The 57,671-nt window shown below is 41.6% G+C and carries 55 protein-coding genes and 1 riboswitch (1 of these 56 running past the window's edge); of the genes, 18 read left to right on the top strand and 37 right to left on the bottom strand.

Going from position 1 to position 57,671, the window contains the following annotated elements; all coding sequences use genetic code 11:
* Positions 1 to 255: the start of a hypothetical protein gene (locus FNH22_RS17100; protein WP_143399647.1), read on the bottom strand. 1,311 nt of this gene lie to the left of the window's left edge; the window shows 255 of its 1,566 coding nt (coding positions 1–255); its start codon is at positions 253 to 255; its stop codon lies off the left edge, out of view.
* A gap of 7 nt (positions 256 to 262) precedes the next feature.
* Positions 263 to 670, bottom strand: a complete 408-nt coding sequence (locus FNH22_RS17095; RefSeq protein WP_143399646.1) for an EVE domain-containing protein — start codon at positions 668 to 670, stop codon at positions 263 to 265.
* A 129-nt stretch (positions 671 to 799) separates the two neighbouring features.
* On the opposite strand from FNH22_RS17095, the gene FNH22_RS17090 reads away from it, so the two are divergent.
* Positions 800 to 1,816, top strand: a complete 1,017-nt coding sequence (locus FNH22_RS17090) for a glycosyltransferase family 9 protein (protein WP_143399645.1) — start codon at positions 800 to 802, stop codon at positions 1,814 to 1,816.
* Positions 1,817 to 1,837: 21 nt separating this feature from the next.
* Here the strand turns inward: FNH22_RS17090 and FNH22_RS17085 are convergent, their stop codons facing one another.
* The 10 genes from FNH22_RS17085 to murI all read right to left on the bottom strand — a co-directional run bounded on the left by FNH22_RS17085 (position 1,838) and on the right by murI (position 14,873).
* The gene (locus FNH22_RS17085) at positions 1,838 to 3,724 is read right to left on the bottom strand and encodes an amidophosphoribosyltransferase (RefSeq protein ID WP_143399644.1); all 1,887 of its coding nucleotides are present in this window, start codon (positions 3,722 to 3,724) and stop codon (positions 1,838 to 1,840) included.
* A 9-nt stretch (positions 3,725 to 3,733) separates the two neighbouring features.
* A complete protein-coding gene (locus tag FNH22_RS17080; RefSeq protein ID WP_143399643.1) occupies positions 3,734 to 5,221 on the bottom strand; it encodes an NADH-quinone oxidoreductase subunit N in 1,488 nt (495 codons plus the stop codon).
* A gap of 3 nt (positions 5,222 to 5,224) precedes the next feature.
* Positions 5,225 to 6,949, bottom strand: a complete 1,725-nt coding sequence (locus tag FNH22_RS17075) for a NuoM family protein (protein ID WP_143399642.1) — start codon at positions 6,947 to 6,949, stop codon at positions 5,225 to 5,227.
* 7 nt (positions 6,950 to 6,956) lie between these two features.
* The gene (gene nuoL / locus FNH22_RS17070) at positions 6,957 to 9,068 is read right to left on the bottom strand and encodes an NADH-quinone oxidoreductase subunit L (protein ID WP_143399641.1); all 2,112 of its coding nucleotides are present in this window, start codon (positions 9,066 to 9,068) and stop codon (positions 6,957 to 6,959) included.
* Positions 9,068 to 9,367 carry an NADH-quinone oxidoreductase subunit NuoK gene (gene nuoK / locus FNH22_RS17065; protein WP_143399640.1) on the bottom strand — a complete coding sequence of 100 codons (300 nt, stop codon included), beginning with the start codon at positions 9,365 to 9,367 and terminating at the stop codon, positions 9,068 to 9,070. The genes nuoL and nuoK overlap by 1 nt, the downstream gene beginning before the upstream one ends.
* Positions 9,364 to 9,867, bottom strand: a complete 504-nt coding sequence (locus FNH22_RS17060) for an NADH-quinone oxidoreductase subunit J (RefSeq protein ID WP_143399639.1) — start codon at positions 9,865 to 9,867, stop codon at positions 9,364 to 9,366. Before FNH22_RS17060 ends, nuoK begins: the two co-directional genes overlap by 4 nt.
* Entirely contained in the window at positions 9,860 to 10,792 is a 933-nt protein-coding gene (locus FNH22_RS17055) for a 4Fe-4S binding protein (RefSeq protein WP_143399638.1), read from the bottom strand. The genes FNH22_RS17060 and FNH22_RS17055 overlap by 8 nt, the downstream gene beginning before the upstream one ends.
* Positions 10,789 to 12,867: a tetratricopeptide repeat protein gene (locus FNH22_RS17050; RefSeq protein ID WP_143399637.1), complete on the bottom strand. Its 2,079-nt coding sequence runs from the start codon at positions 12,865 to 12,867 to the stop codon at positions 10,789 to 10,791. Before FNH22_RS17050 ends, FNH22_RS17055 begins: the two co-directional genes overlap by 4 nt.
* An 18-nt stretch (positions 12,868 to 12,885) precedes the next feature.
* Complete coding sequence (locus FNH22_RS17045) at positions 12,886 to 13,983, bottom strand: complex I subunit 1 family protein (protein WP_143399636.1); 1,098 nt, start codon at positions 13,981 to 13,983, stop codon at positions 12,886 to 12,888.
* Positions 13,984 to 14,069: 86 nt separating this feature from the next.
* Positions 14,070 to 14,873: a glutamate racemase gene (gene murI, locus FNH22_RS17040; RefSeq protein ID WP_143399635.1), complete on the bottom strand. Its 804-nt coding sequence runs from the start codon at positions 14,871 to 14,873 to the stop codon at positions 14,070 to 14,072.
* A 789-nt stretch (positions 14,874 to 15,662) separates the two neighbouring features.
* On the opposite strand from murI, the gene FNH22_RS17035 reads away from it, so the two are divergent.
* The 6 genes from FNH22_RS17035 to FNH22_RS17010 all read left to right on the top strand — a co-directional run bounded on the left by FNH22_RS17035 (position 15,663) and on the right by FNH22_RS17010 (position 20,406).
* Positions 15,663 to 16,481, top strand: coding sequence for an enoyl-ACP reductase (locus FNH22_RS17035; RefSeq protein ID WP_143399634.1), 819 nt, complete (start codon positions 15,663 to 15,665; stop codon positions 16,479 to 16,481).
* Positions 16,482 to 16,568: 87 nt separating this feature from the next.
* Positions 16,569 to 16,922: a carboxypeptidase-like regulatory domain-containing protein gene (locus tag FNH22_RS17030; RefSeq protein ID WP_255518079.1), complete on the top strand. Its 354-nt coding sequence runs from the start codon at positions 16,569 to 16,571 to the stop codon at positions 16,920 to 16,922.
* The gene (locus FNH22_RS17025; protein ID WP_143399632.1) at positions 16,922 to 17,455 is read left to right on the top strand and encodes an NUDIX hydrolase; all 534 of its coding nucleotides are present in this window, start codon (positions 16,922 to 16,924) and stop codon (positions 17,453 to 17,455) included. The genes FNH22_RS17030 and FNH22_RS17025 overlap by 1 nt, the downstream gene beginning before the upstream one ends.
* A gap of 205 nt (positions 17,456 to 17,660) precedes the next feature.
* A complete protein-coding gene (locus FNH22_RS17020) occupies positions 17,661 to 18,620 on the top strand; it encodes an L-threonylcarbamoyladenylate synthase (protein ID WP_143399631.1) in 960 nt (319 codons plus the stop codon).
* 179 nt (positions 18,621 to 18,799) lie between these two features.
* The gene (gene pgk / locus FNH22_RS17015) at positions 18,800 to 19,987 is read left to right on the top strand and encodes a phosphoglycerate kinase (protein ID WP_143399630.1); all 1,188 of its coding nucleotides are present in this window, start codon (positions 18,800 to 18,802) and stop codon (positions 19,985 to 19,987) included.
* Positions 19,987 to 20,406: a hypothetical protein gene (locus FNH22_RS17010; RefSeq protein ID WP_143399629.1), complete on the top strand. Its 420-nt coding sequence runs from the start codon at positions 19,987 to 19,989 to the stop codon at positions 20,404 to 20,406. Before pgk ends, FNH22_RS17010 begins: the two co-directional genes overlap by 1 nt.
* Before the next feature lie 28 nt (positions 20,407 to 20,434).
* Here FNH22_RS17010 and FNH22_RS17005 read toward each other — a convergent pair whose 3' ends face one another.
* Entirely contained in the window at positions 20,435 to 22,342 is a 1,908-nt protein-coding gene (locus tag FNH22_RS17005) for an ATP-dependent DNA helicase RecQ (RefSeq protein ID WP_143399628.1), read from the bottom strand.
* Positions 22,343 to 22,650: 308 nt separating this feature from the next.
* Between FNH22_RS17005 and FNH22_RS17000 the strand changes: the two genes are divergently transcribed.
* Positions 22,651 to 23,523 carry a diacylglycerol kinase family protein gene (locus FNH22_RS17000; RefSeq protein ID WP_143399627.1) on the top strand — a complete coding sequence of 291 codons (873 nt, stop codon included), beginning with the start codon at positions 22,651 to 22,653 and terminating at the stop codon, positions 23,521 to 23,523.
* A gap of 186 nt (positions 23,524 to 23,709) precedes the next feature.
* Here FNH22_RS17000 and FNH22_RS16995 read toward each other — a convergent pair whose 3' ends face one another.
* From FNH22_RS16995 to FNH22_RS16985, 3 genes are all read right to left on the bottom strand, one after another.
* Positions 23,710 to 23,919, bottom strand: coding sequence for a DUF2892 domain-containing protein (locus FNH22_RS16995; RefSeq protein WP_143399626.1), 210 nt, complete (start codon positions 23,917 to 23,919; stop codon positions 23,710 to 23,712).
* 99 nt (positions 23,920 to 24,018) lie between these two features.
* On the bottom strand, positions 24,019 to 24,648 hold the full coding sequence (locus FNH22_RS16990) for a Crp/Fnr family transcriptional regulator (RefSeq protein ID WP_143399625.1): 630 nt from the start codon (positions 24,646 to 24,648) through the stop codon (positions 24,019 to 24,021).
* 10 nt (positions 24,649 to 24,658) lie between these two features.
* Entirely contained in the window at positions 24,659 to 27,481 is a 2,823-nt protein-coding gene (locus tag FNH22_RS16985; protein WP_143399624.1) for a CHAT domain-containing protein, read from the bottom strand.
* A 230-nt stretch (positions 27,482 to 27,711) separates the two neighbouring features.
* On the opposite strand from FNH22_RS16985, the gene FNH22_RS16980 reads away from it, so the two are divergent.
* Positions 27,712 to 28,443 (top strand): 1-acyl-sn-glycerol-3-phosphate acyltransferase, encoded by a 732-nt coding sequence (locus FNH22_RS16980; protein WP_143399623.1) that lies wholly within the window; start codon positions 27,712 to 27,714, stop codon positions 28,441 to 28,443.
* A gap of 32 nt (positions 28,444 to 28,475) precedes the next feature.
* On the opposite strand, the gene FNH22_RS16975 is transcribed toward FNH22_RS16980, so the two are convergent.
* Together FNH22_RS16975 and FNH22_RS16970 are read right to left on the bottom strand one after the other, a co-directional pair.
* Positions 28,476 to 29,180, bottom strand: a complete 705-nt coding sequence (locus tag FNH22_RS16975; protein WP_143399622.1) for a hypothetical protein — start codon at positions 29,178 to 29,180, stop codon at positions 28,476 to 28,478.
* Positions 29,181 to 29,433: 253 nt separating this feature from the next.
* Positions 29,434 to 30,573 (bottom strand): T9SS type A sorting domain-containing protein, encoded by a 1,140-nt coding sequence (locus FNH22_RS16970; RefSeq protein WP_143399621.1) that lies wholly within the window; start codon positions 30,571 to 30,573, stop codon positions 29,434 to 29,436.
* A gap of 226 nt (positions 30,574 to 30,799) precedes the next feature.
* Between FNH22_RS16970 and FNH22_RS16965 the strand changes: the two genes are divergently transcribed.
* On the top strand, positions 30,800 to 31,255 hold the full coding sequence (locus FNH22_RS16965; RefSeq protein WP_143399620.1) for a heme-binding domain-containing protein: 456 nt from the start codon (positions 30,800 to 30,802) through the stop codon (positions 31,253 to 31,255).
* Between the two features lie 3 nt (positions 31,256 to 31,258).
* Here FNH22_RS16965 and FNH22_RS16960 read toward each other — a convergent pair whose 3' ends face one another.
* From FNH22_RS16960 to FNH22_RS16950, 3 genes are read right to left on the bottom strand one after another with little or no spacing between them, the layout of a single operon-like run.
* The gene (locus FNH22_RS16960; protein WP_143399619.1) at positions 31,259 to 32,722 is read right to left on the bottom strand and encodes a TolC family protein; all 1,464 of its coding nucleotides are present in this window, start codon (positions 32,720 to 32,722) and stop codon (positions 31,259 to 31,261) included.
* Entirely contained in the window at positions 32,715 to 34,055 is a 1,341-nt protein-coding gene (locus tag FNH22_RS16955) for an ABC transporter permease (protein ID WP_143399618.1), read from the bottom strand. Before FNH22_RS16955 ends, FNH22_RS16960 begins: the two co-directional genes overlap by 8 nt.
* A 37-nt stretch (positions 34,056 to 34,092) precedes the next feature.
* Positions 34,093 to 35,367 carry an efflux RND transporter periplasmic adaptor subunit gene (locus tag FNH22_RS16950; protein ID WP_143399617.1) on the bottom strand — a complete coding sequence of 425 codons (1,275 nt, stop codon included), beginning with the start codon at positions 35,365 to 35,367 and terminating at the stop codon, positions 34,093 to 34,095.
* A 338-nt stretch (positions 35,368 to 35,705) separates the two neighbouring features.
* Between FNH22_RS16950 and FNH22_RS16945 the strand changes: the two genes are divergently transcribed.
* Positions 35,706 to 36,476: a class I SAM-dependent methyltransferase gene (locus FNH22_RS16945; RefSeq protein ID WP_143399616.1), complete on the top strand. Its 771-nt coding sequence runs from the start codon at positions 35,706 to 35,708 to the stop codon at positions 36,474 to 36,476.
* Between the two features lie 70 nt (positions 36,477 to 36,546).
* On the opposite strand, the gene FNH22_RS16940 is transcribed toward FNH22_RS16945, so the two are convergent.
* From FNH22_RS16940 to FNH22_RS16915, 6 genes are all read right to left on the bottom strand, one after another.
* Positions 36,547 to 37,512 (bottom strand): glycosyltransferase family 2 protein, encoded by a 966-nt coding sequence (locus FNH22_RS16940; RefSeq protein WP_143399615.1) that lies wholly within the window; start codon positions 37,510 to 37,512, stop codon positions 36,547 to 36,549.
* Positions 37,513 to 38,481, bottom strand: coding sequence for a glycosyltransferase family 2 protein (locus tag FNH22_RS16935; protein ID WP_143399614.1), 969 nt, complete (start codon positions 38,479 to 38,481; stop codon positions 37,513 to 37,515).
* 2 nt (positions 38,482 to 38,483) lie between these two features.
* Complete coding sequence (locus FNH22_RS16930) at positions 38,484 to 39,011, bottom strand: DUF4199 domain-containing protein (RefSeq protein WP_143399613.1); 528 nt, start codon at positions 39,009 to 39,011, stop codon at positions 38,484 to 38,486.
* Between the two features lie 149 nt (positions 39,012 to 39,160).
* Complete coding sequence (locus FNH22_RS16925) at positions 39,161 to 39,706, bottom strand: DUF4199 domain-containing protein (protein ID WP_185154265.1); 546 nt, start codon at positions 39,704 to 39,706, stop codon at positions 39,161 to 39,163.
* Between the two features lie 4 nt (positions 39,707 to 39,710).
* Positions 39,711 to 40,973 carry a dihydroorotase family protein gene (locus tag FNH22_RS16920; protein ID WP_143399611.1) on the bottom strand — a complete coding sequence of 421 codons (1,263 nt, stop codon included), beginning with the start codon at positions 40,971 to 40,973 and terminating at the stop codon, positions 39,711 to 39,713.
* Positions 40,974 to 40,987: 14 nt separating this feature from the next.
* Complete coding sequence (locus FNH22_RS16915) at positions 40,988 to 42,982, bottom strand: BatA domain-containing protein (RefSeq protein ID WP_143399610.1); 1,995 nt, start codon at positions 42,980 to 42,982, stop codon at positions 40,988 to 40,990.
* 85 nt (positions 42,983 to 43,067) lie between these two features.
* On the opposite strand from FNH22_RS16915, the gene FNH22_RS16910 reads away from it, so the two are divergent.
* Complete coding sequence (locus tag FNH22_RS16910; protein WP_143399609.1) at positions 43,068 to 43,610, top strand: biopolymer transporter ExbD; 543 nt, start codon at positions 43,068 to 43,070, stop codon at positions 43,608 to 43,610.
* Between the two features lie 52 nt (positions 43,611 to 43,662).
* On the opposite strand, the gene FNH22_RS16905 is transcribed toward FNH22_RS16910, so the two are convergent.
* Positions 43,663 to 44,001, bottom strand: coding sequence for a single-stranded DNA-binding protein (locus FNH22_RS16905; RefSeq protein WP_143399608.1), 339 nt, complete (start codon positions 43,999 to 44,001; stop codon positions 43,663 to 43,665).
* A gap of 191 nt (positions 44,002 to 44,192) precedes the next feature.
* Here FNH22_RS16905 and FNH22_RS16900 point away from each other — a divergent pair, with 191 nt between their 5' ends.
* The 3 genes from FNH22_RS16900 to FNH22_RS16890 all read left to right on the top strand — a co-directional run bounded on the left by FNH22_RS16900 (position 44,193) and on the right by FNH22_RS16890 (position 46,411).
* Positions 44,193 to 44,558, top strand: coding sequence for a hypothetical protein (locus FNH22_RS16900; protein WP_143399607.1), 366 nt, complete (start codon positions 44,193 to 44,195; stop codon positions 44,556 to 44,558).
* Positions 44,559 to 44,609: 51 nt separating this feature from the next.
* On the top strand, positions 44,610 to 45,077 hold the full coding sequence (locus tag FNH22_RS16895; protein WP_143399606.1) for a hypothetical protein: 468 nt from the start codon (positions 44,610 to 44,612) through the stop codon (positions 45,075 to 45,077).
* Positions 45,078 to 45,310: 233 nt separating this feature from the next.
* Complete coding sequence (locus FNH22_RS16890; RefSeq protein ID WP_143399605.1) at positions 45,311 to 46,411, top strand: alkene reductase; 1,101 nt, start codon at positions 45,311 to 45,313, stop codon at positions 46,409 to 46,411.
* A 94-nt stretch (positions 46,412 to 46,505) separates the two neighbouring features.
* Here FNH22_RS16890 and thiH read toward each other — a convergent pair whose 3' ends face one another.
* The 9 genes from thiH to FNH22_RS16845 all read right to left on the bottom strand — a co-directional run bounded on the left by thiH (position 46,506) and on the right by FNH22_RS16845 (position 55,147).
* Positions 46,506 to 47,615, bottom strand: coding sequence for a 2-iminoacetate synthase ThiH (gene thiH / locus FNH22_RS16885; protein WP_143399604.1), 1,110 nt, complete (start codon positions 47,613 to 47,615; stop codon positions 46,506 to 46,508).
* Positions 47,608 to 48,384, bottom strand: a complete 777-nt coding sequence (locus tag FNH22_RS16880) for a thiazole synthase (RefSeq protein WP_143399603.1) — start codon at positions 48,382 to 48,384, stop codon at positions 47,608 to 47,610. The genes thiH and FNH22_RS16880 overlap by 8 nt, the downstream gene beginning before the upstream one ends.
* A complete protein-coding gene (locus FNH22_RS16875) occupies positions 48,381 to 49,004 on the bottom strand; it encodes a thiamine phosphate synthase (RefSeq protein WP_143399602.1) in 624 nt (207 codons plus the stop codon). Before FNH22_RS16875 ends, FNH22_RS16880 begins: the two co-directional genes overlap by 4 nt.
* Positions 49,005 to 49,096: 92 nt before the next feature.
* On the bottom strand, positions 49,097 to 49,714 hold the full coding sequence (locus tag FNH22_RS16870; RefSeq protein ID WP_143399601.1) for a thiamine phosphate synthase: 618 nt from the start codon (positions 49,712 to 49,714) through the stop codon (positions 49,097 to 49,099).
* Positions 49,715 to 49,750: 36 nt separating this feature from the next.
* On the bottom strand, positions 49,751 to 49,930 hold the full coding sequence (locus FNH22_RS16865; protein WP_143399600.1) for a hypothetical protein: 180 nt from the start codon (positions 49,928 to 49,930) through the stop codon (positions 49,751 to 49,753).
* Positions 49,931 to 49,967: 37 nt separating this feature from the next.
* Positions 49,968 to 50,171, bottom strand: coding sequence for a sulfur carrier protein ThiS (gene thiS / locus FNH22_RS16860; RefSeq protein WP_221420297.1), 204 nt, complete (start codon positions 50,169 to 50,171; stop codon positions 49,968 to 49,970).
* Positions 50,172 to 50,281: 110 nt separating this feature from the next.
* Positions 50,282 to 50,375, bottom strand: a riboswitch (TPP riboswitch).
* Between the two features lie 473 nt (positions 50,376 to 50,848).
* Complete coding sequence (gene argE, locus FNH22_RS16855; protein ID WP_143399599.1) at positions 50,849 to 52,006, bottom strand: acetylornithine deacetylase; 1,158 nt, start codon at positions 52,004 to 52,006, stop codon at positions 50,849 to 50,851.
* A 75-nt stretch (positions 52,007 to 52,081) separates the two neighbouring features.
* Positions 52,082 to 53,497: a YfcC family protein gene (locus FNH22_RS16850; protein WP_143399598.1), complete on the bottom strand. Its 1,416-nt coding sequence runs from the start codon at positions 53,495 to 53,497 to the stop codon at positions 52,082 to 52,084.
* 177 nt (positions 53,498 to 53,674) lie between these two features.
* Positions 53,675 to 55,147 (bottom strand): M20 family peptidase, encoded by a 1,473-nt coding sequence (locus tag FNH22_RS16845; protein WP_143399597.1) that lies wholly within the window; start codon positions 55,145 to 55,147, stop codon positions 53,675 to 53,677.
* Positions 55,148 to 55,288: 141 nt separating this feature from the next.
* Here FNH22_RS16845 and FNH22_RS16840 point away from each other — a divergent pair, with 141 nt between their 5' ends.
* The 3 genes from FNH22_RS16840 to FNH22_RS16830 all read left to right on the top strand — a co-directional run.
* Positions 55,289 to 55,612, top strand: coding sequence for a hypothetical protein (locus tag FNH22_RS16840; RefSeq protein ID WP_143399596.1), 324 nt, complete (start codon positions 55,289 to 55,291; stop codon positions 55,610 to 55,612).
* A 67-nt stretch (positions 55,613 to 55,679) separates the two neighbouring features.
* Positions 55,680 to 56,555, top strand: coding sequence for a HEPN domain-containing protein (locus FNH22_RS16835; RefSeq protein WP_143399595.1), 876 nt, complete (start codon positions 55,680 to 55,682; stop codon positions 56,553 to 56,555).
* A gap of 283 nt (positions 56,556 to 56,838) precedes the next feature.
* Positions 56,839 to 57,671 (top strand): HEPN domain-containing protein (locus tag FNH22_RS16830; protein ID WP_143399594.1); only part of this gene is annotated, 833 nt, incomplete at its 3' end.

Raw genomic sequence — 57,671 nt, 5'->3', positions numbered from 1 at the left:
CACATCAATACCTATTTCCTTGTCCCAACGCTCATTCAGATCCGTATCCAGCGACACGATTTTCCAAATGTTACCTTCTCCCTTTCTGAAATCATCAATATCTCTAAAAATTATGGCCCCCTCTTTTCCCGCGGACAAAACTGTAAAATAGTTGTCTGTATTTTTCTTTTCCATCTCATACCTGCCACTTTGGCTCACCTGAGCCAGGCTCAATGCAAAACAGAAAGGCAACACTATAGAGATAAAATACTTCATTCAATATTTAAGACTGTCCCATTCCTACAACAAGATCAAACTCTTCCTTTCTTACGGGTTGTACAGAAAGCCTGGAATTATTCACCAGCACCATTTGACTTAAGCGTTCATCCGACTTAATCTCTGCCAATGTAATGGATCGTTTTAACTTTTCCACGGGTTCAATATCAACCACCACCCATCGTTCGTCATCCGTAGTAGGGTCCTGGTAATATTCTTTTACTATTTTGGCTATGCCCATTACACATTTTTCATTAACGCTATGATAATATAGTGCAAGGTCTCCCACCTTCATTTCTTTCATATTGTTTCGCGCCTGGTAGTTTCTTACACCGTCCCAGTGTGTACGCTTATCATTGACCAGGTCATCCCATGAATAGGTGCCCGGTTCCGTTTTCATTAGCCAATAGTTCATTTTTAATTGATTGGTCTTAAATGGTTTCGTTTTTATAAATTTACGTAAATAATGATTTTATCGGGTAAAAAGAACCATCACTTCCATAATCCACTCCAAATGGAGGGTAAAAGCTATTTTTAACTATTAATGTCTCCAAAAAAAATACTGATCATTCGTTTTTCTTCCATTGGGGACATCGTACTTTCGACTCCCGTAATACGCACTATTAAAACACAACTACATGACGCCGAAGTACACTACTGTACTAAAGCTGCCTATTCTTCCCTGGTTGAAAACAATCCTTATATAGATCACGTCCATCTTTTAAAAGACAGTGTGAACGAGCTTATTCAATCCTTAAAAAAGGAGCAGTATGATTGTATCATAGATCTTCATAAAAACCTGCGTACAAGTATTATCAAACTTCGATTAGGTGTCAAAAGTTACACATTTAATAAGTTGAATTTAGAAAAGTGGTTAATGGTCAATTTTAAGATCAACAAACTGCCAAATCAGCACATAGTAGATCGTTACCTTGAATCGGCAGCGCCACTAGGAATAAAAAACGACGCGCTGGGGCTGGACTATTTCATACCGGAAAAAGACAGTGTACCAAAGGAATGGCTTCCTGAAACTCATCAAAACGGCTACGTAGTATATGCTGTGGGGGCTCAGCATGCCACTAAACGCTTGCCTGTTAAGCGCATGATTGAATTGTGTGATAAGATCAATAAACCTATCATCTTATTAGGAGGAAAGGAAGACGAAGCTGTAGGAGAGCAGATCACTACTTTTTTTGGCCGAACGAAAAAATCAGAGCGGATGGAAGAAGGGCTAAAAAAGCTGAATAAAAAGGCACTCCTATTCAATGCCTGCGGTAAATACAATTTAAACCAATCCGCTTCAGTCATCAAAAACGCTGATTATGTATTTACGCACGATACAGGACTTATGCACATAGCCGCAGCCTTTAAAAAGCAGGTATTTTCCATCTGGGGAAATACCATACCTGCATTCGGTATGTACCCTTATCGTACTAAGTTCACAATTTTTGAAAATAATAAATTAAACTGCCGGCCTTGCTCAAAAATAGGACATCAAAAGTGCCCTAAAGGACACTTTAAGTGCATGAATGAATCCGTTTTTGATTTTTATTTACCTTAATGATCGTATAAAATCAGGCGATCAATATGCCCTTACCAGCTTACCTTCCATGTAATTCACAAATGAGCGATTCGTGACCCGTATTCCTCCCTTCGTAGGAAAATCACCTGTAAAATACCAGTCTCCCAGATGGTCAGGACATGCTTTATGCAGGTTTTCTACAGTTTGGTAGATTATATCCAGTTCAGCCTTCATCTCTTTAGGCTTAACAATATCAGCTATCTTCGCCGATATTTCTTCATAAGAAAATTCCTTGTAAAGAAGGTTTACATAATTTGTGTTGTCTTTTTCTTCCAATGCGGCTTTACATCGCTCATAGACCTCATCCAAAATATGTTCTTTGTTTTGTTCCTTAATAAGCTCTATCATGGCCCGAAAAGCGATGAACTCATTCATTTTAGACATATCAATACCGTAACAATCCGGGAATCGGATCTGCGGCGCGGAAGACACGATCACTACTTTTTTAGGTTCCAAACGGCTGAGCATAGTGAGTATACTCTTTTCAAGCGTAGTGCCACGCACAATACTATCATCCACCACAACAAGCGTATCTACACCTTTTCGGATCACTTCATAGGTAGTGTCATATACATGAGCTACCAATTCATCCCTTTGGTTATCATCCGCTATGAATGTCCTTAGTTTGGCATCTTTCAACACAATTTTTTCCACTCTTGGACGGAAAGACAGAAAATCTTCCAAACTCCCCATATGGGGTTTATTTTCCAGGAGGACTTCCTTACGCTTCGCGCCCAAGTAATCTTCCAGGCCCTGTAGCATACCTAAAAAAGAGGTTTCTGCAGTATTTGGGATATAAGAGAATACAGTGTTTTTCAGATCAAAATTGATAGATTTCAGTATTTGAGGTATCAGTAGCTCTCCTAATTTTTTTCGCTCCTGGTAAATGTTAGGGTCAGTACCTCTGGAAAAATAAATACGCTCAAAACTACATGACTTTTTCTCTTTTGGCTCACTAAACTGCTGCTGGCTAAATTCCCCGTTTTTCTTAATGATCAGCGCATGTCCCGGTTTTACCTCCTCAATTTCATCATACTCCACGTTGAAAGCGGTTTTAATAGCTGGTTTTTCGGAAGCCACCACAATAACTTCGTCATCATGATAATAATAGGCCGGCCGAATACCGATAGGGTCGCGTGCTACAAAAGCGTCGCCATGCCCTACCATTCCCACCATAGAGTAACCACCATCAAAGTCCTTGCACGCTCTGCTGAGTACACGTTGCAGATCTATTTCGCTTTCTATTACCTCTGTGATCTCCTGATTAGTGTACTGGTCTTTATATTTACGGAATATCTCGTTGTTTTCTTCATCCAGAAAGTGCCCAATCTTCTCCATCACGGTCACTGTATCAACTTTTTCTTTAGGATGCTGTCCCAACCTGACAAGTATATCAAACAGTTCGTCTACGTTGGTCATATTAAAATTACCGGCCATTACCAGGTTACGACTTCTCCAGTTATTTTGCCGTAAGAATGGGTGACAGTTTTCAATGCTGTTTTTCCCATGGGTGCCATACCTTAGATGACCTAACCAAACTTCACCTGTAAAAGCACAGTTCTCCCGCATCCAGCGTTCATCGAAGTAGCGATTCTTTCCCTCTTTTTGTGCTTTCCTGAATTTCCTGCCGATCTTTTCAAAGATAGTTTTGATGGGCTCTAAATCTACAGATCTATACCTGCTTATGTATCTCAATCCAGGGCGTTGATCGATCTTGATATTCGCGATACCTACTCCATCCTGCCCACGGTTACGCTGTTTTTCCATAAGAATATACATCTTATTAACAGCGTAAGTTGGAGATCCGTATTTATCAATATAGTACGAGAGGGGTTTTCTTAGTCTAACGAGTGCTATACCGCACTCATGTTTAATTGCATCACTCATATATAGACCCTAAAATGCAAAGCTAATATTATTAATAACATCCATCAACGAATCCGGTTTAAAGAATAAAAACAATATGACCAAAACTAATATCATCACAAAATAATTCTCCCACACAACGTTTTTTTGTTCTCCATCCTTCTGAGGATCAGACCTCTCTCTAAAAATCATAAAAAAAGGAACCTTCAGATAAAAGAATAATGATATCACCGTATTTAACAAACCAAACAGGAACAGGTAAAGTAAAACAGGGTTTTGTGTATAGTCATAAGCTTCCCAAAGTGACGTAAAAACCAAAAGCTTAGCTGTAAATCCGCCTGTAGGTGGGAGTCCTGCCAATGAGATCATTAACACTACGATCAAAACACCCGTAAAAGGATACTTTCTTATCATCCCTTTGTACTCCTCCGCTTTCGTAATATTTTCCTTATGTTCCAGGAGTTGCACAAGGGTAAATACTGCAATATTCATCAAGGTGTATACCGTAGCATAAAAAAAGAGATTTCTGGAGGCTTGCTCAGAAACGGAAACAATAGCTACCATCATAAAGCCGGTGTGCGCTATGGAAGAATAGGCAAGCATACGTTTTACACTACTTTGGCGCAATGCAGAAAAATTGCCTATTAATAATGTGATCATAGCTATGACGGACAGGATACTTACCCAATCTATGGAGCTCAGGCCAAATAAGTTGATCACCAAAAACCATTTTGCCAAAATAGAAAACCCGGCAAGCTTAGGAACTGTAGAGAACAGCGCTACTACAGCAGTAGGCGAAGAGGTATAGGCATCCGGCGCCCAAATATGAAAAGGTACCGCCGCAATTTTAAACAACAAACCTGACAACATCAGGACTGTCGCAATGGTCAAAGGAATTATATCCGCATTGAGCAATGCATCAATGAATTCAGGACGAATGAAGTTCAGATTACCGGTGAAAGTATATATCCATGACATTCCGTACAGCATTAATGCAGAAGCTACTGCCCCGAAAAGGAGATATTTTACCGCAGACTCTACTCCCCTTTTGTTGAAATGGAAAGCTGCCAGCACATAAGAGGGTATGGATATGAGTTCTATACTCAGATAAACTATGAGTAAATTAGATGCCATTACCAGCAAATGCCCGCCTAGTAGTAAGGTGAAAATAAGCGGGTAGCTTTCTCCTCTACTCTTTAAAGGCACACTTCTCCCTGCCATGATCATCACCAATAAAACGCCAATATCAAGTACTACTTTCCAGGCAGCTGCCGGGGAATCCAGCATAAGAAATTCGCTGAACAGCGCCACCGGATTTTCAAGTAATTTCCACTGCATGGCATCAGTAACTAATACCAGAGTAGCTAATAAAATACTCACAACGGAAAGCCATCGGCTGGACTTTACCATTAAATCCACCACAATCAAAAGCAGTATACCTGATACTAATAAAAGCTCGGGACCGAAATTAACCGCCGAGTTTAGTATGTCCGATAGTTTATCTGCCAGACTAGCCAAGGGTCAGGGTATTTGTAAGTTTTGTTCTCCTTGCTCCAAAATGGTCACAACAAAAAGGTTCACTGACTCATTGATCATATCCAGTATGGAAGCGGGAATTATACCTAAAAGTAAAGCCAAAAGTATTAATGGGACAAACATCAATATCTCACGTGAAGTGAGGTCATTCAGTACGCCCTGATATTTCTTAATATGGAATTGGCCAAAGAACATACGTTGGATGGTCCAAAGGTAATAGGCTGCACTTAAGATCAAGCCCAGTGTTGCCAACATAGCCATCCATTTAGGTAGCATCCCCGGATATCCGGAAGCGCTGAAAGCACCTAGCAACACTAATATCTCAGCAATAAAACCTGAAAAACCAGGTAGTCCCATAGAAGCAAAAAAGAATATGACCACTACTACTCCGTATTGGGGCATTTTTGATATTAATCCGGAATGATTTTCTATCATCCTGTCATGGGTACGATCATACAATACGCCTACAATCAGGAATAATGCTGCGGAAATTACGCCGTGACTTACCATTTGATATACAGCGCCACTAACACCTTCGGCGGTAAGCGATGCCATTCCCAGCAACACGAATCCCATGTGTGAAATAGACGAGTAGGCGATAAGCCTTTTCAGGTCTTTGCTGGATAGTGCATTGAGTGCTCCGTACAGAATGGACAGCACACCAAAAAATCCAAGCCACCAGGAGTAATGAAATGCACCGTCGGGAAAAATCAAAAAAGCGATTCTTAGCAAACCATATGCGCCAATTTTAAGTAAGATCCCTGCTAAAATGACAGATATCGGGGTGGGAGCTTCCACGTGGGCATCCGGAAGCCAGGTATGTACGGGTACTACAGGCACTTTGATGGCAAAACCTACAAAAAGAAAAAGGAATGCCACAAGTCGTGCAGGACTGCCCATTAGGAGACGTGTCACGTCTGTATCCATAACTGATGCAGGTATCAGATTTGCCGTATCTGTCATGTATATCAGGTTGAATGTTTTTACCAGTTGTGCTTCAGGAATAGCGCCGGCTTTTAACATCTCTTGTACCTTTGCAATCACTTCCATAGAAACCGGGGTACCAGCATTTGACAATCCGATCTGGACAGCTGTCGCTGCAGGGTCAATAACAGACAGGTATAAACCGATCATCACCACCAGGATCAGCATAGAGCCTAAAAGGGTGTATAGAAAAAACTTAATGGAAGCATACTCTCTTCTGGCACCGCCCCATAGACCTATCAGGAAATACATGGGCAGCAACATAAACTCAAAGAACAGGTAAAAAAGCAAAAAATCAAGGGCTACAAAGCAACCTATGATAGATGCATTCAGCAGTAGATATAAACTGAAGTAGCCTTTTACCCTATCCTGGATATTCCATGAGGCTATAACACCAATGAGTAAAATGAGCACCGAGAGGAGTACAAGTGTAACGTTAAGTCCGTCAATGCCTACAAAGTATTCCGCTGACAGTTTGCCTAACCCCTGTAAATCCAGCGTAATCCAATTAACACGTTCGGTAAATTGGAAAGAAGTAGTCAAATAGTCTTTTTGTCCAGCATCAAAATTCAGGTAAAGAAATGCGATCAGTATCAATTGTAAGATGCTTACAGCTAGCGCAATTTGCCTTGAATAGCTATGAAGTTTTTTGGGCAATACTGCCACACCCAACGCTGCAAAAAGTGGTAAAAATATTAAATAGGATAAAAGGTGGTCTTGGAGCATCGAAATTTTACAGGATTAGGAGTATGATCAGTAAAATACATAACACGGATAGTATGATATAACCATGAATTTTTCCGCGTTGAAAGGATTTTGCTATTACTCCAACCTTATCCACAAAGAAAACAGAAAAATTAATAATTCCATCAATTATATTTCTATCCAGCCAGCCAATGATATAAGCAATAAGCACGTTGACGATACCAACTACATTGACCGCGCGATCAATAACATTTGTTTCTACTCTGGAAGCTGACCGGGATATAAGATTAACAGGGAGCACGATAACACGTTGATACGCTTCATCGAGATACCAGTTATTCAAAGATAATCTACTCATCGGGGAAGAGGCCTTATCAGATAGGTATTCTGCTAAGTAGGAAGTATTTGGTTTAAACCGATACCAGGCCAATGCTCCGCCCAAAATAACAAGTAAAACCGAAGCAACACTTACCAATATATGATATTGTCCTGAAGCTTTTACTATTTCAAATTTTATGGCCAGGTCTACCCCCGGAGTCACCATGTCAGGTACAGATATCACATCTAAAAACCAACTCGTATTATAATCAAAAGGATTTAAAGACCAGACAAATCCGATACTCATAACCGCCAGAATTATCAGTGGGACCTTTATTAACATCGGTGACTCCATAATGCCTTCCATTTTCTCAGCTGCCCTGAATCGTCCAAAGAATACCAGCAATACCTGACGAATCATGTAAAAAGCGGTCAATGCTACAGTCAAAAAAGCTAAAATAGGTACAATATACGACCATACCATCCCTGATTCCGAAAGGGTCATTGCCCAACCTACTGAAGCTGAAAGTAATGCATCCTTGGAAAGAAACCCTGAAAACATTGGTACTCCCATCAAAGCCAGCGTACTGATGCTATATATTGCAAAAGTCAATGGCATTTTAGATCGAAGTCCACCCATATTTCGCATGTCCTGTGTATCGAAAGAAAGTTTTTTTTGATGTGCAAGTTCATGTAATCCGAAAATCACCGAACCTGCCGCAAGAAACAATGCAGCCTTGAAAAAAGCATGAGTAAACAGGTGAAACAGCGCCAGATCCATTGCCCCGGTACCCACACCTATGAACATGTAGCCTAATTGAGAGATGGTGGAGTAAGCCAATACCTTTTTAATATCATGTTGTGCCAAAGCAGCTACAGCACCCATAAAAGCTGTAATACTGCCTATAATAGCAATAACACTAAGCACTTCAACATTAAGTAATACAAATACTCGCCCCATAAAAAAAACACCCGCTGCCACCATGGTAGCCGCATGGATCAATGCTGATACCGGTGTAGGACCTTCCATAGCATCCGGAAGCCATACTTGCAACGGAAATTGTGCTGATTTGCCAACTGCTCCCAAAAAGAGGCCCAGGCCCATCAATGTCAACCATTTTAATTCAAGTGTATGCCCCAGGCCCGTTATCCACAGACCATCATTGACGTAAGATTGACCCATAGCCACTTTGAGCATTTCAATGTCCAGCGTTTGAAACTGCATCCATAATACGGACATACCGATAATAAATCCGGCATCCCCTATCCTGTTGACTATAAACGCTTTCCTGGCCGCTCTTGCCGCCGCTTCTTTCGTATACCAGTGACCTATGAGTAAATACGAAGAAAGCCCTACCAGTTCCCAAAACATAAAAATGATCAGCAGGTTATCAGCTAAGACAATCCCCAGCATTGAAAATGTAAAAAGCCCTAAAAATGAATAGTAGCGTTTATACCCCTCATCATCTCTCATGTAGACAAGCGAATAGAGATGCACCAAAAGTGAAACAACATTAACGGTAACAGTCAATAACATGGCTGCTGTACCTGCTAAAAGGCCCGCTGTAAAATCTATAGTACCTGCGCTAAACCATATGAATCTGCTGTGATGAGGTACTCCCTTCATTACGTCGAGTAAAATAACGACGCTGATAAAGGAGGACAAGACCATAAAAAAACATGAAGCAATAGAAGCTTGCCGCGCATACCTGTTTGTGACCAGCGTATTCAATAGAAATGAGGTAAAAGGTAATACCAGAATGACAACCGAAAGTAGCGTTACGCTGGTCCATGGGAGATATAACGGGGAATATGCCAGCATTAATCGGTTATTTCATTTACTTTATCCAGGTTGATCGTCTTAAAACGGCGGTAAACTGCAAGAATGATCGCCAGCCCTACTGCCGCTTCGGCTGCCGCAACCACAATTACAAACAATGCAAAAAGCTGACCCTCCAATTTACCCCCATGACTGATCGCTACAAAATTAATGTTAGCCGCATTTAACATAAGCTCTACCCCCATTAAAACAAAAATTGCGTTCCTGCGCGTAACCACTATAGCTAAACCCAGCGCAAAAAGTATGGCACTGATAAAGTAAAAGTGTTCTAGAGGGATCATTCCTGGTCTTTTTTCAGTTTATCAGAAGCAATCACTGCAGCACCAATAAGAGCCATAAGTAGTAAAATAGCAGCAACTTCAAATGGTAATACAAAATCTGTCAATAAACTTTCTCCTAGTCTTTGGACCTGATCCGGATCACTGGCTTCTTTCAGTAAACCCAGGTTCATGCGCATGATGCCGTAACATAATAGCGAAGCCAACCCCAAAGCTAAAGCGCCTCCGGTGAATCTATTTACAGCGCTACTTTCATTGTTTTTTCCTGACATTTCATTGGTGAGCATAACGCCAAATATTACCAGCACAATGATCCCTCCTATATAAATCATGATTTGAGTGACTGCCACAAATTCGGCATTAGCCAATATGTACAAAGCTGTTACACATAGAAAAGTTAATACCAGTGCAAAGGCCGCGTGTAAAATATGACGGGTAAAAAGAATGAATCCGGCCGATAGCAACGCCATCCCACCAAAGAAATAAAAAAAGTATTCAGTCATCCTCTTCCTTTTTTCTCCTGACGACCGGTTTTATTTTTTTTGGCACTTGCTTTTCTTCTGAAGCAGCTTTTGGTTTGATCACAGGCTTCATTTTAGGTTTGGTCTCCTCAGAAGAAGGAGTCCCGGATTTCGGCTTGATCACCGGTTTTGCCATACCTTTTATCTTAGGCTTTACCTGCTTTGGTTTATTTTTCTTCGCGTTACTTTGAGCCGGATCACCAGGTATGGCCGGTTTGACTATCGGTTTAGAAGGTAACTTTATTTTGGGTTTGAAGACTGGTTTCGATCTATTTTCTTCTTTCTGAGATTCAGCAGAAGTTCCTTGTGGCTTGGTCACTTTTTTAATTTCGCTACCAGAAACTGCAGACGCTTTGTTTTTTTCAGCCTCTTCCAACATTTTCCTTTTCTCCAATATTTCCAGTGGCGTCATGGTAGCAAACGAATAAGTATGATCTTTAAAATCAAACTCGCTAAAATCATATGCCTTGGTCATCGTGAGGCATTCCGTGGGGCAAACTGTGGTGCACAAACCGCAAAAGCAACATTTTGCCATGTCAATATCAAACTTAGCGGCATGAATCCTTTTCGATGTGCCGTCTGATGTTTTTCCTATTACTTCGGTTGCCTTGATACCTTCTATATCAATACAATCTACAGGACATACCTTGGCACATTTATCACAGACGATGCAATCATCAATCTCGTTATGGAGTCTGTAACGTCCATTGTCCGGTACAGGTATGGTATCATGGGGGTATTGCAGCGTGGCTATTCCCTTGTCAAATTCTTCGAAGTATTGTTCATCGCTCACTGAAACGGTCTTTGACACATGTCGTGCGTCAATCATATGCCTCAAGGTAAGCTTCAAACCTTTGGAGAGTGTAACAGCCGCTTCCTTTATATTTTTGAAATAGTTGTGCTTCATATCCCTGGTAAGATGTCGTCCATTTCTCCTCCCTCATCAGGAAGATCAGACCTCTTTACCGTGAATTTAAACGTACTTCCCATTCCTTCCTTACTTTCTACCCAAATTTTTCCTCCCATTTTTTCAACAAATTCCTTACACAGCTTCAGTCCCAGCCCCGTACCTCGTTCATTGGCAGTGCCACGGGTAGTGTATAATATTTTGGAATCGAACAACCTGTCTAACTGGTCTTTGTTCATCCCTACACCATTATCCTGAATAGAAATGGTGACCATCTTTTCATCTGCGTTATCTGCATCAATACGTATTTCTCCGCCCTCTACACTAAATTTAATGGCATTTGAAATGAGATTGCGTATGATAAGGTCTAACATATTCTTATCACCACTTAGCATAATGTCATCCGGCAGATTATGCAGAAATTGGATGTTCTTTTGATTTGATTCATGAAAGAAAGCAAAGTTTTCCTGCACTACTTCAATAAGTGAAATTGCCTGCTCATGAATTTTTATTTCGTCCATTTCCATCATGGCCCAGTCAAGCAGGTTATCTAACATTTTACTTGTACTGCTTAATCTTTTCTTAAGGGGTTTAGTCACATTCACCAACTCCTCATGTGTCAGATTGTCCTTATCCAGCATATCCAGCAGACCGGTCAGTGCATTAATCGGTGATCGCAAGTCATGAGAAACAATGGAAAAGAACTTGTCTTTCATTGATAAAAGTTTTTCCAATTGATGGCTCTTATCTTCAATTTCCTTTTGGTGCTTCACCAGTATTTGATTGGCATGCCTTCTTTTTACATTATTGGTATAGAGCGTAATCAACAATAATCCGACAAACGCTAATATGATGACCAGAACATTGCGCAGGAATTCTTCATTTTTGAGTTGTAATTGGCGCTCTTGCTCCTGTTGATTAAGCGCCTGAATGGCCCTGTCCTTTTTAGCCATCTGGTATTCCATTTGGGTATTGGCAAATGCTTCATTTCTATTTGTCAAACGCATACTATCCTCAATAAATTGACTTTTACGAAACAGATCAAGGGATTGCCTAAAATCACCCTGCCGCTCGTAAAAAGTAGCTAATCCATCATAAGCATTCATCAATAATTTCACATCGGTATAGGTTTTAGCTACCTCTAGTGCTCCTTCATAATAGTTTCTGGCTTTTTGATTTTGCCCGGATCGCATCGCAATTTTCGCACGTCCGAGATTTACTGAAGCCATGGCTGTGATATTGGATTGGTTTTTATAAATGTTGAAGGCCATATTGTAATGGTCCAGGGCTCTTAAAAGCTCATTTTTAATACAATAAAACTCCGCTGTTTTAGTCAGTATTTGTGGTTTAATAATGTTATCGTCAGCTTCTTCGGCAACGCTGAGCGCCGTCTGCAAAGACTCAAGCATCTTGCTGGTATCTCCTTGTTCAAGGTAAATCTCCGATAAATCGTGTAGCGAATAAGCCTCTCCAAGTTTATCGTCAATCTGTTCACTGAGCGCCATAGATCGCCGAATGTATCGAAGGGCTTCTGTCCACTGATCTGTCGCTTTAAATAGCCTGCCAAGATTATAAGTGGCGATGGCGATCATTAAGCTGTCATGAATCTCCTCAGATTTTTCTATAGCTGCCTGGTAATTAATGTAGGCATCATTGAATAACCCAAGCCCAAGATATGCCTCGCCCATTCTATTCAATGCTTCAGCTGCATTCTTTGTATCATTTATGGCCGCAGCATAGGTATAGACCTGTTGATCTGATTTGAGTGCCTCTCTGTAGCCTCCCTGTACCAGGTTAAGACGTGCAATCTGTGAGGCGATCTTTATTAATGACACTGTATCAGATTGCCTCTGCGCCAATTCCTCTAGCTTTTCTGATATCAACAATGAAGTATCTACATTATCGTAATTCAAGCTTTCAAGCACATTAAATAATACCGCTATTCGGCCGGAATCAGTGGTGGCATTATGGAAGGCATTGTTAAGGCTGTCCAACACAGGCCATGAATTTGCCCAAAGAGTATGGCCAGCCCATGCCAGATAGATAAATAAAGATATTTTAAGAACCTTCGTCAAAATATAAGCATAAAATAGCTAAATCATCAGTAATCTCCATGCAGAACAAATAAATAATAGGATTAGCGCAATAGGTGTGAGGTATTTCCAACCAAGAGTCATTAGTTGATCCAGTCGCACTCGGGGGTAGGTCCATCGTACCCACATTTGAAGGGTTACGATCATCAAGGATTTTGAGATAAGCCAGAAAGCAGTCCAGAAATTACCAAGTGATGTACCCGGAAGGCCTGTAGTCCATTCTGCTAAGACCAATGATCCGACATTAGGCAAAGGCGTATTCCAACTTCCAAAAAAGAGCACTACCCCCAGTACACTTGTTAATAACATCATCCCATACTCCGACAACATAATGATTGCCCAACGGAATCCGGAATACTCTGTATGAAAGCCTGATACCAGCTCTGACTCTGCCTCAGGCAGGTCAAACGGAGCCCGGTTACCTTCTGCAAGGGTAGCAATAAAAAAAATGATCCAGACCGGTATCAAAAAAGGTACTTGCACTATATTCCAGCTCAAAATGCCACCAACATCTGTAACGTCCCATCCCAGAGCTTTTACTCCAAAAAGGTAGACTTTATGATCGGGATCTGCCAAAGAGACCAAAATGCCCTGCTGATATGATATGTTTTGAAGATCCAATGTTTGTGTGACGACTAAAACACAGACTACACTCAAGGTAAGTGGGATTTCATACGAAATTATTTGAGCCGCTGACCGGACTGCGCCCAAAATTGCATACTTATTATTTGATGCCCATCCGGCCATGATAATGCCAATTACATCAACTGAAATTATGGCCAATAGAAAAAATACTCCCGTGCTGATGGATGCTCCTGACCAATCTGACGTTACCGGTAGCACGGAAAAACCCAGAAACACTGCAGAAAATATAATGAAAGGCGCCACTAAAAACATCTTACGTGAGGCTGCCGCAGGTACAATGTCTTCTTTTTGTATAAGCTTAAGTAAATCGGCTATGGTTTGTAGCATGCCAAAATACCCCACTTCCATTGGCCCATAACGGTCCTGAATAAAAGCTGATAATTTTCGTTCAGCATAAACCGCCACCACTGTGAACACAACTAATAAGGGTAAAAAGAAAAAAAGTGTAGACATGTATAGTTCAGTTCATTTATGAAGTACTATCGGCATTTCAACATTGAAATTACTGCCTGCCGGCTGTTCTACCAAATTAAAATTCGTTACTCCCACAATGGATAATGCTCCAAATGAACCTGATGTTCAAAAAACAATTTGGTCGACGCCTCAAAAGAGTCGGTATAATCCGAAACTAAAAACTCGTCGGTAGGCTCATTTGCCGAACTCAACCAGTTATGGCTTACTAAGTATTCGTAAACATAGTTGGCGGTAACCTCAGAGGAATCAAGTACTTCCACGTCTTCCTTGTAAAAGGCACTTATTTCTTCCTTGATCAAGGGATAGTGTGTACAGCCCAATATGAGGGCTTTAATACTTTGAAGGTCCTTTTGTGTAAGATAATTTTCAATAATATCATGGCTGATCTTTTGATTGAAAAAACCTTCTTCGATCATAGGCACCAGCAATGGTGTCGCCAGGCTTTTAAGGTCTATGTTGTTATTCAGATCCTTGATCTTCTTTAAATATACCCCGGAACTTACCGTCCTTTTAGTACCTATAAGACCTATTTTATTTTTTCTATACCGTCCGGATACCACTTCTACCATAGGATCAATAACATTAATAATCTTGGCACGCTTGCCGGCATACGCTTTAAGAAGCTCATAAGCCGCTGAGCTGGCCGAATTACAAGCAATGACAATTACTTTGCACCCTTTGTTCAACAAAACATCCGTGATCTTAATCGAATACGCCTGAACAGCGGCTTCAGACTTATCACCGTAGGGCAAATGTGCCGTATCTCCAAAATAGATCATTGATTCGGAGGGTAATCGTCTTCTTATCGCTTGAGCCACGGTTAATCCCCCGATGCCACTATCAAAAATTCCTATAGGCCTTTCGTTCATTGAATTCCAAAATTATAGAAATATTTAGCATATCATTTATAATTAGTATAGTCAGCCACCATTTTAACAGTAAAACGACTTTATAAAACCAGAATTCAGCCGCACTTACAGTTAATATTATCCACTATGCCTTAATATCGCCTTTCGCTGCTTGTTTTAAAATAGTTCAAATAACTGATAATCAAAGATTTAACAAACTATCACAAATTGAAACCAAATGAAACATTGAAGAAGCACGAATACTACCGACTTTTAATGGTTACAGTGAAATCAACCTTACCACGGCACGTGCAGATGAACTGATCCCACCCTTTTCTTCTTGTTAGCAAGAATTTATAAGTAACCGCTTGTCGAATATCCACCGGTAACAATACGTATAATGATGAGTGAATAGCTTTAGGAGTTGGTTCCGGTAAGTATCCGAACGGCTCTTAGTGAAAAATATGCAGCTCAAATAGACTAAAACATTTCAATATTGAACATTGTGCGTTAAACGTTAATATAGGTTTTTATTTTCCGAGCCTTGACACCACTTTATAAATGTCGAATGGGCAATGGTGAGGCAAAAAAACAGACAATCCATATCTGTAAGTTGGCAAAATGCAGTAAAGGAAAAGTAAGTGATCTTTTTAGCATTGATCCGCTTTGAAACTTCATTGGCATATTTGCTTTACCGTTTTTCAGAATTTATTCGGAACCTTGCCGGAAAGGGACTAAAAGCTGGCGGTTAAAATCCTCTCGAGGTTAAATTATTTGTATTATTGCAGCCTGAAAAACAAAATACTATCCATGGGTCATTCTATTTTAAAAGGAAAGAAAGGAATTATTTTCGGTGCATTGGATGAAAATTCCATTGCATGGAAAACAGCATTAAAAGCTCACGAAGAAGGCGCTGAATTTATACTCACCAACGCTCCTATTGCACTCAGAATGGGGGCCATTAGTGAATTGGCAGAAAAGTGTAATACTGAAGTAATACCGGCCGATGCAACTTCTTTGGAAGACCTGACTCATCTTTTTGAAAAATCTCAGGAAAAACTGGGAGGCAAGCTCGATTTTGTATTGCATTCTATCGGTATGAGTCCAAATGTCCGCAAAGGCAAAGATTATGGTGACTTGAATTATGACTGGTTTTTAAAGACGCTGGACATATCCGGATTGTCCTTTCATAAAGTACTTCAAGTCGCTGAAAAAACTGACGCTATGAATGAGTGGGGGTCTATTCTGGCCTTAAGCTATATAGCAGCACAACTAACATTCCCTGACTATTCAGATATGGCGCAAGCTAAAGCAGTGCTGGAATCCATTGCAAGAAGTTATGGGTCCAGGTTTGCCCAACTCAAGAAAGTGCGCGTCAATACTATATCCCAATCACCCACCATGACCACAGCAGGTAGTGGGGTTACGGGCTTTGATGTGTTCATTGACTACGCTGACAAGCTTTCGCCTTTAGGTAATGCAAGTGCGGAAGATTGTGCTAATTATATTGTCATGATGTTCTCGGATTATACACGAATGGTAACGATGCAAAACCTAATGCATGACGGAGGGTTTTCTACTTCAGGGATCACAGACAAACTGGTAGAACATCTCGAGAATCCCAGGTAAAACAAAATTTTTCATTGCCAATAACAACATCGTTTTCGAATTCGTTTGGGATGATGTATATTCATACAAGGCTATTATCCAAAAAATATGAAAAAGAAATTATTGATCTATTTATCTGTGGTAATGGTGTTCATTGCCATGAGTAGCTTCCAGTTATTAAAAACATCATTAAAAATCACTGTTATTGATGAATTAGGAAATATTGTAGAAGGCGCTTCGGTGCAGCTCTACCCCAGCGAAGAGGATTATCGAAATGAAGTCAATGCTGTTTCAGAGGTGAGTTATACCGATAAGAAGGGTCAGGTAAAGTTCAAAGAATTAGATGCTAAGGTATACTACGTTAACGCAAGTAAAGGCGACAAAAATAATATCGGCGCCGGAGTACAGACCGATAAGCTGGAAGAAGGTAAGCTTAACAAGGTGAATATTGTTATTGAGTAGTGCACAGAAACGACCTACTCCAGAAACTGGAGGCATACCTTCCTGAAAACCCTAAAGAAGTCCAATTCAAAGAAGATTTCTTTCTTTTTATAAAAACATATGGTGATTGTTTCGAACGGTCACTGGCTATAGGTCATATTACTGGTTCTGCGTGGGTTGTGAATAAAGACCGTTCAAGAGCGCTTCTTACTCATCATAAAAAACTGGACAGGTGGCTGCAATTAGGAGGGCATGCGGATGGCGATCCTAATGTATTGAACGTCGCTTCACGTGAAGCACAGGAAGAATCCGGTCTTAAAAGCCTGAAATTAATATCATCAGCTATTTTTGATATAGATATTCATACTATTCCTGCCAGGAAGGATGAACCTGAGCATCTGCACTATGATGTCCGCTTTCTTTTCAAAGCTGATGATAATGAGCAACTCCATGTAAGTTCTGAATCAAAAAACCTGCATTGGATATCTTTAGATCATTTAGATTCCTACATTGACCATAACGAATCTATTCAAAGAATGGCTGGTAAGGCTTAAAAAAAGATAGGGTTTCGCTGTGACGAAACCCTGATCAACCTTAAAATTAACTGTGATAACACTAAAAAACCATGAAGATTGTTTCATGCTTTGTTACACTAAGGTATTACTGATTTGGCTCAATTAAAACTCGCAATTAGGGCATAAGACAGCCATGTAATTTATTACCAGATTTGGAAGAAAACGATAGATTTATAAAAGCAATATGACAAACTCCGGCCAGGACATTGACCACGCCAAACATTTACTGGAAAATGGGAGCCTTGTGGCATTGCCCACGGAAACCGTCTATGGATTAGCAGGCAATGCTTTTAATATTGAAGCTATTACCCAGGTATTCAAGGTCAAGCGGCGCCCTTCATTCGATCCTTTGATTGTCCATACACACTCACTTGAAGCTGCAGAACATCTTGTAGAAGCTATTCCTGAAAATGCAAGAATATTGGCTGAAAGGTTCTGGCCTGGCCCAATTACGCTTTTGCTCAAAAAGAAAAACAACATCGCTGATTTAGTCACTTCCGGTATGGATACGGTAGCTGTGAGGGTACCTAACCAACCGTTGACATTAGAACTATTGGCTGCATTAGATTTCCCCTTAGTGGCGCCAAGTGCTAATCCATTCGGGTACGTGAGCCCTACCACTGCGAAACATGTGAAGGACCAACTTAACGGTAAAATAGCTTACATAATGGATGGCGGACCTTGTCAAATAGGGATTGAATCTACTATCATAGGTTTTGAAGAGGAAGTGGCTACTGTTTACAGACTTGGTGGTTGTAGTGTGGAAAAAATAGAAAGTTGTATCGGTCGGGTACAAATTGCAGCACATTCCACTTCTGACCCGAAGGCACCGGGAATGCTAAAAAGTCATTATGCGCCTGTAAAACCTTTAAAGCTTGGAATAATAGTAGCTGAACTAAAAAAAAGAGAAGATAAACAGCGCATTGGGATTATCTCATTTAATACTTTCTTTGATGACATCCCGGCTGATCATCAACTGCAACTGGCACCGGATGGAAAACTGGAAACGGCTGCAAAAAACTTATTTTCCATACTACGCAGAATGGATTCATTCGATGTAGATATCATCCTCACCGAATCTGTACCCGATCATGGGTTGGGACGTGCTATAAACGACAGACTCAGAAGAGCGGCAGCAAAATAAATAAGATAACCATTTATCAGGAGTCGGATTATTTACAATGTAAAGTTATTTTTTAGCCACTGGTAAAGGATTTCTTAAACAACTTAAAAATTTCAAACGTTTGCTTAGAAAAATTACGCTTTTATCCCTAGTCGATACCATTAATTTTGGGATATTAGTTACTTCAAAATAACATATAAATGAGAACCATTGACGATATAAATTTTGCTGGCAAAAGAGCGTTGATCCGAGTGGATTTTAACGTTCCATTGAATGCCAACTTTGAGATTACTGATGACACGCGTATCAAAGCTGCCGTGCCTACTATTAAGAAGATCCTTGCCGATAACGGCTCTGTTGTTTTGATGTCCCACTTAGGGCGGCCGAAAAGCGGGGCCGAGGAAAAGTTTTCTTTAAAACACCTGGTAAATGACCTTACAGGTAGGTTTGGCACAGAAGTCCAATTTGCTACAGACTGTATAGGAGTTGAGGCTGACAGTCTTTCGGCCAATTTACAGCCTGGCCAGGTGCTTCTATTAGAAAACCTCAGATTCCATCCCGAAGAAACCAAAGGGGATGAAGGTTTTGCAAAAGCGCTGTCTAAACACGGAGACATCTACGTTAATGATGCTTTTGGCACAGCACACCGGGCTCATGCATCCACCAGTATTGTGGCTCAATATTTTGATGAAAAGGCGTGCGGATATGTCATGGCCGCAGAACTAAATAATGCCGAAAAAGTACTGGATGAAGCAGAACGACCGTTCACAGCCATTATGGGTGGGGCCAAAATATCCGATAAGATCCTCATCATAGAACAACTCCTTGACAAAGTGGATAACTTGATCATTGGTGGCGGAATGTCGTATACCTTTTTCAAAGCTATGGGGGGTGAAATCGGTTCGTCTCTTTTGGAAGAAGACAAACTTGATCTCGCGAAATCGCTCATTCAAAAAGCCAAAGATAAGAATGTTGACCTGTTATTGCCTTTTGACTCTGTAGTAGCTGACGCATTTGACAATGAAGCTAATAAAGACATAAAACCCAACACAAGCATTCCTAATGGATGGATGGGCCTGGACATAGGGCCTCAGGCAAGAGAGGTATTTTCTAAAACAATTAAAGCTTCAAGAACCATTTTATGGAACGGTCCAATGGGTGTATTTGAGATGAGCTCTTTTGCCCAGGGTACAGAGGCGATCGCCGAAGCTGTGGTAAATGCTACAAATGAAGGTGGTTTTTCATTAATTGGCGGTGGTGACTCGGCCGCGGCGGTGAATAACTTAGGTTATGGAGACAAAGTATCTTACGTATCCACCGGAGGCGGCGCATTGTTGGAATATATGGAAGGAAAAGAATTGCCCGGAGTCAAAGCGATCGAAGGATAATGGATTTATCCAGAAAAGCCAAATTTTCACATTTGCGTGATCTTATTGAGTTATCATTAGTCGATAATCAAAACAGGCCTATAGAACAGATTTATATTGAAAAAGTGGCTGAAAGCATTGGCATAGATGACGATGAACTGGCAGCGCTTTATAAGGACATACAAGAAGGGGGCGTTGAAAAAAGAGCGCTCCCTGACCTGGAGAGCCAAATTATACCCCTTTTCCATCGGCTCGTTATTGTAATGACCATTGACAAAGAGGTACACCCGGAGGAAATTCGATTTTGTAAGGAATTAGGACTTAAAATGGGGTTGAACTTGTTTGCAGTAGATGAGTTAATGGAGATCGCACAAAATGAAGATACCAGTCAGTTGACCCCTGCACGCATTAACGAAGTCTTTCGAAAATATTACAACTAAAGGGAGTAGGCAAAACCTTGTTTATCCTTTATTGTGTTCGGCTTAACTTCCATGCATCATCATAACATAGTTCATTCCTGTCTACCATACTGCGTATCACATCAAAAAAAGCATCCCTGTCTGTAGGGTTGATCTTTTCCATTAGCTCTTCCACCAAGAGGGGGCCTTCTCCAAGGAGGTGCTCAATTTGATGGTGATAGTCTTCCGTTTTTTTTGTAGCATGTTGCTTTTTTTGCGCGATGCAAATGTCACATACACCACAGGCTTCTGCCTGTATCTCTCCAAAGTAATCGAGTAATAAGCGTGTTCTACAGCGGTTTTGATGCTTTGCATAGTTAATGACAGAAGCCACCTTCTGTTCAGCCACTTTCTTACGCGACTCTAATATGGCTTTATTCAGACTCAGGTAGGTAACGTCCTGACGTGGTAGTGTAAAGATCACCTGGGGTTTATCTTTACGTTTGTCATAGACGATCACTTTCAATTGGTCCAGCTTGGTTAAAGTAGTAACCGTCTCTTTTTCGGTGGTCTCCATAAATTTCGCCAACTGCCGTTCTGAAATATTTATGAAATGGTTAAACATTTCACCTCCATATAACCTGAGCATTGCTTTAATTGCAGGATCAAAATGTGCATTGGCGACCTGGAATTTATAGAGATCGGTATTGTCCATTAACATGTGAAGGTGGGATGGGTGGTAGTAGCTTTCATTGAAAGTGATCAGCCCTTCATCTTCCAGTTTTTTAAGTGCATGAAAAACCTCCAGGTGACCAAAACCATAGTGCTCGGAAAATTCACGGATATCAAAATCAAAACTTTGACCTTGCCCGCTACCAATGGCAAGTTTATAGTAATTTGCCATTGCCTGGTACACTTTCTTTAGTGTATCTATCGGAGGGTGACGTAATGATACCTGGGCCTTTAAGGCTTCCATATCCGACTCATTGCAGAGAATTACGGCATACGCTTTTTTTTCATCACGCCCTGCCCTTCCGGCTTCCTGGTAATAAGACTCAAGGTCCTGGGTCAGGTCCATATGTACTACTAATCTTACATCGGGTTTGTCAATGCCCATGCCAAAAGCATTGGTTGAAACGATTACTCTGACCTTTCCTTTGAGCCAGGCCTCTTGCTTTACCGAACGTTCATCATGCACCAAACCCCCATGGTAAAAATCAGCGGATATGCCATTATTCAGTAAAAACCGAGCTATTTCTTTTGTGGCTTTACGAGTCCCTACATATACTATGGAGGTACCTGGCACACTTCTTAGTACTTCCAATAATTTTTTTTCCTTGGCTTCTACCTGCCTTACAGCATAAGAGAGATTGGCACGTGCAAAACTTTTTTGATAGGTATTCTCTTGCTTAAACAAGAGTTTTTCCTGTATATCAACAACTACATCAGGCGTGGCGCTCGCCGTTAGCGCTATAACACTGACATCTGTCAATACCTGTCGTATGGAGGCTATATTGAGATATGCCGGTCGAAAATCATAGCCCCACTGTGAAATACAGTGCGCTTCATCTACGGCTAAAAGACATACGTTCATCTTTACCACACGCTCCCGGAATAGCTCTGTTTCTAACCTTTCCGGAGAAATGTAAAGAAATTTGACATTTCCATAAATGCAATTATCCAATATAACGTCAATTTCCTTTTGTCGTATTCCGGAAAAAATAGCCTCAGCCTTTATACCTCGTTGACGCAACTGTTCTACCTGGTCTTTCATCAGTGCGATCAGCGGCGTGATGACCAGACAGATCCCTTCCATAGCCAGCGCAGGCACCTGGAAACAGATAGACTTCCCTCCACCGGTGGGCATAAGGGCCAAAACATCCTGATGATCTAACACCGAATGGATAATATCCTCCTGTAACGGGCGAAAGCTATCATACCCCCAATGGTCTTTTAATATGTCGTTTATTTTTCTCACGCCTATTTAAGCCGTCATATCTCATTCTGACCTTCAAACATTGACCAAATTAACTAATTTCTTATGGGATTTTATTTAAGTATGGAAAGCTGGGACTGCCACATGAAAAATTTAATCTTCACCGAATTTCTTTTTAGTTTTCATCTCTCATGATCAGAAAATCATCTTAAACCTATTCTATTAATGTGTATCAAAGTACATTAGTATAAACAGGTATATCAAAAACGACTACACGCCTTTGTGTACAAAAATTATTCAACAATAGGATTACCATTTAATTAACCTTCAGTTGGCAAGTTGGTACCGGAATGAGTTCAGCAAAAAAACACCTTCATTTTATCATTAATCCCAAGTCAGGCATTCAAAAAAAGTCTAAGATCGTGGATGCGCTGAAAAGGGAATTGTCTAAGGAGTTTGAATATACTGTTACTCTTACAAAAAAAGCGGAACATGCTACCGAAATTGCCCATGAAGCCAGTAAGAATAAGGCTAACGCCGTTATTGCAGTTGGCGGAGATGGTACTGTAAATGAGGTCGGAAAAGCGTTGATCGGAACAGAAGTGGCATTAGGTGTGATCCCATCGGGGTCGGGAAACGGTTTTGCCAGGCATTTACAGATTCCGATGCAATGCAAGGCCGCCGTACAGGTTATCAATACATTTGATATTAAAAAAATTGACACCGCGTCTGTGAATGGAAAACCTTTTTTGGCCACAGCAGGCCTGGGTTTTGATGCACACGTTGGTTGGAAGTTTGCTGATTTTGGGAGGAGAGGTTTTTGGTCTTATATCCGGGTTACCACAAACGAGTTTTTCAGCTTCAAACCAAGACAGTATGAATTGATCATTGATGGAAAACAGATCGAAACTACTGCTTTTCTGATCAATTTTGCAAACACAGGGCAATATGGTAATAACGCCTGGATCGCCCCTTCGGCTTCTGTCTTCGACGGGAAATTAAATGTTTGTATTTTGGAGAGGTTCCCTTCTCGCCTTGCTCCTGAGATCGTCTTCAAACTATTTAACAAACAGATAGAGAAATCTAATTATTACAGACTCATTCAAGCGAAAGAGATATGGGTAAAGAAGCCCATGGAATTCCACATGGACGGAGAGCCTCAGGAAAGTGAAAGAGATCTGTTCATAAAGGTTGTACCGGGCTCTTTGAATGTAATTTGTTGAATAACTAACAAATAAAATAAGGTAACGTGTAGTAATGCTATAACCACACAAAGCAGATTATAAGGTCAGTGTATCCAGAACCGTTTAAGTGCTCCATTTACAGTCAGTTTTTCAATACCTTAAAAGTAGGTTATTAAAAAACTGACTGCAAAAGGCACTATTTAGAGTTTTATCCAATAATGTGTCTCATTTTTCCTTCACCTGACATGTACTCATGCCAAAAATGGCGTAGATAGGGCAAAAGTTCACCAGGCTGGTAAGTACAAAAATGGCTGCTACCACCATCAGTGCAATTCCCAATGTACTCGATACTACACCGGTTAGTATCAAAATGGCAAATATTGCCGCTATGCCCACACGAATAAGGCGGTCTGCTGATCCCATGTTTCTTTTCATAATGCTAAATTTTAATTCCATATGTAAAGTTGATATCTGTTTGTTTTATCAACTTCTAACGAAGATAGAAATGATATAAAAGCTGTGCAGTGACTTAAGTCACTGCCTTACTATCTTAACACTATTTCCCTCCTGCCGGACATGACCTTCGGCTTCCAGTTTTTTCATGACCCGGCTGATCACCTCCCGGGAAGTGCCCAGTTCATTGGCTATTTGCCGATGGGTCATTTTAATGGGATTAGCTCCTGTCAAGGCACTCTTTTTCTGCAAATATTCAAACAGCCGTTTGTCCAGTTTATCATAAAGCAGGTGGTTTACCGTGTCCAGCAGATCTGCATAACGCATGCCATATTGTTTAAAAAACAAGGTATTGATATCCGGAAAAGATTTTGTCCAGCCTGAGACTAATTCTACAGGCATCAGGAGCGCTTCCGTAGGTTGTTCTACTACCGCAAATACCCGACTCGGCTCATCCTTCAGGCCTGCTGAAAATGACATGATACAACTTTCATCAGGTTGGATGTAATACAGAAGCAGCTCCTTGTCTTCATAACTGGTAAATACCTTGATCAATCCATCCAGCACCAGAGGAACTACTTTTACGTATTGCCCCTCTCTTAATATCTCGGTATCAGTAGCAAATGACATCACCTTAGATGATTGTAAGATCTGTTCCACCAGGTCAGATGACAGGTAATGGAGCGCTTGCCTTATACGATCTTCAAACATTGCATTGTCATCAGTTTTCTACCATTACAAACGCCCCCCAATAGTAAGGTGATCCGTATTTGGCTTTGAGTTCATTTTGTGCCTGTCGAAAAGCACGCGTACGATTTTTGTATCGTATCCAATACTTGTAAAAAGAAGACATCAATTCCTGCGTAGCTTTGTCATCTACTTTCCAAAGGCTCATGATCAATCCATCAGAACCCGCCGCCAAAAATGCACGTTGAAGTCCATACACGCCTTCTCCTGCTTTTACATCACCGGTACCGGTTTCACATGCACTTAGTACCACCAGTTCGGTATTCTCAAGATCGAGGTTCAACGCTTCGTAAGCGGTCAATATGCCATTGTCATTACTTTCCAGGCTCGGATTGTTAGTATCAATCGTCTTCTCAGCTCCACTGAGTAATAGGCCAGACCTGAGCAATGGGTTGTTGCGCGCACTTTCCGCACTGATCCCAAAAACTTTCCCTGAACTCACCTGTTCATCCTTCAAAAAATAACCATGTGTAGCAATATGTAATATTTTTGGACTTTTTATCGCCTTTAAATTCGCTTCTGTAGCTTTTTCTCCCAGATATTTGGTGGACCGGATACCTCCGTTTGAAAGGAGACGCGATACATTATCTAACTCCGTTTTTGTGGCAGGAAGTGGATTAATAGGACCACTAAACGGTGGATTTCCTATCAATACCGCTGATTTACCTGCAGATGTACCTGAGCCCGATTTAACATTTTTAGAATTACTTACCAGCACTGTTTCATAATTACTTAACACATATTTACCATCAGGCATAAGCAATGTATTGAGATTGATTTGGTTATAGATCCCATCCGCTGAAATGTAAAGTTTCTTGACTCCCACCAGCTTAGCATCAATATCCAGCCAATACTGTTTGTATGAGTATTCATCCTTCAATTTTTGCTGGATAATATTATTATAGTATTTGTAATACCGGGTTTCCAGCTGTACGCCATTATCGATCACCACATATTCCGGTTTGTCTTTGCCCGGCTTGACCAAAAGGGCAACATATTTGATTTCACCGGTAGGGTTATTGTTAAACTTTGGAACCCTCACGAGGTCTACAATAGCTTCTCCTTCTTTTAACCTGGCTTTCACTTCTTTAAAGCCTTCTTTCTTCAACTCATACCCTTCTGAAAAAAGGTCGGAACGCTGAGATAATGAACGTTCTGTTGCATTAGCTGTGCGTTCAATAGAATCCAGGTCAATCTTTTGCTCTTCCAGCTCTTCTTTTGAATAGGCATAGTACCGGGCCAGCATTTCTTTCTGGTCCAGCCAGCTCAGGTAGTCTTTAATAAGTTCCTTGTCATCACTTTTTAATATCTTCTCCTTTACTTTACTGGTAGAGCTTAAAAGCAACCCCTTTGTGACCACGTGGTAATCATATACATCTGACATTAATGACGGATGGTCGGTCCTTACATCTACGGCAAACGAAAAGAACCTTTCAAATCTGGGATGAAGTTTGTCCCAATAGCGGGTTTTCTCAGCTTCACTCATTGGAGGGAAAAAATTACTGATGAACTCCATCGATTTAGTCAGGCTTTCCTTATATAATTTTTCCGCTTTAGTATAATCTTTCTTATTCCAATAGAGTATAGCCAGGTCTTCGATGGACTGTACATATGCGGGATGATTTTCGCCCAATGTTTTCTTTCGTATAGCATTGGATTTTGTTAAAAGCGGTTCGGCTTCATCAAATTTCCCTTCAAAGCGATAAAAATTTCCTAAATCGCTAATGGCTGAGGCATACACCGGGTGTTCATCTCCAAACTTCTTTTGGTAGATCTCAATAGCATCATTGAGAAGCGGTTCTACTTCTCCGTATTTCCCCATGTCCATATAAAGCGCTGCAAGGCTACTTTGGACATGAGCATAGTCCGGGTGAAAACGTCCCAAGCTGCCTTTTTTTAATCTTATCAGCTCTTTAAACTCAGCTTCGGACTTTTCGTACTGGCCCATTTCCTGGTAGAGTAATGCCCGGTTGGTTAGAAATTTTTGGTGGTTACCGCTACGTTCACTTTGCTGTGCTCCGCTTATACCAATGGTTTTATTCATCATTTTCTCCGCCTGATCATAACGCCCCATGGTTTGAAACAGCATAGCCTGGTTATTTAAAGCTATAGCATATGGCATGCTATTATCCCCATTCGCCTTGCTGATGACCTCTATAGCATGGTTGATCTTATCTTCAGCTTTATTATATTGCCCGGTCTCTTTATACAATACCGCCAGGTTATTAAGTGACGCCCCATACCCTGAACTCTCCTCTCCTGACTGCTTTGCGCGAAGGTCCAGCGATTGTTGTATGAATTCTTCCGACGTAGTGTACCGGCCTGTTGTACTATACAGCAAACCGAGATTGGAGATCACCTTAATATAATTTACATCTTCTTTAAGTTCATTCACTTCATAGGCCAGTTTGGCATATAAAAATTGATTCTCCGCCAATTGATAATTGCCGGATGCATACAGGACTTCGCCCGCATCCAAATTACCCCGAGCCCTTTCCGCATCAGTCTTTGGTTTATCTTTGTTGGGTATATTGGTCAATACTTTTACAAACTGTTCTCCCTTTTCTTTATGGTCGAATAGTCCGGCATTGTCATTTAATGAAATAGCATAATTGAAGCTGGTAGAATCAAATTTACTCCTGGATTCTTCAATCTTTTTCGAAAAGAAACTCTTGGCATTTTTCTGCAGTTCAGGAAGTCCTGTTTTTACTTTTTCCTTTAGGAATTTACCGATCTGTGCTTCTGCGGTACCCATTGATAAAAGTAGAACAAGGAGTAAAATTCTTTTGCCCGTCATAGTAAAGAGGTTAGATCATGAAGATAGCTAATATCCAAAAGATAAAAATACATAGCTTATCTGATTGTCACCAATAAGCCGGCACTAAATAACTGTTAACCAGAACAGTAATAGTATATGCATTTGCCAGCATTCCATATGGATCAAGCTTTGGAACATCTTTTTTCTTAGTCTAATATCATGACATAGTGTCCCCTCAATACCCAGGATTTCGTAATTTCGCCGCTTATATGCATTGGATAAAGACGGTATTTCTTAAACTGTACATGGTGTGGGTCCTTTTGGTATTCACACTGTTCATGTTGATCATTCTGCCTGTTATGGTACTGCCTGGTTTTTTTGGTCAGAAATACGGTCACATTACCTACTTTGGGCTATGGCTTTGGTCTTGGATATTCAGTTTGCTCACCTTTATCAGATATGAAATAACAGGTCTTGAAAACGTAAGTAAGAAGACATCCTATATTTATACCAGCAATCATACCTCTTTCCTGGACTTGCCGGGGCTAAGGATAGCCATTCCTACCCAGTTCAGGCCTCTGGCCAAAAAAGAATTATTAAAAATTCCGGTTTTTGGATTAATTGTAAGAGTAGCCTGCGTAGTGGTAGATCGCTCTAGCACCGAAAGCCGTAAGCAAAGTATTAAAACGCTTACAAGGCGAATACGTTCAGGAATCTCATTACTCATATTTCCGGAGGGTACACAAAACCGAACCGATCAAAAGCTACAGCCATTTTATGATGGTGCTTTCCGTATGGCTAAAGAGACATTGACGCCCATCATGCCTGTCGTCGTGGTAAATGCCGGTAATCTAATGCCTCCCAGTTCAGTCCGCTTGAAACCTGGTAAAATAAAAGTGATCTTTGGTAAGCCGATAGAGGTATATGAAAACAGCGACGTTGCCGAGTTAAAGCAAACCACTTACAATACCATGCTACGATTACTGGAAAAAGAAAGTTGAGTTTACCATAATACTTAAAACGCCCGGCATAGTTAGTTTAACCGGAGATGGACCTGCTTTTCCAAGAGTGCTTTGATCTCTTCATCTTCCATTAATTTTTTCAAATACCAACCTCCTTCATATGGTTTGAAAGGGTTATAGCCCAATTCAAGTAATGTCCGGTTTACAATGCCTTGTGTAATATAAAACGTCATTCGCTGGGCACGCTCCCCTGTATCTGCCAGAAAACCTTCCATATCATGGTCATAAGTGTTCAACCTGTTGGCCACTACAATGAAATCACTTTTTGTGATCTGGTCCAGTGTCTTATAATTTTCCAGCTCAGAAAAGTACTTTAATGTATAGTATTCTTTGGTAATTAGCGCTTTATACTTGTATTCTTTAGCCTCTTTTACAGCCATTTTTATCGTTTTAAACCCTTTCATCATCTGCGCCATTTGTAGTACATTTCCTTCATTTTTGAATGAAATGGCAGCAGCACTATAACCGTCCCCACCTTTCTTATTCTTAATCACTAACACATCATTTTCGAATTTATAAATGGGTACGCTATCATAGGGACGCCATGAAGAGTGGTCAGGGTCATCCGTGTATCCATAGCTGTACTTGATAAGATAGTCCTCTGTAATTTCCACTTTTAACTCGGTTCCGGATTGGTCATAGGCCATCCAGGTGCCTTTTATCTGTGCTAAAGATATAACCGGTAGTAGTACAAGGGCTAAATAGATTAACTTCATTTCTCCTGATTTTAATTCAGAAAGATACATAAAATGGGCATCCATATCAATCAAAATACTGATTTACAACCGCTTATTAATCGCTACAACTACCTTATGAGCAACCGAGTACTTTGGCAATTGGATAAGACAGATCTATGGCAAATAATATGACTAAGCTTTCAAGCCCATTTTGAAAATGAAAAAGGCCACTTCACAATTGAAGCAACCTCTTTCCATTCATCCCCATGAATATCTGTTATCTACCCTGAGCTTAATTCAAAATAATTTTTAATACTTTTTTCTGTTGACCTTGAAATGCTTCCACGAAGTAATATCCTTTTGGAAAAGAAGACATGTCCACCTGAACAGACAGATCGCTGCTTTCTATCATTTTTTTCACTTCACCTTGAATTGATCTTATTACGAGTTTCACAACTTCATCGTTAGCCGCAGATATGTTCAACATTACAGGTCCGTCAGTTGGATTGGGATAAGCTTTAATTTCAAATGAGCTGTTATCAGCGATAGATACGCGAGCTATATCAGAATAGTCAAAGTTACCGTCAAAATCCACTTGCTTGATCCTGTAGAAATAAACACCTGAAGTAACCTGATTGTCTATAACTTCATAAGTAAGTACCTGCTCACTGTTACCCGCACCATCTACGCTTTTCACGGCATCGTAGTTAACACCGTCCACAGATCGTTCTACTACAAAATAGTCATTGTTTAATTCAGTAGCGGTAGCCCAGGAAACCAACACCTCATTTTCTTCTGTCACTTGTACTTCAGTATATAAAAACTCTACAGGAAGAACTCCACCGGTCACAAGAGTATGCAAGTCCGGATCATTATTTTGCAGGTCTGTTTCATTTTGAAAATTTCCGGCAGCAACGCTATTACTTCCATTAAATTGGGCCCCGCCTCTCCTGGTTATACTTCCATATACATAAAAGCCGTTTGTACCGGAGGCCGTATTGTTCACATCAGCTCCTCCGCTAATGTCCAATGATCCTGTCACCACTACCCGGCCATCATTTGCAGCCAATGTACCTCCTGACGCATCTAAATCTCCTAAAACTATTAAAACACCTGAATTTGCTATATTAACCGTCCCACTTCCCGCTAGCGTAAAATCTCCATCAACTAATAAAGTGTCATATATATTCATTCCCGACCCTCCTTCTAATCTTAAATTAGAACTTTGGGTAATAGCTCCATATATATCGACATACGCTGTGGAACCATTTACCGGATTCGCAGGAACATCCGCCAGCCACGGCTGTGACTTTGTCCAGGTAGCTGCGTCTGTCCAGTTTCCGGAATAATTATCATTGGAAGTATAGCCTTCCTGGCCGTTAACCTGGGTGAAGGTGGTAAAAATGACGATGATTGCGATTAAATTTTTCATAGGGATATCGTTTAAAAAATTGATAATACAAAGTTGCAATACCCCAACCCCGCCCTCAATCGCATTATTCGTGTATTTTAACTACGTTAAATTGCTGATGCTTAAACTAAGTGTTTATACTAAAAAACCAGCGCCAGGCTAAAAGAGGGTATAAATGTTGTGGAAAATCATTAAAGGTACTTTCTTTGACGCTCTATATTAATTCTACCACTAAAAGTGAATTCTAATGCTTAAATATGTACTATACGGCTTAATTGCTCTGGTAGTGATCATCCAATTTTTCCAGATTGACAAAACACCTGTGCCAACGGAGCCCTCCCAGGACTTCATTACCATGACCCATCCACCTGTTGAAATCAAGGAACTGTTGAAGTCAGTCTGTTATGACTGCCATAGCGGTAGCACAAAATACCCCTGGTACACATTTGTACAACCTGTGGGTTGGTGGATAGGGCATCATATAGAAGAAGGTCAGGAGCATCTTAATTTTGCCCAATGGGGTACTTACAATGAAAAGCGGCAAAAGCACAAAGTCACCGAATGCATAGAGGAAGTGGAAGAGGGTGAAATGCCATTGGATAGCTACACCTGGGCACATAGTGAAGCAAGACTATCTAAAGACCAGCGGGATAACCTTATTGCGTGGTTTAAGACGCTTCCACATGAGGAAGAACATCACTAGGCTCTATTCGTCCGGTGTGTAGAGTAAACGCTTTTCATTGAAATCATATAAAGTAAGTTCCCTCAATTGATAATAAGCTGTCCAAAAGTCCCGTAATGCACTGATATAGCTACGTTTTGCTTCGTCTTTTTCGTTAAGGGCTATGTTGAGGTTGGTGATGTCTATCTTTCCTATAAGGTACCGGTTCTGTGCCACCTCGTAACGCTCACGCGCTACTTCATCAGATTTCTTGGAGATCTTCAATTGGGTACGCAGCATTTCAAATTGCCTGACCTGGGTAAGTATTTCCTGTTCGAAGTTCTGTTCATCCTGTGCGATAGTATAATCCTGCAGTCGTTGATTGGCCAGGGCGCTTTTCATTCGAGCTTCATTGCGTCCCCAGGTAACGAGAGGAATAGCAAAACCCAGGTTGAAACGCTGTTCATTTTGTGGAGTGCTATAAACATCAATAGCATCTGACCCTGAATCATTTAGGCCAAATGTAGCTGTCAATGTGGTTTCAAAAATTTGTCCACGTGCTTGAGCCACATCGCGTTCTGCCTCAAGTTTTCTGCGTTGAAAGGCCAGGTAATCTGAACGATATCTCTGTGCATAATCCAGCGCTTCACCATAATTAACTTCAAATTCCGGGATATCTTCGGGTAAAGCTAATCGTGGAATTTGCTCATCATTAAACCCAATGTAAGATCTAAGCCTGAGACCTGAAGTTTCAAGGTCAAGTTTAGCCTGCGCTACTGCCTGTTCTGATCTCAGCAATTGAAGTTCTACCTGTAATAATTTATCTCTTGACGTGGTACCTATATTATAACGCCCTTGCTCAATCCTGTAAATCGTATCATTATTGGCAAGATTAAAATCAGCAATCTGTAAGTTGATCTGTGCATCAAGGTAATCGAAAAATCGCCTTGCTGCCTCACGTGAGATAGACTCCACCTCTTCCACATATTCACGCTTTGATTCTTCATAGCGTAAAGGTTCCGTCTTTTTATCCCATTTAAGTGGGTTAAAAGCAAACAGTGGTTGACTAAGAAAAATATTAAATGGGGAACCTCTCCACAACGTAGAACTATTACCCCCGAATTGTTCAAAGTAGGACAAATTCGAATTAACACTAATTTGCCCTCCTGTCCATGGTAAAGGTTGCTCCAGTTCCAAAGACAGCCTTGGATTGATCTGGTCTACTGGTTGAAACCGAATACTACCATCCGGCTGTGGGGTACGGACAAAAGCGTTATTGTACTCTGGCCCCTGACCAACCAATCGTAACTGAGGATTAAAGTCAGATTTAAAGCGGCGGTATTCCCAATAACTGTTTTCTTTCGCTGTTTCAGCACGTTTAGAAAATGGTGACTGGTCGCGGGCCATATTGATGACCTGGCCCATTGTAAGCCTGTCGTTCTGCTGAGTATAGCCTTTGACTACTGAAAATAATAACAATGTAATCAAGCATAAGAAGTTCTTATTCATAACGTAATGATGAGATGGGGTCTTGTTCAGCGGCTCTTTTTGCGGGTGTTATTCCAAAGATCATTCCTACAGCAGCAGCCACACCAAATGATAGCAGAATAGAATAAAGGGATACAATAGTAGGTATATCAGCTATTTCGGATACCACATATGCCAGTATTAAGCCAAGTATAATGCCAATAATACCCCCTGACACACTGATCATGACAGATTCGAACACAAATTGATAAATGATATCCATCTTCTTCGCCCCTATCGCCAGCCGCAGACCTATTTCTTTGATGCGCTCCAATACGGAAGCTAACATAATGTTCATAATACCTATTCCACCTACTAGCAAGGATATACCAGCTATTGCTCCTAATACGAAATTGAAAATATCTTTGGTACGCTGTTGCTGTTTGAGAAGCAGTTCGGGAATGGTGATCTCATAATCTACCATTTCAAAATGCCGACGTTTCAGTAACCTGGAAACGATCTCTGAGATGTTCATCATTTTTTCAGACTTATCCACCTGTATTACCAAACGATCTAATTGATGGTAATTGACAGATTGTTTAGGTTCATTGGAATTATCACGATCGTCGTTCCCCCTTGTGGCCCTTTTAATAAGTGCATCTGTTATTAAGGCTCTGTTTTTATAGCGAACCAACACGGTTTTAAGTGGTGCATATACATCCATGTTATAATCTCGAATACCCAGATTAGCAATGCTTTTCTGGCTTATCCGTCGTTCTTCCAACACCCCTACTACTTTTAACCAGTGCGCTCCAACTTTAATCGTTTTACCTATAGGGTCTTCCTTACTAAAAAACTTAGCCCTGATCCCCTGACCTATCACACAGACTGCTGCACCGGATTTCAATTGTTCTTCATTAAAGAACTTTCCCTGACCCAGCGAGAAGTTAGACATTTCAAAATAGCTATTCTCCACCCCTACCAGCTTTGCTGACCTCCTGATCCCGCTCTTTATAATGTAGGTTTCCAAAAGTATTTCAGCACTCAGTTTACTTATTCCGGGCACAATGCTTTGAATGCTTCTGACATCTTCCAGGGTCAAACCCGGAGAAAAATTCTTATCATCCGTTTGACCCAGCTCCTCCTGTACTTCTTCTTCAATTTGCTCCACCAGGGGTACAATAACTATATTATTGACACCAACCAGTTTGATCTGCTCTAAAATTTCCTGTTGTGCACCATTTCCAATGGCCAACATAGCAATAACGGCAGCCACACCGAATATGATACCTAATGCGGTAAGCATGGACCTGACTTTATTCGCCAGCACAGCTTCAAAAGCAATGTAAAAATTAGACAATAGGTGAGTGTACATAGAAGGAGTATATCAAGAGCGGATTCGGGCAGTAAGATCAGTTGTTCGTTGCAATGCTTTGTGGCTTATTTTTTAGTTGGGAAACGGGTTGGTCTTCTATTCCGTCCGGCACAGATAAATAAAGTAGTTCGCCCTCCTCTATTCCGGCCTCTATCACCACTTCATTTGTATTGATCTGTCCAAGGATAACCTCTTGCTTTGCGTATGACAGCCCGTCTCTCTTGATCACATAAGAAAGTGAATCACCCTGACTATGTATGCACTCCAGGGGAACATAAACCACATCCGGTATCATTTCAGCAATAATCCCATTAGATGTTGTCATGGCCGGTCTTAAAGTAGTATCTGACTCGTTAATCAGGATCTTAACTTCAAAAACTTTAGAGTCAGAGTTTGGTTTCTGTTCACCAATATTAGCTACATTAACTACCTTACCGCTAAGAGATTTATCCGGAAAAGCGTCCAGTCCGATATTTACCTGCTGCCCCTTTTTTATGGATCGGATGTCCACCTCATTGATATATGTCCTGGAAATCATAGAAGTAAGGTCTGGCAGTGTGGCTACTACAGGTTCCCAGGCCCGGATAGTGCCGCCGATGCCAATCTTACTGCCGTCCCACTCCCTGTGATACACTACCATACCTGACTCAGGGGCCAGAATGGTAAATTGTTGTTTGAGCCTGTCAAGAAAATCAAACTTACCCTGATCTTCTGCAAGCCGGGCAGCTGCCTCTTGCATTTCAGCAATGGCTTTTTGTGTTTTCAGCTTGTAATTTTCTACTGCTTGGTCAAGCGCCCGTTTGGCCTTGGCCAGGTCAATCTCAGCTTGCTTGATAGTAGCGGGCGGCTCATATTGTGATTGAGAAAGAATAATTTCTTTTTCTTCCACGGCATATTTCAGGTTGACCAACTCATCTCGGGCAGCCCGCAATTCCAGCGCCGTGTCCAGCCTGGTTTGGGTATATTTTGACAGGCTTTGCTGTAATTCCGTTTCCCTGTTCTGTACTTTGTCAGATAGTTCTGACTGATCCAGGCGTCCAATGTAATCCCCTTTTTGGACGACGGTCCCTTCTTCCACCAGGTGTTCTATTTTTACCTGCCACATCTGGGCAGCGCGTAAGCCGGTAGGCCCCATGACTTTAACTGAATTTTGGGCTTCCAACTCTCCCGTAGTAGTTACTTCTACTGTAAATGTACCACGTTTAGCTTCTACGAATATATCCCCATTCTCTGCATTGCTATCGCCCATAAAAAGCCATGCTACCAAGATAACCGCTAAGGCCCCTAACCCAATGATCAGTTTATTTTTCATTTTTTTTTCTTTGGAACTGTAAAGCTAAATTAAACGCCTGAGACGGTCTGGGCCACCAATCATTTTAAATACCCACACGCATAATTAAATGGTGGCTAATTGTCAAGGCTCCTGTTTTATCCTGGTTACACATACATCTGAATTTAACGAAAGCCATTCGGTTTCATTGTTCCGCACATGTAATTAGTCTTACTTATTTTTCGTCAGAGATGTTACAATACTCTTTGGTTTATATTAAGATACAGACATGACTTTGATCAGGTGATTGCCAGAAAGGTGTACTTCCTTTTCTTACGTAGGTACAGGTAATTTAACTACTCTGTATAACTTTGTCCCTAATGAAGTACTTAATTAGCCTGGTATTACGTAAAGTACCCAGAAAATATTTACAACTGGTCAATGGCCCCTTACTAAAACTGGCAGGCCTCTGGTTAAGAGGTAACAAGTTTACCTGTCCCATTATTGATAAAAGTTACCGCAAGTTCTTATCCTATGGCAGAATAAACCCGAGGCCCAACGCACTATGTCCGGATTCGCTGTCACTGGAACGGCACCGTTTGCTCTGGCTATACCTTAAAAATAAGACCAACTTCTTTGAAAAGCCCTTACAATTTTTGCATATCGCTCCTGAACAGTGCTTTATGAAACCTTTTGAAAAGCAACATGGTGAAGGATATATTACGGCAGACCTGGAATCTCCACTTGCCAAAGTGAAAATGGATGTGCACAAGATACCTTTTGATGAAAATACATTTGATACAGCCATGTGTAATCATGTGATGGAACATGTCGACAATGATATTTTAGCCATGAGCGAGATCCACAGGATCCTGAAGCCCGGTGGTTGGGCCATTATACAAGTGCCTTTTTTCAGTCCATTACCCGATATAACTTTTGAAGACCGTACTATCACAAACCCAAAAGAACGAGAAAAGGCTTATGGACAGGATGATCATGTCCGTCTGTATGGAAAAGATTATCCGGAACGTCTTAGGTCTGCGGGTTTTGAGGTAGTGGAAGATGATTATATAAATACACTTTCAATCGAAGAAGTCGAACGTTACGCTTTGCCAAAAAATGAAGTGATCTATTTTTGCCATAAAAAGTAGCCTTATAAGCACTTAATACCATAGCAGGAGCACTGACTAACACTTTGTTAATGCTGATTACAGATGACCGCTATTTATTGAAAAGCTTTTTGATACCTTCCGTAATAAAACCCACACCGTATGCTGTTAGTTGCGTAAATGCTGCAGCGACACTCATGATGGCTACAGCCACTTGTTTGGTCCTGGAAAGGGCATCGAAAAAGATGAGTAGATAATATACCAGATAAATAGCAACGGCCAGCGCAAATAATTCAATGCTTATCAAAGGAAGTAAAACCAGACTTCCCATCCCCAAAAGAAAAAAAACCGGGAATGTATGCACTAATTTCACCTCTCCGGGAAAAAAGCGTCCTACATTAATTCTTGCCCTCCCAAAGAAATGTAACTGGTCATAAAACTGCGACAAACTCGTACGTCTTTTATGGTATACAAATGCATCTTCTATCAAGCCCGTTTTAAAACCCAGATGAATGATACGAATACTAAATTCAATATCTTCTCCCATACGGGTGATGATATATCCACCTGTTTTCTCAAAAACTGTTTTGGAAATACCCATATTAAAGCTTCGGGGATGGAAATCACCTACATGCTTTTTGTTCCCTCGAATACCACCTGTGGTGAATAACGAGGTCATAGAATAACTAATGGCCTTTTGGATAATGGTAAAGTCTTCACGTGACCGGTCAGGGCCACCAAAAGCATCTAAGGAATGTTCAGTCAAATGCTGCTCAACGGTTTGCAAATAATGTGATGGAATCAGGCAATCTGAATCGAAGACAACATAAAAATCCCCCTTAGCTTGTTCAAAACCAAAATTACGGCTAAAACCTTGCCCGGTATTCGGCTTGTAAAAATACCGGATACTCAATACATCCGAATACCGTTCCACAATACCATCACATCGGTCGGTAGAACCATCCTCCACAATGATCACTTCAAAATGCTTGTACGTTTGCCGGGTAAGGCTGTCTAACAGTTCATCTACCTCATTGGGACGATTGTATACAGGTATTACTACGGAATAGAAACGCATTTATTCAAACCCTATCTGATCCGCTACGAGATATTCATTTTCGGTGTTAGATTTCATGGCCATCATTTCAGCCAAAAAACCCGTGAGAAACAGTTGAACGCCTATGATCAATGCTACTAATGCCAGGAAAAAGAGTGGTTGGTCCACCACATCCCGCACGGGCAGATCAAACCGAAGCCGGTAGAGTTTATCTCCAATCACCCATATAGCGATGACGAAACCCGTGAGAAAGGATAAAGTACCCAGGGGACCAAAAAAGTGCATGGGTTTTTTCTTGAATCTGGAAACGAACATAATGGACAACAAGTCCAGAAACCCATTGATAAATCGCTCCAACCCAAATTTAGTGCTGCCATATTTTCGCTCACGATGTTCTACTACCTTTTCGCCGATCTTGTCATAGCCATTCCATTTGGCAATAACCGGTATATAACGGTGCATTTCTCCATATACATGAATATGCTTGACCACACGGCTTCGGTAGGCTTTAAGGCCACAGTTAAAGTCATGAAGCTTTATTCCTGATATTTTACTGGTGATAAAATTGAAGAATTTAGAAGGTATGGTTTTAGAAATAGGGTCATGCCTTTTTTTCTTCCAGCCTGACACCATATCTAACCTGCCTTCGGTGATCATTTTAAACAGCTCGGGGATTTCATCCGGGCTGTCTTGAAGGTCAGCATCCATGGAGATCACCACATTCCCCTGTGATTTTTTAAAACCTGTATTTAATGCGGCGGACTTGCCGAAATTTCGGTTAAAACTAATCCCTTTTATATGTGAATTTTCTTTAGAAAGCACCTGTATTACCTCCCATGAGCGATCGGTACTACCATCGTCCACCAGTATTATTTCATAAGTAAAGCCGTGCTGTTGCATAACACGGCTTATCCAAGTTGTCAATTCCGGCAGTGATTCTTCTTCATTATACAAGGGAACCACTACGGAAATATCCGTAGTATGGGTCATTATCAAATTTGGTCCTCTGGATTACTGTTCTTTGTAAACGCAGTAATGATCAAAGATAAGATAAATCCAAAAAGAACGGCCATAACAATGCCTAAAACAAGACTAACTTCGGGAGCCATCAGTTTAGCAGTAAACGCCATGGTCTGTTCGATCTGCTCGTCCCCCATACCCTGCTCTTCAAGTTGCTGTAGTGTATTATCCATAATCCGATCTGTGTATCCAAGATCTACAAACTTGATGTAAACATATCGGAAAATACCACTTATAATGGCTGAAACCAGCGATACCAAAGTACCTATTCCAAGTCCTTGTCCATAGGACATAAAACCATCGCCAGCAGATTTAAACTCTTTATGCGCCAATACCAAAAATACAATAAAAGGGATTAGTCCAAGCCAGTTAACAGCATTTGACGTATCTGTTTCCGTAAGGGTAATAATGAGGAAAAAGACAATAGAAAACGCAGCGGTGATCAGCCCCCATTTTACGGACACCTGTTTAACAGAGCTTTTCTCAATAGTATCTTCCATGTTTTTTGAATTTTAGATTTAACAGTCGATTGATCAATGGTATGTATTCACTCCTTGGTTTCAAAGTATCCTGAATGCGCCTAAATTCAAATAACAAAACCATACGTGGTCTTTTACCATGGTAAATGGTCGGCATCTGAGTCCGCTCTTTAAGTCTTTATATCAGTGCGCCTGAGAATTATGGCCAGAAGTATGGATAAGAAAAAACCTATCAGGCAGCTTTTGATAAAGTAATCCAAAGCCATTTGATAAGGCTTAGTGCTTTTCATTAATGTGATCTGATGATCGAATTGCTCCGGCGTGATTGTAATGGCACTTTGCGATGTCAACTGATCACGATTCAGTTCCAGACCTCTGATAGCACCTTCAACGTAGTCATGCAGAAAGGAAACTTCCATATGCCCAAAGCCAAAAATGAATATACCCACTACTATTCCCAGTACTAAGTAAAAAAAGATACCAATAAGAAACCCCTGCCAGAAATGTAACACGCCAAACGCATGTTGCTCCTTGAACTCTTTCATACTAAAGAAAATAAATACCCCAAAGAGCAATATTCTGTAATCATAAAATACCGGGATAAGTAATGGGTGACGGTTCGTATAAAAAAGCAATAGAATAACCGCTATGGCCAGTACAGACGCCACCAGGGCATATTTTAACGGAATTTTTACCAAAGAAGGGAGTCTGTTCATTGTACTATTGGTCCAGATACACCTGGTTATCATTAAACACTGCTACCACTTTGCCCTTTAGCGGCTTCTCCCAATACGGGGTATTCCTGGATTTTGACAGGTTAGTATTGTCGTTAAGCTCCCATTCCATTGCAGGGTCCAGCAATGTAAGGTTGGCTGGTTGCCCGGCTTCGACCACCGGACAGGCTATACCTAACAGTTCACGCGGCGCCCTTGTTATTTTGTCCAGCAATACTTCGAACTCCACTTTTTCCGACAGGTTTACCAGGTTATGCGCTACTGTCTGGAAACTGATGATACCAAACTCTGCCAGGTCAAATTCAAGGTCCTTGCTTTCTTCATCTTGTGGTAAATGTCCGCTGGTAATAACATCTATAACACCATCATTTAGTCCTTTGATAAGGGCTTTGTTCTCTTTTGGCGTTCTGAAAGGTGGATTAACCTTAAGGTTGGTATCAAAATCATCCAGCATCGTATCGTCAAAAGCGCTCTGAAATGTAGTTATGTCACAGGTCACGTTCAGCCCTTTCTTTTTAGCCGACCTGATCATGTCTAATGACCGATCAGTCGATATACCGGTTAAGTGTAATCTGCCCCCTGCATATTCCAGTAACTCGAGATCTCTTCGTACGGCAAGCTCTTCTGCCAATCCCGGCATACCTTTCATGCCTAAAATGGTACTTTCAACCCCTTCATTCATTACTCCAAATCTATTCAAGTGAATGTCTTCAGGTCTATCGATTAAAAGTCCATTAAATTTTTGGAGGTATTGAAGCGCTTTCAATAAAATATCCGAATGCCAGATAGGAAGCGAACCATCTGAAAAAGCTATCGCTCCCGCCGTATGAAGATCTATCATTTCTGTTAGATCTTCTCCTTTTGTGTCCTTTGTAACGGCAGCTATGGGATATACCTTGGTAGCACTCGTGCTATTTTTAGAGGTCAGGTAACTTATCTCGTTCTTGGTCTGCGTAACAGGCTCGTTATTAGGAGATAACGCCAAACCGGTAAACCCACCGGCTTGCGCAGCCTTCAAACCTGAAGATAGGTCCTCCTTATATTCAAAGCCCGGGTCACCAAAAGAGGCCCGCATATCAAACCAGCCTGTACTCACTATCCCGTTTTTAGGTGCTATCACTTTATCCGCTTTTGGTAGTGTTTTACCTATGGAAGTTATCTTTCCTTTATCTACCAAAATGTTGAGTTTCTTCTTATGATGCCTGGACCCTTTGTCAAGCACCATCACATTTTTAAGAAGGATTTTCATAAGTTCAAGTTAGGCTAGGGTAAGAAACGAATTAATAAGGCCTCTGCCAGAAAAAAGACCAGCGCCAATAGTATTGCATACTTCCAAAGTGGCACACCTATGTATTTATTCTGAATAGCTTTTTCAAAGGCCTCCATATCAGATGCATCAAAAATATCGACATTTCCTTTAAACTTTTCTTTGATGGCAGGCGTCTCCAATTGTGACAGGTCTGATTCCAACGGTGAGTAGTTGAACGCCAAAGAAGTTAATGTTTGCTCTTCCAATTTCACATCATAAAAGCCAGCTGAAAGTAAATATTTTGGTATTTCCAACAAAAGCCTGTTACCTAATACACGCTGTCCGGGAATAAGCTCTTCCTCATCCTTTACGAGCTTGACCACTTTATCATTAATACCCTCCTCCAGGTAAATACTTATCAATTCTTCGTCAATGACATGATATAAGTTATTTTCCAATTTAGCACTCTGTACAGCAATACGATACATTACAGGTACAAACAGTGCATGGTTTTGGAATGTGGTAAAGTTAATATCCAGGGGTGCACTTATGATAAAGAGCTTGCCGTTACGCCTGATCTCTGACAGAAAAGGTTTACCGGTACGCGTCCTGAGCAACGCCGTGCGATCTGCACCCCATGAAATAGTACTGGTAGTAGCAGGCATCACCATATTAGGGTTATTATCCTCAAAAACATCCTGAAAAAATGGATTTTGAAAATCCGGCGCCGCTATAGGTACCAGGGCAGTAGTATCAGCATCTGTCAAACGTTGTAAACCCATGATCTGACGGTAAGTGGTAACGTCAGGTTTGTATGCCGGAACAATGAACAGGTTGCCATAACGCTCCATGTAATCGTTCAATGGTACGGTAAGAGCAGCATCTAATGACGTTATGCCGTTAAGAATCACCAGGTCAGCACTGTTTATGAGCCCATAGTCAAGGTTACTGCTGTTGAAGCTCTGAAAATTGAACAACGCTGCATTACCATATACATTTTCAATGGGTGTTTTTGAGTCTGTTTCTTTGATCTCAAGTATGTTAATTTTCCTTCCGACATCTAATGCAAAGTAAAAATCATTGTCAAAGGTGACCGGAAACTCTTCAAATGTAATTCTTCCCTGGTTACTACCCTTGAGGTCGAAGGCCAGGTCAAAAGTGAGCACCTTTTTGTCATTTCCGGGAATGGTCACACTCCCTGTGGCTACTTCCGCATCGTTCAGTAATACTTTTACCACCATGTCGTCCTTTTCTTCCAGTCCGTTATTTCTTATCACTACACTCAATTTGGGTTTGGCATCGCCAATCAGAAAAGGATTGTCAAGGAAGACAGAATCAACATAAACATTATCATATGAGTTAAAATAAGTCGGAAAACCGTTGACTTCCACTGTACTATCAAATTCTATCAAATGCTCGTTATACATTGAGCGCTGAAAGTCACTGATCCAATAAACCGTTCCTACACCTTTATCAAGATCATTTTGAAGACGACCGGCAATATCTTCAGCAGAACGAGATGAGCCACTGTACCTTAATTCTGTGAGGTAGTCAGCAACTTCCGTCTTACTTTTATAGGTATTGGAAAAGGCTTCAAAATCATTTGTAAGCACCTTGTATTCTGTGTTTTCAGGGTATATCTCCAGTAGTTTTTGTAAGTAGTTCCCTGCGGCATCCAAAGCGGCCAGATCAACATCCGAATTATTACTCATACTCCATGAGTTGTCTAGGTAAATGATGTTTTTTCCGGATGTGATCAGGTTTTCTTCCGATGGAATAAACGGCTGTGCAAATGCCATGACCAAAAAAAATAAGAAGAGGAGCCTTGAAAAAAGCACCAGGTAGTGCTTCAATTTAAGCTTGGAACTGCTGGCCTCTTTGACTTTTTTGAGAAAGAGCGTATTGCTAAAATAGATCTTTTTGGTTTTCCTAAAATTGAAAAGATGAATAATGACAGGTATGGCTAAGGCAAGAAGTCCGAGAAGAAAACCTGGGTACAGAAATGTCATCGGCTGCAAAAGTAGAAAAATTAAGGAAATGATAAAGCAGTAGAAAATGTGACTTTAGTCCAACGGATCAATTATTCAATTAAAAATGATCGACAAAAGACGAAATATCAACACTGGCTCACACTCCGGCCCTATGGCGGACATGGCTTTTCTTCTTCTCATCTTTTTTATGGTATGCACAAATATCGTAAACGACAAGGGACTGACTTTGTTACTACCTCCTCACAAAGCGGAAGAAAATATTGTACCTGTAAAAGACCGAAACCTATTTACAATACTCATCAACTCTTCTGACCGATTATTTGTAGAAAATGAAGAAAGAAGCAATGCCGAAAATTTAAGGACTGAAATAAAAGATTTCGTACTGAATGCAGGCAAAAGACCGGACTGGAGTGTAAACCCTAAAAAAGCCGTCATTTCTATTCAAACGAACAGAGGAACTTCACAGGGTGCCTTTATTAAAATACTGGATGAAGCCAAAGCAGCGTACTATGAAATCTATGCTGATAAGGCGGGTATTACTCCTGCTGCCTATAGAAAACTGGCTTCTTCTGATCCGATCTATAAAAAAGCCAGACATGAAATACCTATGAATATTTCCATTGCTTCAAGCAAGGTGGCAGATTAAGTATGTGCTACCGGGCCCCTGGTGCAGTTCACCCGAACCCGGTAGCACATAGCTATTTTTTACTCCCCACCATTAAAAGTTCATTCATGCTAATTTCCGTAAGATAGCGTTTCTCTCCCTCAGTAGTTTCATATTGATGATATACCAGGCGCCCTTCCATGGCTATTTCCTGACCCTTAGAAAGATAGTTAGCTACCATTTCTGCTTTCCGCCCCCAGGCCACTATATGATGCCACTGCGTATTCTGTACTTTTTCACCTTCTGCATTTTTATACACGTCAGACGTAGCTAATGAAAAGGTAGTCATGGCTTTACCATTTTTCAGCTTTCTTAGTTCAGGGTCTTTGCCTAATCTCCCAATCAATTGTACGGTGTTTCTTAAATTTCTCATTATTTTAAATACTCTAAAATTTAACATTAATTTGTTGATATGGTCAATCGAATAGGTAGGACTATTGAATTGACAGCAGCAAAGTAAATGGTGGGTAGAGGCGATACTCGGGTAATAAATATTTGTATTCGTTTAACTTACGTTTGTAAACGTTTACAAATGTATATAACATTGATTTACAATAATTTAAAATGACAGAAGAAAAATCTTGCCTGGAATGCGATACCAAAATCTATGGTAGGTTTGACAAGAAATTTTGCTCTGACCAATGCAGAAACGCTTACAATAACAGGCTGAATAGTGATTCTAATAATTACATCAGGAACGTCAATAACATTTTGCGCAAAAACCGCAGGGTACTGGAAAAGTCAAACCCTGAAGGAAAGGCGAAGATGAAGAAGGAAAAGTTATTAGAAAAAGGATTTGATTTTAACTATCATACCAACAAGTATGTAACAAAAGCCGGGGCCACTTATTTCTTCTGCTATGAATATGGCTACCTGGAGCTCGATAACGATTGGTTCATGTTGGTCAAGCGTAAAGAGTATATAGAATAGCCTGTAACGATCAGATTCACAGAACTTAAGTAGTTGTTTTTTTAACATAATATGAAGGATTTTAGCAAAATGGATAAAGCATGGTTCCGACCATTTGGACTTCTATGCTTGGCTTTAGTACTCAATGCCTGTAATAAATGTGATGAGTGTACAGGCAAGTTTGATCTGCGACTTCAATTCTCTGATCTGAACAATACCCCTGTGTTAACCCAGGTAGATTCATTACTGGTCACTGACCTGTCAGGAGTACCCTTCATGGCAGAAAGTGTATTGAGTATCGAGGATACCATTTTTCAAGTCTCATTAAACTATGAAGACCCACTCCTGGAGCCTCCGGATAGTATTCTGATCATTTATAATAATGCTCTTATAGACACGGCTGCTACAGAATTCGGATTTACAAGTGACAGCGACTGTTGTGATAACGTGTTTACCATTGATGATGTGCGCTTCTTCAACCGAAAAGTCAACCGGCTGGTAAGGCCAAGAGGAACGGTATTTCGGGTGATTATAGAATGACAGAAAACCCTGAAAGTAGACTGAAGGGCCTATCTCAACGCATGTAAAATTCCCATTGAAAACCCCTATTCCAAAGCTAAAGTTTAAATCACCAGGCTCTTAAAAACCAAAAACTACGGGTAATCATCACTTTGATAAAGACGTAAAAAAATAACCCGGCATTGTTAAACTTAACCCGGGAGTTCACGTTAGTCACGTTAAATTAAATGTTTAAACACGTATCTAAAATTATTATGAGTAATACTAAATTATTCTCTCCTTATACACTCGGTCAGTTAGCGCTCCGAAATCGTGTCATCATGGCGCCCATGACCCGTTGCCGCGCGCATGAACACAACGCTTTGGATGAACTTGCCGCTACCTACTATGGCCAACGGGCCACGGCAGGGTTGATCATTACCGAGGGTACTTCGCCTTCGCCTAACGGCCTGGGATATGCCCGCATCCCCGGGGTTTATAGCGATCAGCAAATAGCAGGCTGGAAGTCAGTAACAAAGGCGGTGCATGAAAAAGGAGGTAAAATTTTCCTTCAGATCATGCATACGGGTCGCGTTTCCCATGAAGCGAACTTACCGGAGGGAGCGGAAGTGGTGGCCCCCACAACAAAGCAGGTTTCCGGCGAAATGTATACAGATAGCCAGGGACCACTACCTCATACCACTCCCAGGAAAATGAATGAAGCAGACATAGATCAGGCAATAGAAGAATATGTCCAGGGCGCTAAAAATGCAATAGCGGCGGGGTTTGATGGAGTAGAGCTACATGCTGCCAATGGTTATCTGATGGAGCAGTTCCTGAATCCGTTGGTCAATGACCGTAACGATGAATATGGAGGAAGTATAGAAAACCGATGCCGTTTTGTACTGGAAGTGGCCGAACGTACAGCAGAAGCCATTGGAAAAGACAAAGTAGGTATTCGCATCTCTCCTTATGGCACATTCAATGACATGGGTGCCTTCGATGATGTGGAGACACAATTCGTATACCTGGCGGAGAAGCTCAAAGAAACAGGGTTGGTTTACATACATATCGTAGACCATGCCACCATGGGAACTGCCCCGGTGCCCGTAGAAGTCAAACACAAAATAAGAGAGGCATTTCAGGGTACTATCATCATCAGTGGAGGTTATGACAAAGAAAGAGCGGAAAAAGACCTGGAAGAAGGATTAGGTCATCTTGTAGCTTTTGGCAGACCCTATGTGTCCAACCCTGACCTGGTGGAACGAATGAAAAAAGGAGCTGCTCTCACTCCCCCGGATTTTGACACGTTTTACACTCCGGGAGAAAAAGGGTATACCGATTACCCGACGTTGGAAGAAGAAAAGGTGGGATGATCATTAATAGTATTTTAAAACACAAAGAGTCTGCTTGGTATGAAGCAGACTCTTTGTGTTTTAACAGACTCTATTTTTTCCACCATTTATCCTGTTACCAACTGCTTTCCCAATCCTTCCAGACTGGCTCAACTCCTTGTTTTTGAAGCATTTTCACAATCTCTTCGGTACTTCTTTCATCTGAAATTTCGAATTGTTCCAAAGACTGCCGCTCTACCACATATCCTCCGGGATTCGTCTTGGATTCGGCGCTCATCGAAGTGATGCCCAGGTTCACAATATTATCTCTGAAAACGGCATTCTCCCGTGTGGAAATTGAAAGTTCTACATCTTCATCGAACAGACGGTAAGCCGCTATCAGCTGAACAAGGTCCACGTCGGTCATGGCTACTTTAGGCTCTAATCCACCACTGTAAGGCCGTAAGCGTGGAAAAGAAATAGAATATTTGGTTTTCCAATACTTTTTCTGAAGGTATTTCAGATGAAGGGCCGTAAAAAAACTATCCGGCCTCCAATCTTCCAGCCCGAACAAAACACCCAGTCCTATTTTATGTATACCTGCCTTACCTAATCGGTCCGGGGTATCCAGGCGGTAGTTAAAATCAGATTTCTTCCCCTTGGGGTGATGTTTTTTGTATTCGTCTTTATGGTATGTTTCCTGATAAACTAATACCGCATACAAGCCCTCACAGATCAATTGTTCATAGTCCTGTTGGTCCAAAGGTTGGACCTCCATGGTAATATTCGAAAATTCAGACCGGATCAACCGGATGGCATTTGAAATATAGTTTACGCCCACCTTCCTGTTTGCCTCGCCTGTTACCAAAAGGATATGATCGTAGCCCTTGGATTTAATGTATCCAACTTCTTGAAGGATCTCTGCATCGGTCAATGTTCGTCTTGCAATCTTATTTGTGAAGCTGAAGCCACAATACGTGCATATGTTTTGACATTCATTACTCAAATACATGGGAGAATACATCTGAATGGTATTCCCAAAGCGTTTTCGTGTAAGCTCACGACTCCGCCGCACCATGGTTTCCAGAAACGGACGTGCAGCAGGAGAAATCAACGCTTTAAAATCTTCTAAAGACCGTTTAGAGGATTGAAGGGCCCTGTGTACGTCGGCTTGTCCTTTGGAAAGAATACTATCGTGCGTTTCTTTCCAATCGTACTTCTCAAATACAGTTTTAAAATCAGTCATTTAAAAACCGGGTTAAAGGACTACTGGCTTCAGCATGGTTTTGTATCGGAGCGAGTGAGGCATTGTAGGCCATTCTTCCGGCTTCCACCGCTTTTTTAAAAGCAGCGGCCATTTGTACAGGGTTTGAAGAAACGGCAATGGCCGTATTCACTAAAACGGCATGGGCCCCCATCTCCATCGCCTGTGCCGCATGTGAAGGGCTGCCCAGTCCTGCATCTATCACCACAGGCACATTACTTTGCTCAAGAATGATCTCAAGAAAGTCCAGTGTCTTAAGACCTTTATTGGTCCCAATAGGCGCCCCTAACGGCATTACACATTGAACCCCAACTTCTTCCAGGCGTTTACACAATACAGGGTCGGCATGTATGTAAGGCATCACCACAAACCCCAGTCTTACCAATTCTTCCGCGGCCTTTAACGTTTCTATCGGGTCAGGCAAAAGATATTTTGGGTCAGGGTGTATTTCAAGTTTTACCCAATGAGTTCCTAACGCCTCACGTGATAGCTGTGCCGCAAAAACAGCCTCTTTAGCGTTCCGTACCCCGGAGGTATTCGGCAAGAGGTTAATATTCGGATGTTTTAAATGAACCAGAATATCGTCTTCTATATTTTTTACATCCACTCTTTTCAGCGCCACAGTAATCAGCTCACTTTCGGCTTCAAGCAGTGCTGCTCTCATTACAGCCGCCGAACTGAATTTTCCCGTACCGGTAAATAATCGAGACTCAAATTCTTTATCGGCTATTTTCAGCAAATCATTTTTCATTGTAACTGTTCGTATATTTTTTGATTATCCATGGTAAGCGGTCCCTCCGCTGTTAACAAGCCTGAAACGGCCACTCCATAGGCACCGGCTTTACGGATATGTTTTATGTCTTCCTCCATTATTCCTCCAATAGCAATGACCGGTATTTGGCACTGTTCCCGGGTCAGCCTGTTTAAAATGCGGACATACCCCTCCAGTCCCAGGACAGGGCTCAGGTCCTTTTTGGTTTGGGTAAACCGATAAGGGCCTAAACCTATGTAATCCACCTTTTGATCAACAAGACTTATTATATCATTATGAGTATTGGCCGTTCCGCCAATTATTTTTCCTTTCCCTAATGTCGTCCGGGCTTGGAAAGGCTCAGCATCCTTTTTACCCAAATGAACACCATCGGCATTTATTTCATGAGCTACTTCTACACTGTCATTTATAATAAGCCTGGCACCGTATTTTTGACAAATTCTTTTTGCTTCTATTCCAGCTCTGAAGTACTCATCATCAGAAACTTGTTTTAACCGGAGTTGGATCCAGTCGCATCCCCAATCACACACCTTTTGTATATTTTCAAGGTGGTGAGCAATGTCTTTGCCTTGCGATATGTACTGCAGTTTTGATATCATATTCAATAAGCCCAACAGTCAGAACGGCCATGATCCACGGTCAATATTTTTCTCATACATCTTGACATAGTCCATACCTTTTGACCTCGTATTCAAAGGATTGTTTTCATTTTTGTAAAAACCGTATGATAACTTTTCATCACTTGGCTAAAGTGGGTTACCGGATCCTTTCTTTGCCACAAAGCACCAAGAACAGCAATACCACTATAGCCAAGTTTTTCCACCATAGCTATATTGTGATGGTCTATCCCACCTAAACCTATTACTGTTGCTTTCAGATCTGCTACATCGAATTTCCTTCCCGGATACTCCTTTTTGGAGATGGATGAAAATACAGGGCTTAAAAACGCATAGTCAAATGCCGAGGCAGTGGTTTTAACCTCATCGGTAGAATGAAAGGAACTGCTAACGGAAAAGTCGTTGTCCTGATATGCTTTGATATGATCCCCCAAAATCTCACCCAACCTTAGCCTATCTTTTTCACGTAAGTGTATTCCTTTTAATCTGAACTTCGTTGCCAATTCATGATGATTGTGCACAACTATTTTAGTATAATACTTATCGTCAATATCTTTTAAAAAAGCGTCATACTCATTCATACTCCAGCCAGGCTTGCGTATATGTAAAGCAGGCAGGCCTTTCTCAAAAAGCTGATGTATATATTCTGCTTCCTTATCTATCTTCTTTTCTGATGTGATAACCACCAACATTATTCCCTCTAAACTTTGTTTCTCTTTAACTCAAATTCATGACGAAAAGCATCTTTTTACTCCACATCTTCCCTGATCCTCGCCTATTCCTCTCGCTATAATGTCGCTACTTTCATACATAGATAGTAGCACCTGGTCAGTATCAGGGATGCAGGCATTGTACACCATTACCGGTTTTTTCATGCTGTCTTTCAGAAATTGGGCACTTTTCATCATACGTTTACCAGAGCCCTAAGCCCTACTCCCAGATTTCTTACCCCCCCTGAACAGCTTGTATGATCAGGATATTATCCCGATCACTGAGCTGTGTTTGTCTCCAGTCCGACCGGTTTATAATAACATTGTTTATGGCAATGGCAATACCACTTTCGGACAGGTCCAGACGCTCTATAAGTCGTTGCAAATTTATGGTCTCATCCAACTGATAAGATTCGTGATTCACACTAACATCGATCATATATGACTATTTTGTACTCTTTCCCGGTCCCTCGCCGGTTACGAATAAATTAGTAAGAAAATAGTGGAGTGTTCTTGGTAAGTCGGGTCCCACCCGATGTGAAAACCTTTTGAAAGATAGAAACTTTTCCCTTCGTTGGTATCAGCCAAATCAGGTTCAAAGGATATTTCTCAGTCAAATTACGTGACACTCCTAAAGTAACAGGTCAAATGTATTCATTATTTAACACAAATGTAAATCTGCGAGGCACCTTGAGTTGATATTTATCTAGAACCACTATCTGATACGCTCAAAACAAAACGTACTTTTGAATTTCGACCGACTTAAGTGAATGGTCCGTTTGATCATGGCCTTCTGAGTAGGCTCAGCGGCGTTATTAGGATTCCGAATCATTTTCCAGGCAATGTTATAAACACAGGGTTGATACTTGATCAGTAAATTTTCTAATGATTTATGATTACTTTTTCACCTTTCTGTATCAATCGAATAGGTTCTTCATCGGCCTGGTATACCATGTACTTTCTTAGAAATAGATCCACAATACTTCGATTTTAGTTCACCCCTTAGGTTCCTTCAAAGTGAAAATGTAAAAAGTTTTGCAGATACTTTTCTCACGGCTAACCTATGGAAAACCAATCGAAGAACAGGCTGTCCGGATAAAATAGTCAGACTTATTATTATGTTTCCAGCTCCGCCACGAGATTTTTCAGCATCTCCACTCCTCTATCCAACTGCTCCCTGGCAATAAACTCATTGGCCCGGTGGGCCTGAGCAATAGACCCGGGACCGCAAATGATACTTTCGTAACCTCCTTCGGCAAACTGACCTGCTTCCGCCGCATAAGATACCGCATCCACTGTATGGGTTCCTGTGATTTTCTTTACCAGCGATACGATGTCCCGGTCCAACGAAGTATCCAGAGATGGCACCGGCGGATGATGCTCGATAACATCTATCTTAAACCCGGGAAATACTTCCCTGAGCTCGTTTTCACGTTGCATACAGAAAGTTTTAAACTCCCGGATAATGCCGGAGAGGTCATCTCTCGGGATCACCCGGACATCCCAATGCAGGGAGGCATGATCAGCTATCACGTTAGGGGCTATACCTCCACTTACTTTTCCTACATGTAATGTGGTATGCGGCGGATCAAATCTATCGTCAAATCGTTTGGCTACGATAAGTTCGTTCATCTTATTTTCCAGCCAGGTGATCAATCTTGCCGTTTCGTGGATAGCGCTGACTTCCTGCTTTATCCGGCTACTATGCCCGGCAGAACCATTGACCTGCGTTTCCAGAACACAGATACCCTTCTGTCCAACGGTTGGAATCATCATCGAAGGCTCTCCTATAATGGCGTACTTTGGCTTTTCTTCATAAGTAGCCTGAATATGTTTTATCAGGTCCGGGGCTGAGAGGCATCCGATTTCCTCGTCGTAGGAAAAGGCGAAGTAAATGGGTTTTTTGAGGTCTGCTTTTACCATGTCGGGTAATACGGCCAGGCAACATGCCAAAAACCCTTTCATATCACAAGAACCCCGGCCGTACAGCTTGCCATCTCCTTTATCGGTAAGTACAAAAGGATCGGTATCCCAGGGTTGCCCTTCTACCGGCACCACATCCATATGACCGGAAAGGATCACACCGCCTGGCACAGCCGGACCTATCCGGCAATGTAAAGAGGCCTTGGTTCCTTCTTTATTCGGCACTTCTGTAACGGCAATCCCAAAATTCTCAATATATTCCCTGATCCATTGTTTTAAATCAAGGTTACTCTCTCCTCCCAACACCGGGAATGAAACTAATTTTGTTAATATTTGCTCTGATGTTAACACGTCAATTTGTTTTATTAAAAGCTTTTTACCGATACCGATCTTACCACCAAAAGAACCGGACTAAGCAGATATAGTTTACTTGTAACCCGTGGCTACTGCCACCAACAATGCCACCCCGGACAGCATCAGTATAATGATCAATACAGGTAGAATGAATCTCAGCCATCGATCGAGCGGCACCCTGCACATACTTAGCATAGCGATAAGGCCACCAAGCGTAGGATTCACGAGGTTAGTCACCCCATCGCCAATCTGAAAGGCTAAAATGGTCACCTGCCGGGTCAGCCCCAGCACTTCTCCAAGCGGCAGCATCACTGGTAAAGTCGCTAACGCCTGGCCGCTTCCCGATGGAATAAACAGATTAATTATCCCTTGTGATGCAGACATCCCAAGTGCGGAGGCATATAACGGCATACCCTGAAGCATTTCTGACAAGTGAAAAGAAATGGTATCTCCTATATTCCCCATCTCCATCAATACTTTAATGGAAGTAGCATAACCCACCATAAACGCACCCGGAGCGGCCTTCCCTACTCCCTCAAGTACGGTTTGGCTAATGGTATTGGCATTCATTTTTGAGACCAGGGCACTGGCTAAAGCCACCATTAAAAATATGGCCGAAAGCTCATTTATATACCAATGATAACGGAATACTCCGTATAATATCACTCCCAGTCCGGCCATAAAAATACCTACCACCAGCCGATTGTTGATGGTCATGCTATATTCTGAAATAGGCTTTGATAATGCCAGTCCTTTTTCATTGAGTCCTCTTCCAAGACTTGCCGCCGGATCTTTAGTAATCTTTTTAAAATAACGAACATTGTAATAAGCCAGTAATGTAAGCGATGCAAAGCAAAGTGCACTCCTCAGCAATGCCCCGGAAAACAACGGCAGTTCTGCCAGCCGGTGTCCGGTACCTACGGTATAAGGGTTTATAGGAGAAAGGCCAAAGCCTACGGTCATTGCTCCTACCGAAATACCGGCGGCAAGCATAAGGTCTCCACCCAATGCCAGGCTCAATACGGCAGCAATAGGTACCATAGCTATATTGTTTTCATACCCAACGGCTATGCCCAGGAAGCCATAGACAAACGTCATGATCACCACCACCCAATACTTCTTATCTGAGCCAAGTCTTTTCACCAATGTACCTACCGTATTCTCCACTGCACGGGACTTTTCCATTACCCCAAACATAATACCACCTGCCAGTACTATAAATATCACCTCCACGGCAGCTTTGAAACCAAGAGGTATGGCTTTGAACATATCCATAACTCCCACCGGAGAGGATGGTAATGTCTCGTACGACCCCGGTACCACCCTATTCCTTCCATCTACCAGTATACGCTCATAAGAGCCGGCCGGCAGCACATAGGTAAGTACTGTGACGAATAAAATAATGCCAAATAACATGGTGACTGAATGAGGAATGCGCTGATACCATTTTCCCGAACTGTCACTTCCCTCCTCTGTTGGATATTGCATATAAAATAAACTGGTCGCTAATAAAAGGCAGCCCAATGATCACCAGGGCGCTCCAGGCAATTTGTCTTTAACTTTTAAGATAAAAGATAAATATCAAACCCGTTCATCCGGCAGACTTGATTTACATCAATGGTAAGGTCATGAGAACAGACAACTCCATAAAGCTTACTTCCCGGTTCAGTTTCTTAGCGTGCCGTTCTTCAACAATTGGATATAGAACCTGATCACATTTTTATATTCGTGCACAGGTATACGTTCGTTGAGGCCATGAAAAGAACTGACATTATCCTTATGAATGACAATAGGCAAAAAGCGGTAGATGTTTTCGCTGAGTTGATTGAAATGCCTGGAATCCGTAGCCCCCACCACAAGTCCTGCTGACACTAATGTGCCTGGAAAGATCTCTGCGATGGTCTGGTTGATCTTCTGAAAGCCAAAAGAATCCGTGGACGAAACGGCCGAAGGCTCTGAAATAAACTCTCCTTTGGTAATGGTAATGCGCTCGTCATTAATGATGTTTTTCACCCGGGTGATCACGGAAGCCGAAGATTCTCCGGGTAAAATCCGGAAATTGACGGTACTCGTAGCTATTTGCGGGATCACATTGTCTTTTGTACCACTACGAAAGATAGTAGGTGATGTAGTAGTCATTACCAGTGAACTACCGGTAGATGATTTTTGATAGATACCCAGGATCACCGATTCAAATAAGGAGGCATTGGCAAATACTAACTTGTTCATAAAAGGCATTTCGGGCCCTAAAAAGTCAATGAATGAACGTACCGGTTCCGATATTCTGGCCGGGAACAGGTTATCTTTTAATTTTACCACAGCCCGGGCCATCACGTCTATGGCGGTCTCATCGTTGGGAATGGACGAGTGTCCCCCTTCTATTTTTACCTTTAATTCCAACGAGATAAACCCCTTTTCAGCAATACCGATCATGGCCACATCTTTTTCTATATCCGGAACCATGCCCCGTAGGATAGACATCCCTTCATCCAATACAAATTCTGCTTCCACACCTTTGTCCTGCAGGTACTGAGCGATTGTAGCCGCACCATAAATACCGCCTCTTTCCTCATCATGACCGAAGGCCAGATAAACCGTACGCTCGGGTTGATAGTTTTCCTGAAGTAATTGTTCCACCGCTTCCAGGATGCCGATTACACCAACTTTATCATCAATAGCTCCTCGTCCCCAAATCACATTATCTTTTACCACTCCTGAGAATGGCGCTTCTTTCCAGTCGGCCCGGTTACTGGTCATTGCGGGAACGACATCCAGGTGAGACATCAATACGATGGGTTTAAGATCAGGCCTGCTGCCTTTCCATTCATAAAGGTAGCTATAGGAATTAAACTGTCTCGTTACCAGTCTTGAATGCGTCAACGGGTAGTTATCGGTCAGAAAAGATGAAAAAAGCCGGAACTCCGCAGAATCAAAATCCGCGAGGTTTTCCGGAGATACCGTCTTGATCCTGAGGGAAGCTGAAAACCGGTCAATCGCCGCCTTATCAATAGGCCTGGGCGCTACCGGGTCAGCCGTGAGCTGCCGGGAGTCAAAGCCCAGCATATTGAAGAAAAGATAGGCTACAAAAATAATGAGTAGCGCAAAAAGAAAAAGAAGTAGTTTTTTAATCAATTTCATGGTTTAGGATAAGGTCAATCCAGTAAAGATATGGCGTTTAGATGGGTTTAAGAAAAGATCGTTGGGGGTTGTGCGGGTTACGGCAATTTATTTATTCAAGAGGAAGTTCCCAGGCCACAGGTCATAGCATTGGCATCAGTCATGCAAAAGAATATTCCGTCCGAGGAACCTACAAGTCCTTCTGATGAAATAAAATTCTTCCCAGGGAGCTTTATACCCTTTCCGGGGAGGGACGTCACCCTTCCGGGGAGCTATATTAAGTCTTCCGGGGTAACTTTTCCTCCTTCCGGGGAGGGACATCACCCTTCCGGGAGGCTGTACGAACCTTTCCGGGCAGTTTTTTCTCTTTCAGGAATGGCCTGCTTCCCTTCCGCGGGATATCATGTCCCGTCCGCGGAGGGTGTTAGGTACCATGGACGGAGACTGTTCCAGAGCACGCGCAGCACCTACTTCCTTCATCCTTAAGGTTTTTTAAATCCACGAAATATTGACCTATATTTAGTGCCAGGAAATAATCCATTATCTTACACCCGTGAACGAAGCATTACAGAAATTACCCCTTACCAAACAGGAAGAACTACAGAACATCACCAAGCTGCTCAGCAGCATGAAAAAAGTAGAAATGGTGATCCTCTTCGGCAGCTATGTCCGGGGCGAGTATGTGGAAGACACCTACGTGGAAAAAGGCATCCTCTACGAATACAAAAGCGACTATGACCTGCTCGTAGTCACCCTCCATGACGACCTGAAATGCCACCTGAAAATAGAAACTAAAGTGAACGAGGTATTACGGGATACCGGCATCGTGAAAACACCCGTCAGCCTCATCTTCCACTCCGGCAAGCACCTGAACCAGTCCCTGATGCAGGGCAACTATTTCTTCAAGGACATTAAAAAAGAAGGCATTGTACTGTATGATACCGGCAAGGTACACCTGCAAAACCCTAAGAAGCTCACCGCAGAAGAAGCCCGGCAAAAGGCGCAGGGGTATTTTGATCAGTGGTATGAAAGTGCTAACTATTTTCTCGATGACTTTACTGCTAACCTGGAAAAGGAAAGGTTTCATAAGGCAGCCTTCGAACTCCACCAAGCCACCGAACGCTACTATACCACCATCTTGTTGGTATATACAGATTACCGCCCCAAAGAGCATGACCTGGAGCGGCTGGACCTGCGGGTGAAAAACTGTGACCCTCGCTTTGCGGTATTCCCTCACTCCACCGATGAAGAAAAACGACTTTTTGAGCTACTCCGCCGGGCCTATGTCGACGCTCGCTACAAAATGGATGAGTATAGTATTTCTAAAGAGGAGTTAAACTACCTGGCAGAGAAGGTGGAGCAATTGAAGGGGCTTACGGAGAGGCTTTGTATGGAGAAAATTGAGGAGATTGGGAAGGGGGAAGTGTAAGTTTCTTAGTGGGGTGAAACTCATAAGTGGTTCTTGAGATTCTTGATCAAAATGAGTTTGCCGAAAATATCCGCATTATAAATGCTACATGTTGGGGCTTAGAAAGAAAATAGGAACGCATTACGCTTTGCTAAATGCGCTCCAGAGCATTGGAACAAATTATTTTCCACTAAATGTGTTCCAGGGCGCGCCCGGCACCTACTCCCTTCATCCTTAAGGGCTTTTAAAACCACGAAATATTGACCTATATTTAGTGCCAGAAAGGCCACTTTATATTATACCTGTGAACGAAGCATTACAGAAATTACCCCTTACCAAACAGGAAGAACTACAGAACATCACCAAGCTGCTCAGCAGCATGAAAAAAGTAGAAATGGTGATCCTCTTCGGCAGCTATGCCCGGGGCGAGTATGTGGAAGACACCTACGTAGAAAAAGGCATCCTCTACGAATACAAAAGCGACTATGACCTGCTGGTAGTCACCCTCCATGACGACCTGAAATGCCACCTGAAAATAGAAACTAAAGTGAACGAGGTATTACGGGATACCGGCATCGTGAAAACACCCGTCAGCCTCATCTTCCACTCCGGCAAGCACCTGAACCAGTCCCTGATGCAGGGCAACTACTTCTTCAAGGACATTAAAAAAGAAGGCATTGTACTGTATGATACCGGCAAGGTACACTTGCAAAACCCTAAGAAGCTCACCGCAGAAGAAGCCCGGCAAAAGGCGCAGGGGTATTTTGATCAGTGGTATGAAAGTGCTAACTATTTTCTCGATGACTTTACTGCTAACCTGGAAAAGGAAAGATTTCATAACGCGGCCTTTCTACTTCATCAGGTTACCGAACGCTACTATACCACCATCTTGTTGGTATATACAGATTACCGCCCCAAAGAGCATGACCTGGAGCGGCTGGACCTGCGGGTGAAAAACTGTGACCCTCGCTTTGCGGTATTCCCTCACTCCACCGATGAAGAAAAACGGCTTTTTGAGCTACTCCGCCGGGCCTATGTCGACGCTCGCTACAAAATGGATGAGTATAGTATTTCTAAAGAGGAGTTAAACTACCTGGCAGAGAAGGTGGAGCAATTGAAGGGGCTTACGGAGAGGCT

This window comes from Fulvivirga sp. M361, assembly GCF_007097395.1.
Lineage (GTDB): Bacteria > Bacteroidota > Bacteroidia > Cytophagales > Cyclobacteriaceae > Fulvivirga.
Note: the sequence above shows the minus strand (reverse complement) of the source record. Positions and strands in the feature narration are given on the sequence as shown.

Excerpts from the sequence above, each read along its gene's own strand:
- FNH22_RS17095 (WP_143399646.1), bottom strand. The coding sequence starts at position 670 with ATGAACTATTGGCTAATGAAAACGGAACCGGGCACCTATTCATGGGAT.
- FNH22_RS17090 (WP_143399645.1), top strand. The coding sequence starts at position 800 with ATGTCTCCAAAAAAAATACTGATCATTCGTTTTTCTTCCATTGGGGAC.
- FNH22_RS17085 (WP_143399644.1), bottom strand. The coding sequence starts at position 3,724 with ATGAGTGATGCAATTAAACATGAGTGCGGTATAGCACTCGTTAGACTA.
- FNH22_RS17075 (WP_143399642.1), bottom strand. The coding sequence starts at position 6,949 with ATGCTCCAAGACCACCTTTTATCCTATTTAATATTTTTACCACTTTTT.
- nuoL (WP_143399641.1), bottom strand. The coding sequence starts at position 9,068 with ATGCTGGCATATTCCCCGTTATATCTCCCATGGACCAGCGTAACGCTA.
- nuoK (WP_143399640.1), bottom strand. The coding sequence starts at position 9,367 with ATGATCCCTCTAGAACACTTTTACTTTATCAGTGCCATACTTTTTGCG.
- FNH22_RS17060 (WP_143399639.1), bottom strand. The coding sequence starts at position 9,867 with ATGACTGAATACTTTTTTTATTTCTTTGGTGGGATGGCGTTGCTATCG.
- FNH22_RS17055 (WP_143399638.1), bottom strand. The coding sequence starts at position 10,792 with ATGAAGCACAACTATTTCAAAAATATAAAGGAAGCGGCTGTTACACTC.
- FNH22_RS17045 (WP_143399636.1), bottom strand. The coding sequence starts at position 13,983 with ATGTCTACACTTTTTTTCTTTTTACCCTTATTAGTTGTGTTCACAGTG.
- murI (WP_143399635.1), bottom strand. The coding sequence starts at position 14,873 with ATGAACGAAAGGCCTATAGGAATTTTTGATAGTGGCATCGGGGGATTA.
- FNH22_RS17035 (WP_143399634.1), top strand. The coding sequence starts at position 15,663 with ATGGGTCATTCTATTTTAAAAGGAAAGAAAGGAATTATTTTCGGTGCA.
- FNH22_RS17030 (WP_255518079.1), top strand. The coding sequence starts at position 16,569 with ATGAAAAAGAAATTATTGATCTATTTATCTGTGGTAATGGTGTTCATT.
- FNH22_RS17020 (WP_143399631.1), top strand. The coding sequence starts at position 17,661 with ATGACAAACTCCGGCCAGGACATTGACCACGCCAAACATTTACTGGAA.
- pgk (WP_143399630.1), top strand. The coding sequence starts at position 18,800 with ATGAGAACCATTGACGATATAAATTTTGCTGGCAAAAGAGCGTTGATC.
- FNH22_RS17010 (WP_143399629.1), top strand. The coding sequence starts at position 19,987 with ATGGATTTATCCAGAAAAGCCAAATTTTCACATTTGCGTGATCTTATT.
- FNH22_RS17000 (WP_143399627.1), top strand. The coding sequence starts at position 22,651 with ATGAGTTCAGCAAAAAAACACCTTCATTTTATCATTAATCCCAAGTCA.
- FNH22_RS16995 (WP_143399626.1), bottom strand. The coding sequence starts at position 23,919 with ATGAAAAGAAACATGGGATCAGCAGACCGCCTTATTCGTGTGGGCATA.
- FNH22_RS16990 (WP_143399625.1), bottom strand. The coding sequence starts at position 24,648 with ATGTTTGAAGATCGTATAAGGCAAGCGCTCCATTACCTGTCATCTGAC.
- FNH22_RS16985 (WP_143399624.1), bottom strand. The coding sequence starts at position 27,481 with ATGACGGGCAAAAGAATTTTACTCCTTGTTCTACTTTTATCAATGGGT.
- FNH22_RS16980 (WP_143399623.1), top strand. The coding sequence starts at position 27,712 with ATGCATTGGATAAAGACGGTATTTCTTAAACTGTACATGGTGTGGGTC.
- FNH22_RS16975 (WP_143399622.1), bottom strand. The coding sequence starts at position 29,180 with ATGAAGTTAATCTATTTAGCCCTTGTACTACTACCGGTTATATCTTTA.
- FNH22_RS16970 (WP_143399621.1), bottom strand. The coding sequence starts at position 30,573 with ATGAAAAATTTAATCGCAATCATCGTCATTTTTACCACCTTCACCCAG.
- FNH22_RS16965 (WP_143399620.1), top strand. The coding sequence starts at position 30,800 with ATGCTTAAATATGTACTATACGGCTTAATTGCTCTGGTAGTGATCATC.
- FNH22_RS16960 (WP_143399619.1), bottom strand. The coding sequence starts at position 32,722 with ATGAATAAGAACTTCTTATGCTTGATTACATTGTTATTATTTTCAGTA.
- FNH22_RS16955 (WP_143399618.1), bottom strand. The coding sequence starts at position 34,055 with ATGTACACTCACCTATTGTCTAATTTTTACATTGCTTTTGAAGCTGTG.
- FNH22_RS16950 (WP_143399617.1), bottom strand. The coding sequence starts at position 35,367 with ATGAAAAATAAACTGATCATTGGGTTAGGGGCCTTAGCGGTTATCTTG.
- FNH22_RS16945 (WP_143399616.1), top strand. The coding sequence starts at position 35,706 with ATGAAGTACTTAATTAGCCTGGTATTACGTAAAGTACCCAGAAAATAT.
- FNH22_RS16940 (WP_143399615.1), bottom strand. The coding sequence starts at position 37,512 with ATGCGTTTCTATTCCGTAGTAATACCTGTATACAATCGTCCCAATGAG.
- FNH22_RS16935 (WP_143399614.1), bottom strand. The coding sequence starts at position 38,481 with ATGACCCATACTACGGATATTTCCGTAGTGGTTCCCTTGTATAATGAA.
- FNH22_RS16930 (WP_143399613.1), bottom strand. The coding sequence starts at position 39,011 with ATGGAAGATACTATTGAGAAAAGCTCTGTTAAACAGGTGTCCGTAAAA.
- FNH22_RS16925 (WP_185154265.1), bottom strand. The coding sequence starts at position 39,706 with ATGAACAGACTCCCTTCTTTGGTAAAAATTCCGTTAAAATATGCCCTG.
- FNH22_RS16920 (WP_143399611.1), bottom strand. The coding sequence starts at position 40,973 with ATGAAAATCCTTCTTAAAAATGTGATGGTGCTTGACAAAGGGTCCAGG.
- FNH22_RS16915 (WP_143399610.1), bottom strand. The coding sequence starts at position 42,982 with ATGACATTTCTGTACCCAGGTTTTCTTCTCGGACTTCTTGCCTTAGCC.
- FNH22_RS16910 (WP_143399609.1), top strand. The coding sequence starts at position 43,068 with ATGATCGACAAAAGACGAAATATCAACACTGGCTCACACTCCGGCCCT.
- FNH22_RS16905 (WP_143399608.1), bottom strand. The coding sequence starts at position 44,001 with ATGAGAAATTTAAGAAACACCGTACAATTGATTGGGAGATTAGGCAAA.
- FNH22_RS16900 (WP_143399607.1), top strand. The coding sequence starts at position 44,193 with ATGACAGAAGAAAAATCTTGCCTGGAATGCGATACCAAAATCTATGGT.
- FNH22_RS16895 (WP_143399606.1), top strand. The coding sequence starts at position 44,610 with ATGAAGGATTTTAGCAAAATGGATAAAGCATGGTTCCGACCATTTGGA.
- FNH22_RS16890 (WP_143399605.1), top strand. The coding sequence starts at position 45,311 with ATGAGTAATACTAAATTATTCTCTCCTTATACACTCGGTCAGTTAGCG.
- thiH (WP_143399604.1), bottom strand. The coding sequence starts at position 47,615 with ATGACTGATTTTAAAACTGTATTTGAGAAGTACGATTGGAAAGAAACG.
- FNH22_RS16880 (WP_143399603.1), bottom strand. The coding sequence starts at position 48,384 with ATGAAAAATGATTTGCTGAAAATAGCCGATAAAGAATTTGAGTCTCGA.
- FNH22_RS16875 (WP_143399602.1), bottom strand. The coding sequence starts at position 49,004 with ATGATATCAAAACTGCAGTACATATCGCAAGGCAAAGACATTGCTCAC.
- FNH22_RS16870 (WP_143399601.1), bottom strand. The coding sequence starts at position 49,714 with ATGTTGGTGGTTATCACATCAGAAAAGAAGATAGATAAGGAAGCAGAA.
- FNH22_RS16865 (WP_143399600.1), bottom strand. The coding sequence starts at position 49,930 with ATGATGAAAAGTGCCCAATTTCTGAAAGACAGCATGAAAAAACCGGTA.
- thiS (WP_221420297.1), bottom strand. The coding sequence starts at position 50,171 with ATGATCGATGTTAGTGTGAATCACGAATCTTATCAGTTGGATGAGACC.
- FNH22_RS16850 (WP_143399598.1), bottom strand. The coding sequence starts at position 53,497 with ATGCAATATCCAACAGAGGAGGGAAGTGACAGTTCGGGAAAATGGTAT.
- FNH22_RS16845 (WP_143399597.1), bottom strand. The coding sequence starts at position 55,147 with ATGAAATTGATTAAAAAACTACTTCTTTTTCTTTTTGCGCTACTCATT.
- FNH22_RS16840 (WP_143399596.1), top strand. The coding sequence starts at position 55,289 with ATGCAAAAGAATATTCCGTCCGAGGAACCTACAAGTCCTTCTGATGAA.